We start from the raw sequence: 42,500 nt of genomic DNA on the forward strand, positions 1-42,500 counted from the left end.
GACATCCGCCGCCAGGTCCAGATCCGCGGCTTCGGCGATCTCCTGCGCCTGCAGCGTCCGGGCTCGGTGACGCAGGGCTTTGCCGAGCTCGGCTATGCCTTCGCCTTCCGCGGGGTCGCGCTCGAACCCTTCGCGCAGTTGGCGCTGATCCGCGTCAGCACGGATGCCGGCACCGAGCGTGGCGGAGCTGCGGCCTTGCGCATTCTCTCCTCCGACCAGACGCTGGGCTTCACCACGCTGGGTCTTCGGGCCGAGGCGCAGCTCGGGGCGATGCCCTTGTTCGCCCGGGCCATGCTCGGTTGGCGCCACGGCTTTGGCGAGCTCACGCCGCAGGCGCGCACCGCCTTCGTCGTCGGCACCACGCCGGCGCAGGTCTTCGCCGCCCGGATCGACCGTGAGGCACTCGTCGCCGAGGCCGGCCTCGACTGGCGGATATCGCAAGCCACCGCGCTCGGCCTGACCTACTCCGCCGCAATCGGCGAACGCTCCCGCGACCACGCCCTCAAGGGCAAGGTCGAGATGCGGTTCTAACGAGAGAGACCTTGCCGAAACGCGTCTGACAAGTACGGAAAAGTTGCGCATCTGGAGGCATGCTGCTGCGGCAAGGTCCTCCACTCGTGCAGACGATCGAGACGGTTGCGCCTAGCGATCATCGCGACGGTTGACAGAGAGGCCATTTCGACACGTACTGAACTTGCTAGGTGACTTGTGCTGGAAGCCCTTCTTCGAGACGGGCCTCCAGGGAAACAATTCGAACCGGCGCTTTTTCTCCAGGCTCGCGAGGGCCGGGGCGGAAGCGCCGGTTTTTTTGTTTGGGTCACCCGACACCACTTTCGAGGGGATAGGGATGACCGATCGACCGAAGGCAGCAAAGCCCGAGCCCGCGGCTGAAACGATCCTGCATAACGGGGTGATCCGCACGATGGACGCGGCGAACCCGGTGGTGGAAGCCCTTGCCGTCGCCGGCGGCCGGATCGTCGGGCTCGGCACGCGCGCGCAGGTCATGGCGCTCCGCGGAGAGGCAACCACTCTCGTCGACCTTGGCGGCCGCATGCTGATGCCGGGGCTGATCGACTTCCATGTCCATCTCCTCTCCAGCATGATCGCGCGTCTCCATACGACGGCGCTCGACACGGCCGACGATTTCGGCACGATCCTGGGCAAGATCGAAGTTGCCTGCGCCCGCCAGGATGGGGGCGATTGGGTCGTCGCCAACTCCTATGGAGCGCTCGCCTTGCGCCGGATGCGCGAACCCGGAGCGCTCGCGGCCCTCGATGCTGTCAGCCACGGCCGGCCGGTGGTCATGCAGCATCTCAGCGGCCATGGCCATTTCGCCAACTCCGCCGCCTTGCGGATCGCCGGCGTCGATGCGGCGACGCCCAATCCACCGGATGGTGAGATTGTCAAAGACGCTTCGGGGCAACCGACCGGCCTGCTCGTCGAATCCGGAGCCTGGGCCGTCACCGCCGCCATTCCCGAATTGTCCGCAGCCGGGAAGGCCGAGGCGGCGCGCGCCTCGATCGCCTACCTCAACAGCCTGGGCATCACCGGCTTCGCCGATGCATCGGCGAGCCTGGAGATGCTGCAGTTCTACCGGAGCCTCGATGATGCCGGCGCCCTGACCTGCTGGGCCGCCTTCCATCTCGCTTTGAGCCCGACCTGCTCCGGCTATACAGCCGACGAAGCCAAGCTCATGCGCGAGCAGCGCCGCGAGCTCTGCGGCCGGCATATGAATGCCGATTTCGCCAAGATCTTCCTCGACGGCGTGCCATCGCTGCGCACGGCCGCAATGCTCTCCCCCTATGCCATCGCGCCCGACGAACCGCCGGTCCCGACGTCGCTGACGCTTGACGAATTGACCGAGGCGATCGCCGATTTCGACCGGGACGGCTTCGGCGTGAAAGTGCACGCGGTGGGCGACCGTGCGATCCGCATGGTGCTCGATGCCGTCGAACAGGTGCGCCGCCGCAACGGCCCAGGCGGACCGCAGCACCAGATCGCCCATGGCCAGTTCATCACCGCAGCGGACATTCCGCGCCTGGCCGAGCTGAATGTCCTCCACGACATGTGCCCGCCGCTCTGGCATCCCAATTCGGCGAGCCTGACGCATGAGAGGATGGTCGGCGCCGAGCGCTATGCCACGGTCTGGCCGGTTCGCGACATCCTCGCCGCCGGCGCTGCCGTCGTCGCCGCCTCCGACTGGCGTACGATCGCGCCGGACCTCGATCCCTGGGAGGCGATGTGCGGCCTCGTCACCCGCCGCGATCCGACCGGGCGTCATGATGGCGCGCACGCACCCGATCAGGCGGTGAGCGTCGCCGAGGTCCTCCCGCTCTATACGACCAACCCGGCGGCGGCCATGCGGCTCGGCCACCGCACCGGCCAGCTCGCACTGGGATTGTCGGCGGACATGATCATGCTGGACCGCGACCTGATGACGATCGATCCGCTGGCGATCGCGCAGACGAAGGTCCTCGCCACCTGGTTCGAGGGCAGGCTCGTCTATGGCAGCGCTTGAGGCCGCCACCGCACCAAAGCCCGAATAGCATTACGAAAAATCGACAAGAAGGGAGTTCGGAAGCATGCACCGCCGCCACTTCATCGCCGGGGCGACAGCCGCCGCCGCAGGGCTTTCCATGCCGAACCTCGGCCGTGCCCAGGCGAACCGCGCCCGCACCTTGCGCTTTGCCCCCCATGCCGATCTGAGCTTCGTCGATCCGGGCTGGACCCTGGCCTATATCGCGCGGAACCACGGCTTCATGGTGTTCGACACCCTCTACGGACTCGATTCCAGCTTCGAGCCGCAGCCGCAGATGGTCGCGGGACATGTGGTCGAGAACGATGGCCTGCTATGGCGGCTGACCTTGCGGGGCGGTTTGCTCTTCCATGACGGCACGCCGGTGCGCGCCCAGGATTGTGTTGCCAGCATCCGGCGCTGGGCCTCTACCGATGCGTTCGGCCAGAAGCTGATGGCTGCGACCGACGAGCTCTCCGCCGCCTCCGATCGCGAGATCCGCTTTCGACTGAAGCGTCCGTTTCCGCTCCTGCCCGCAGCGCTCGGCAAGGCCAGCCCGTATATGTGCGCGATCATGCCGGAGCGGATTGCCCTCACCCCGCAGACGACGCAGATCACCGAGGTGATCGGCAGCGGCCCGTTCCGCTTCCTCGCCTCGGAGCGCATCCCCGGCGCCTCTGCCGCCTATGCCAAGTTCGACCGCTATGTCCCCGCTCCCGGCAAGCCGAGCTTCGTCGCCGGCGCCAAGGTCGTCCATTTCGACCGGGTCGAATGGGTCACCATTCCCGATGCCGGCACAGCCGCCGGCGCCCTTCAATCAGGCGAGATTGACTGGTGGGAGGCGCCGCCGCCGGACCTCATTCCGCTGCTGAAAAACAACAACAAGGTCGCCGTCGAGACGCTCGACCCGGCCGGCTCGATCGGCGTTTTCCGGTTCAACCATCTCCAGCCCCCCTTCAACAACCCGGCGATCCGGCGCGCCGTGCTCGCCGCGGTCGACCAGGCGCCGTTCATGCAGGCGATCGCAGGCGACGATCGGGCGATGTGGAACGACCGGGTCGGCTATTTCACGCCCGGCACGCCGATGGCGAACGATGCGGGCATGACCGGGCTGTTCGGCCCGCGCGACCTCGCCAAGGCCAAGCGCGATCTTGCGGCCGCCGGCTATCGCGGCGAGCGGGTCGTGCTGCTCGCGGCCTCGAACATCGACGCGATCAACGCGCTCGCTCTGGTCGCGCAGGACCTGCTCACCCGCATCGGCATGAATGTCGACTATGTCTCGACCGACTGGGGTACGGTGATGCAGCGGCGGACCAGCCAGCAGCCGGTCGAAAATGGCGGCTGGAGCGCCTTCGTCGGCACCTGGTCCGGCAACGATCTGGTCAACCCGGCGGTCAGCATCAGCCTGCGCGGCGACGGCAAGGCGGCGGGCGGCTGGCTGACCTCGCCCGAGATCGAGCGGCTGCGCGACGCCTGGTTCGAGGCGTCCGACCTCGCTGAGCGCCAGCGCATCTGCCGTGCGATCCAGGAGCAGGCCTGGCAGGACGTGCCCTTCATCCCGCTCGGCCAGTGGAAGACCCAGAGCGCGTGGCGCACCAGCATTACCGACCTGCCGCGCGGCATTCCCCTCTTCTGGGGCGCACGACCGAGCTGAACGGAGCGGCGGCAGTCCCGACTTCCCCACCCCGGTCACACCGTGACCATGCCTGCGGTGAAGGTCTCGACGACGCCGGCAAGATCGCGCGTTGAGCGATCGACATGGCCGGCAGCTTCGAAGACATGGGCGCCCTGGCTCAAGGTCTGGGCCGCCCGGGAGGCGACGTCCTCGATGGTCAGCGCGGCGCGCTCGGCCGCTACGACCCCTTGCGTCACCGCCTCGCCGGCCTCGGTCGGCCGGCGGCCGATCAGCAGGTCAATTGCCATGGTCCGCCGCGTCGGTGCGCGTGGAAGCGCCGGATTGCTCACCGTCGGCAGCGGCCGGATGGTCGCCCGCAGCCGTGAATTGCTCGGCGAGATCCTTGTAGGCAACGGAATAATACGTCACCAGCGACTTGAACGACAATTCGAAGATGCGGATGAAATTCGACAGGATGGCGATCTTGTCGTCGTCATTGATCTGCGCTCTCTCGATGATGTCCTTCATGAATTTGATTTCGGAATTCACCTTCGCGATCGACTGGGTGAACACCTCGACGTCCCTGCTCTTTTTGAGAAGGACATGACTTTGCAGATCGATGATCGACACCTTGCTTATCCGATCAAATTTGGCACTTCAGTGCTGCTTTTCGCTTGAGAACCTGCAGAGAATAAAGATACAGACGCCGTTGAGTTCAGTTTCCAAAAACAAAAGAACCAAGTAATATGCAAAATACAATTTTGGCACACCAGATACGATTCTGACATCAATTCCGCAACGTCACCCGGAAGTTCAATCTAGCTGGCGCTGGGAAAATGGGACAACCGGGCAAACACCTGAGTATTGCGCCGCTATTCCCCTAAGGCTGACCCCGCCCAGCCGGCATTGCAGATCGGCCGGAAAGCGGGTCTTTCGACGCGAAGCGCCTCTCCCCACATTTTAATGGGCGCATCTCCGATCGGGTCATCATCGGAGCCATGCCATGGCTTGGCCATGAGGTGCCCGCCAAGGCGGAACAGTCTCCGATATCGCGCTCGATCAGATCCGCGGCTAGGGTTCGATCAATCTGTTGCGGATCGCGTAACGGGCCAGGTCCACTGCCGTACGCAGATTGAGCTTCTTCATCGCCGAGGTGCGGTGTGTATCGACGGTCTTGATGCTGAGGCCCCAGCGGCGCGCGATGGATTTGTTCGATTCTCCTTCCGCGACGAGTTGCACCACCTCCCGCTCACGGGCGGTCAATGTCTGCGATGCCACGGTCTTTTCGCCACTGAGGAGCTGATCCAGCAGGCATTTCGCCACGCGCTGCGAGAAATAGGTTTTCCCCTCCGCCAGTGTCCTGACGCTGGCGACGACCTCCCCGTCGTCCTCGGACTTGAGCAGATAGCCGCGTGCACCCGCCTTCAGCGCATCGTGGATCAGCCCGTCATCGTCATGCATCGTATAGATCAGCATCCGGATGTCGGGCAGGGCCCTGAGAACCTGTCGAACCGCTTCCAACCCGTTCAGCACCGGCAGGGAGTGATCGATCACCACGATGTCGGGGGCGTGCTCGAGCGTCAGGCGCACGGCCTCTTCGCCATTCCCGGCCTCGGCGCAAACATGCCAACCCGGCTGAGTTTCGAGGATTGCCCTCAGTCCCCCACGGACGATGGGATGGTCGTCCACGACCAGTATTCTCAGCTCTCGTCTACCCATCATGTTCGGGTCTCGACTTGCTCATCGCAGTCTCGGTTGTCGATTTCACAGAATCAAGCGGGCCGGCGCGCCGTATCCGGGACGGATAGCAGTGCGCGTGAGCCGGCCTCTTCAGCCGCGTCGATCTCGGCCAGCGGCAGGCGCAGGCGGATCGTCGTTCCTTTTCCCTGTTCGCTCGTGATCTCCAGCCCTCCCTGGCTGTCGTCGATGAAGGTCTGGACCTGGCTGAGTCCCAGGCCGCTGCCCTGTCCGGCCGTCTTGGTCGTGAAGAACGGGTCCAAGGCCTGGCCGAGGACTGTTTCCGACATGCCCTGCCCGTTGTCCGACACGCGGATTTCGCTCCAGCCCCGCCCGCCCTGTCCCGAGGACGCTCGTCCCTGACATCGAGCGACACCCTTCCCCCATCCGGCATCGCATCGCGCGCATTCAGGATCAGGTTCAGCAGGACGGCGAGAAGCTGGGGACGGTCGATCCGGCACGGCAAGGCCGATGCCGCGGTCGACAGGCGGACCTCCACCTTCGGCCCCGCAGCGCGATGAAGCATCGGCAGCGCCTCGGATATGACGAGATTCAGGTCATTGACCCCAGGCGCGCGACTGCCAGTGCGGGCATGCGACAGCAACTGGGTGACCAGCTCGCCGCCGACGGTGAGGGTGGCGTCGATCTGATCCAGCAATTCGCTCGCCTTGGCCCGGTCCACCGTTTGCGGGCGCAGCAGCAGGACGGCGGATCGGAGGATCCTCTGCAGGTTTCCGACATCATGCGCCACTCCCGCCGCGAACCGGCCGATCGATTCGAGCCGCTCCGCTTCCGCCAGGCGCGCCCTGGCCCGCTCCTCCTGCAGCCGATGGTCCCGTGTCAGCGCTTCTATGCCGGCGAACATCACGATGATGATGGCCGCCCCGACGCTCGTCACGGTCATATGCGAGCGCCAGGAGCGCATGACGATGGCCTCGCGCATCGTTACGAGCATGACGAGCGGCAGGTTTTCGAGCGCCCTGAAGCTTGCGACCCGCTCATTGCCGTCGATCGGACTTGTCCCCCAGAAGACCTCCGGAGCACTCCCGTCGCGGAATCGCCTGAAGGTTTCCCGTCCAGCGGCCGAGGTGCCGATCAAGGCGTGGTTATGCGGAGAACGGGCGAGTTCGACGCCATCTTTATGAAACAGGGCGACCGTGCCGCCATTGACCCAGAGCTGGCTGTAGAAGCGCTCGAAATACATCGGGTCGATCACAGCCACCGTGACCCCGGCGAATCTGCCGTCGAGCCCCTCGATCCGACGCGACAGCGCGACGATCCAGGCCCCCGACGCGCGACTGCGCAAGGGAGCATCGATGTGCAGCCCCACGGACGGGCTGTCCTTCTGAACCGTAAAATAAGGTCGATCGGCCAGGCTGGCCCGTGGCGATGCCGGATAGCTGGTGCTCTGCGATACGAAGCCGTCGGCTCCGACCACGAACAACGCACGCACATAGGGCAAGACACTCAGCCGCTTGCGTAGATCGGCGACGAAACGCGGATCGTTGTCGGCGAGGTTGGGCGTGCCTGCCGCCTCCGCCGCCATGCCTTGAAGGCTCAGATCGATCGATTGGATGGTGCGGCCCGTCTGCTCGGACAACAGCTTCACCAGATTGGCGACGTTGCGCTCTGCGTCCTCCTGTGCCGCCCGGTGACTCCGCCAGGTCTCAAATGCCAGCAAGCTCAGGATACCCAGCACCAGAAGGAGCGCGGATGTCGGGCGTCGGAACACTGTCACCAGGGGCGCCGCCGATCACGATGCGGCAGATATCGCAGCATGCCCATCACTTCAAAAAATTGGGATTGTCATGAAACGTAAGAAGTGTGCCGGTCCTCGCCCCTATCCATCACCTTCGCGCAAACCGATATCCACTTTGCGCGGGACCATACTGACAGGCATTCATGGCCGCTCAAAATCAGGTCGATACCTGAGGCCGTCTCAGCCGACCTTAGGGCAGCGGTCTGCGCCGGTCATCGCATCGGCGAGACCACAGCCGAGATCGAGGCGGTCATCGCCGCGGCGCAGCCTGTCTTGAATGAGGCACCGCTTCCGCTGCGGACCCTGGGCGCTTGGCTCTGACACGCCGCCGATTGAATTGGGCCCTGGCCGCTCACTCGCCCCCTCGACTTCGAGATGGAACGAGAATTCTGCTCTATCGCGCGACGCGATCCTCCGCCCGCGCTGTGCTGTCTCGCAGCACCTTCGCCAGGCGCCGCACGCCCTCTTCCATGCGATCGAGCGGCGCGGCCGAAAAGCTGAGGCGCAGCGACGCTGTCGCCTGCCCATCGGGCTGGAAAGCCGAGCCCGGAACATAGGTCACCCCCGCCGCCGCAGCCCGGCTCAAGAGCGCATGCGCATCAATATCGGCGTTGAGACTCAGCCAGATGAAAAACCCGCCCTGGGGAGCGACCCAGCTGGCATGGTTGCCGAGTTCCGATTGGAGTGCCGACAGCATCGTGTCCCGCCGGATGCGGTAAGCGTCGCGCAACCGGTCCGCATGGTTCTCGATGACGCCATCGAACAGGTCGAGCAGGCAAGCCTGGGCCAGGCTGCCGGCCTGCAGGTCCTCGCTCTGCTTCATCAGGGCGAGTTTGGCGACGACGGCGCTCGGCGCCACCAGCCAGCCAACACGAAAGCCCGGCGCAATCGCCTTTGAAAAGGTGCCAAGATAGATCGTCCGCGCCTCCTCGATCGAGCGCGTCTTGGTGTCGACGGCCAGGAGCGGCGGCAGCACCGCACCCTCATAGCGCAGCACTTCGTAGGGATCATCCTCGACCAGGACCGTATCCAGCTCCTGCGCCAGGGCGATGAGCTCGCGGCGCTGGGCGAGTGACAGCGTGGCCCCGGTCGGGTTGTGGAAATTCGACATCGCGTAGATCAGCCCCGGCCTTTCGTCGGCAGCGGGTGCTGCCGTCTCCAGCGGTCGCACCTTCGCGCCATGCGCGAGGAATATCTGCAGCGCGCCGGGATAGGTCGGGCTCTGGACCAGAACGCTCGCGCCGGGCTCGACGAACAGCTCGGTGACGAGATCGAGCGCTTGCTGAGCGCCATTGGTCAGCAGGATGTTCTGCCGTTCACATGCCACGCCTTTGGCGCGCATATAGGCGCAGATTCGTTCGCGCAGAGCCGGGTCGCCCTCGCTCGGGCCGTATTGCAGGGCAGCCCGGGTCCGCTCCGGCTGAGACAGGATGCGGGCGAGACTGTCGTGGATTTCAGCCACGGGAAAGAGCGAAGAATCGGGTTCGCCGGGACCCAACGATATGCAATCGGCTGCCTTCACCATGGTCGCCAGACCGCGGATGGCGGACGGCACGATACGGTTCGCATAGCGCGAGAAGCGCTGTTCCATCTGGATCATTCGACGTCCCGAAGGCTCGAGGTTGCGCGCGGGGCGACGGGCGCACGCAGGCCCGTCAACTGGTCGACCAGCAGGCTGGCTGACGCGACGAGCAGGAGCACGAGGCGATGCTCCAGCTTCTCGTCGAGGCTGCGAGCATCGAGGACGAGACTGACACTGGCAGTGATGCCGAGCCCCGTCGCCGCAATCGGCACGGCGATGCCGACGAGCCCGTCATCGATCTCGCTGCGAGTGATGCAGTATCCAGACCGGCGTATGCCGGCGAGCACATCACGCAGCTCCCCGAGCGTTGTCCGCGTGGCTGCTTCGTCGACGCCGGTCATCCCGGCGAGGCTTTCGGTCACGAGCCTCGACAATCGGCGGGCGGGCAGCAGTGACAGGATCGTCTTCGACGTGGCGCCCCTGGCCAGCGGCATCGGCCGCCCACGCTCGTAGGACGGGCGCGCCGGCAGGTTGCCGATGGCTGCATCGGCGACGCAGAGCACGGTATCACCATACAGACGCGCCAGAAGCGCCAGGCACGGCACGCCAGCTTGAGTGACGAGATCGTGCAAGTGGGAGTGCCCGGCCTTGACCAATGGATCGGTCAGGCGGACGAGCCGATCGAACTCGACGAAAGCCGGGCCGAGACGGTAATGCGCCTCATAGGCCGGTTCGAGAAAACCCTCGCCGACCAGATCCTTCACAGTCCGGTAGATCGTGCTCGATGGCCCGCCGAGCGCCTCGGCCATCTCCTGCACCGTCCAGCTGCCCTTTGCCTCCCCGAACAGCCGAAGCAGCTTGATATAGCGCCCGAGGCTGCTCACAGCTCGCCCCGGCTCGTCTGGGTCACGACCTGGTCGGCCGAACGGCCGACAGGCCTGTCCCTACGGCTCTCGACATCCACTTGCGCAAGGCAGTGCTCCTGGCCCAACCGCTCACACGGGCGCGTGCTTGGCCCACACGAACTAAGACCACAGCGCTGCCAGCTCCACGATCTGGGGCGCATCAGGTTGGTTGCTCCACTTTCTTGTTATCTCGATATTGCTGAATCAATAGGCACATCAATTTCTCATATTTTGAGATTTTAGTAAAGCCTGTACGCTTGATGGCAAGCCTGCCCTAAGCCGTCCGCGGGGGAGATCGCCATGGTGAAGCTCAACGACCGGCTCAGCCTCAAGACCATGAAGCTGATTGCCGGCATCGAACGTCACGGCAACCTCTCGCTGGCGGCCGAGGAGCTCCATATCGTGGTCTCGGCGGCGAGCCGCCGCATCCGCTTCCTGGAAGACTCTCTGGGTTTCCGCCTGATCGAGCGGACCGGCCGCGGCATCGGCTTGACAGTGCCAGGGCGCGCGATCGCCACACATGCGCACAAGATGCTTGCCGGCATCGACCAGCTCGAAGGTGAGCTGCAGGACATCACGGATGGCGTCCTGGAGCAGATTCGGCTGAGCGTTTCGGGGCCAGCCCTTTTTCATGACTTGCCCGAGCAATTGCGGACATTCCTCGGCAGCTATCCCTATGTCCGACTCTCGGTTGAAGAACAGACCAGCAATGCAGTCGCCGAGAGCGTGCTCGATGGCCGGGCGGAGCTGGGCATCCTGCTTGGCGCCGAAGTCAGTCCCGGCCTGCGTCTCAGGCCCTATCGATGCGACGCGCTCGGGATCGTGGTTCCTCCGGCGCATCCGCTCGCCGGCCGGACCACAGTTCGGTTCGCAGAGCTGCTCGATCAGGATTGGGTGCTGCCGCCGGATTCCGCGATCGGCAACCTGCTGGCCCAGAAGGCAGCAAGCCATGGCGCCGAGCTGGTCACGCGCATTCGCGTGCATGGAATCGCCTCGACCAGTCGGGTGGTGCAGGGAGGGCTGGGTATAACGGTGCTGCCGATGCGCAGCACCGCGCGGGAGGTCGCCAGCCGCGGCCTCGTCAGCATTCCGCTGGCGGAGAGCTGGGCCTCCTGCAACCTGCATCTCGCGACCCTGCGCAACGCGGTCCTCTCACCGGCCATGGCCGCACTGGTCGATATCCTGGCGGCGCAGCCGGAACGACCGGTGCGACCGCCGGTGTGCAGCGGCGGCCCCGATCCGGGCGGCCGGTGATCGGGGGCTCCAGCGTCGGTTTCCCGAATGCGAACAATGCTTGCCGAAATGCCGCTCGACGCCCTGCGGCGCGCACGGCCATGCTTTGCCTCACGATAATCGCTTCGCGGGCGAACAGCTCTGCGAGTGCCATAATATTCGCGGGGGGAAGACCATGTCGATAGCGGCCGTCGGCAAGCAATCTGTGCTTGACAGGAAAGACCGTTCCAAAGTCGCGCTGTCCTGTTTCCTTGGCTCGGCGATCGAATGGTATGACTTCATGCTGTACGGTTTCCTCGCGCCGCTTGTATTCGACAAGCTGTTCTTTCCCAATGCGGATCCGGTTGCGGGCACGATCGCGGTGCTCGGCATCTTTGCCGTCGGCTTCGTGGCAAGGCCCCTCGGCGGCCTGTTCTTCGGCCATTTCGGCGACCGGCTCGGCCGTAAGCCCGTGATGGCGGCGACGTTGATCCTGATGGGGCTGTCGACGACGGCGATCGGTCTTCTGCCGACCTATGGCTCGCTCGGGATCTGGGCGGCGGTTCTGCTGCTGGTCCTGCGCTTCCTGCAGGGTTTCGCCCTTGGCGGCGAGTCCACCGGGGCGCCGGTGCTGATGCTGGAGAGCGCGCCGGAGGGCAAGCGCGGCGTCTTCGCCTCGATCGCCCAGTCCGGCAACTTCGCCGGCGTCGTGATCGCCACATTGGTGGTCTCCTTCGTGGCGACGCTGCCGAGCGGCATTCTTCTGGGCTGGGGCTGGCGCGTGCCGTTCCTGTTCAGCATCGTGCTCGTGGCCCTCGGCTTCTATGTCCGGCTCAAAGTCGAGGAATCGCCGGTGTTCGAGGCCGCACGGACGGCGCCGACGCGGATTCCGCTGCTCCAGGTGCTCGATAACTACAAGCGACCGGCCTTCATCGTGTTCTGCTGCGCCCTGGCCGAATCCGGCGTCTTCTATCTCACCTCGATCTTCGGCCTTTCCTATGGCGTGAAGACGCTGGGGCTCGATCAGGCCACGCTGCTGCGCGGCGTCCTCATCGGCAATGTCATCGCGATCGGAATGGTGCCGCTCTTCGGCAGCCTGTCGGACCGCATCGGTCGACGCCTCGTATTGGGCACCGGCTTCGTCCTGGCCGGGCTCTACGTCGCCTTCTTGTTCTTCCCGCTGCTGCAGACCCGCGACACCATGCTGGTCATGCTCGCCATGGCCATCCCGGGGGCGCTCATCCAGCCGATGCATATCGGGGTCACCTCGAGCTTCTATCCCGAGCTGTTCTCGGACACCCGCATTCGCTTCAGCGGCGTGTCGCTGGGCCGGCAGTTCGGCACGATCTTCGGCGGCGGCGCCATGCCTGTGATCGCAGCCAGCCTGCTGGCCTGGAGCGGCGGCAGCCTTGTGCCCATCGTGATCTATTTCAGCATCGTCTCGATCATCGCCGTAACGGCCGTGGTCGTCGCTGACGAAACCCGGCTCCGCTCGATCTGAGCGAGCCGCTGGCCTTCACCCGGATCAGTCCGGGCTCGTGCAGGACCGGATCCAGCTAGGAACCACCATGCAGCCAACAGACAAGGCCGTAGCTCCGGGCCCGGAGCGCGCGGAGCCGRCCGGCACCGTTCGCGACGCAACCATCTCGCTTCTGCGGGCCCTCGGCATGACCACGGTGTTCGGCAATCCCGGCTCGACCGAACTCGCCTTCCTGCACGATTGGCCAAGCGATTTCCGCTATGTGCTTGGCCTGCAGGAGAGCAGCGTCGTCGGGATGGCCGATGGCTATGCCCAGGCCACCGGCACTGCGGCATTCGTCAACCTGCATTCCGCCGCCGGCGTCGGCCATGCGCTCGGCAGCATCTATACGGCCTACCGGAACCAGACGCCGCTCGTCATCACCGCTGGCCAGCAGGCTCGGCCGCTGCTTCCGTTGCGCCCTTTTCTCGGTGCCACCTCGGCGACGGAGTTTCCGAAGCCCTATGTGAAATGGAGCTGCGAGCCCGCGCGCGCCGAGGACGTGCCGCTCGCCATCGCGCAGGCCCACGCCATCGCGATGCAGAAGCCCTGCGGCCCGACCTTCGTCTCCATCCCCGCGGACGACTGGCAGGCCCCCTGCCCCCCGGTGCTGCCCCGGCAGACCAGCCGCGACTTCGGGCCCGACCTCGAGCTGCTGCAAGACTTCGCCTCGGCGCTTGACGCCAGCGAGCGGCTAGCCATGGTCGTTGGGGCCGCTGTCGCACGCGACAATGCCTCGGCGCTCGTCGTCACGCTCGCCGAGCGTCTCCAGGCGGCCGTCTGGACCGCACCGGTCGCGAATCGAGCCTCATTCCCGGAGGATCACCCGCTCTTCAATGGCTTCCTGCCGGCGGCACCCGAACCTCTCGCCAAGCGGCTCGGGCAATACGACCTGGTGCTTGTTCTCGGCGCACCGGCCTTCACCTTCCACGTCGCCGGCGATCTGGCTGGGCTTCGATCAGGGCCGCCGATCCTCCAGATCACCAACGACGGCGATGCCGCCGCATCTGCGGCAGGCGGCGCCAGCCTGTTGTCGTCCATACGCCCTGCGGTCTTCGAGTTGCTGGCGCGGCTGCCACAACGAGAGCGCCCACCCGCTGGCGCCGGGCGCTCCCCGGCGCCGCGGATCATCATCGCCGACCCGATCCCGGCGAGCCTCGTCATGCAGACGATCGCGGATTTGCGTCCCCCCGGCAGCGTGATCGTCGAGGAAGCGCCCTCCCACAAGGAAGCACTCCAGCGCCACCTGCCGATCCGCGACAACGGCTTCTACTGCATGGCGAGCGGCGGACTGGGTTTCGCCTTGCCTGCATCGGTCGGCATCGGGCTTGCCGAGCCCGCACGCCCGGTGATCTGCATCATCGGCGACGGCTCGATGATGTACTCCGTCCAGGCCTTATGGACGGCGGCGCAACACCGACTGCCGCTCACCGTGGTGGTCCTGAACAATGGTGGCTACGGCGCCATGCGCGCCTTCAGCCAATTGATGAAGAGTCCTGCCCCGCCTGGCATCGACCTGCCTGGGCTGGACTTCCCGGCCCTAGCCACCGGGCATGGCTGCGCAGCGCTGCGCGTCGAGCGCGCCGCTGATCTGGCGCCTGCCCTCGCGCAGACGTTCGCCAGCACCTCGCCGACACTCGTCGAAGTCGTGATCGACCGGGCCGTGCCCGGCCTCTACGGGCTCGACTGACAGCGACCGCTGCCACGGCTCGCCACCAACCCATCAGGAAATCGCCCCATGGCACAGCTGCCGCATGCCTTGAACTGGATCGACGGGGAGTGGTGCGACAGCCCCGTCCATGCTCCCAGCATCGATCCGGCCACCGGAGGAACCATAGGGTCGTTCGCGGATGCGGCGCAGGCCGATGCCGAGCGCGCCGTGGCCGTGGCGCGAAGGGTCTTCCTGCACGGCGACTGGCGCGATGACCGGCGCTTGCGCGCCCGCGTCCTCAATGCGATCGCCGACCGCATCGAAGCGCGCGCCGGCGAGTTGGCGCAAATCCTGGCAACGGAGAACGGCAAGATCCTGCCGGAAGCCAGATTCGAGGTCGCGACCGTCCCGTCGAAGTTGCGCTATTGCGCCGCGCTCGCGCTCGCCCAGCATGGCCGCGCTCTGGCGGTCCGGCCGGATGCCTATTCGATGGTCCTGCATGAGCCTATCGGCGTTGCCGGCCTGATCGTGCCGTGGAACAGCCCCGTGGTCCTGCTGATGCGCTCGCTTGGTCCGGCGCTCGCCGCCGGCACCACCGTCGTCGCCAAGATGCCCGGCCAAACCGCGCAGGTGAACGCCTTCATCGCGCGTATCCTGTCGGAGATCGCCGAGCTGCCGGCGGGCGTCGTCAACATCTTTTCCGAGAGTGGCATTGCCGGCTCGGCATTCCTGGTTGAGTCACCCGACGTCCCGGTGATCAGCTTCACCGGCAGCACCCGCACAGGCCGCGCGATCGCGGCCGCCGGCGCCATCCGCCTCAAGCGTTTTGGCCTGGAGCTCGGCGGCAAGACGCCGATGATCGTGTTCGACGATGCCGATATCGAGGCTGCGCTGCCCGTGCTCGAAAAGGCGATTACCGTCTTCGCCGGCCAGTTCTGCATGGCCGGCAGCCGTATCCTGGCGGAACGCGGGATTGCCGACCGGCTGCGGCAGGCCCTTGCCGAGCGCCTGGCCAAAGTCCGGCTCGGCCCGGCCTCCGACCCGGCGAGCGAGATGGGTCCGCTGATCGATCGGCAAAGCGTCGCGCGCGTCGACGCCATGGTGGAAAAGGCACTGGCCGAAGGCGCCCGCGCCATCGTCCGTGGCGGCCCCGCGCCCGAACCCGCGCTGGTTGCCGGAGCGTTCTATCGGCCCACGCTGCTAGAGGTCTCCGATCCGGAACTGGCGATCGTTCAGGAAGAGGTCTTCGGGCCGGTGGCGACCTTCCAGGTTTTCGAGGGCGAGGCAGCTGCCATCGACCTCGCCAACAACAGCGATTTCGGCCTGGCGGCCAGCATCTGGAGCCGCAACCCCGGCCGGATGCTTCGCCTTGCGCGGGCACTCCAAGTCGGCACGGTCTGGATCAATGACTGGGCCGCCATCCACGACGAGTTCGAGGAAGGCGGCTTCAAGCAGAGCGGCATCGGCCGGTTGAACGGCCTAGCCTCCCTGCACGACTTTCAGGAGGTCAAGCACATCGCTCTGAAGGCAACCGAGCTGCCTCCGGTTTTGTCATAGCCCCGGTCCCTGAGAGGATGGGGTCGTGACGAGCCAGGCAACGAACAAGTCATCGCCTGAGCTGCCGCGAGGCCGTCTCGCAAGGCCTGTTCCTATGCAGCCGCCAGGAAGCCCGTCACTGCGTCAAGGAATTCCGCCGGTCGCTCGACATTGAGCATGTGAACACCCGGCATCAGCACTAGCTTGGCGCCCGGAATCGCCGCTGCGATTTCCTCGCTGTGGCTGGCCAGGGTCACCTTGTCGTCTATACCCCCGATCACCAGCGTCGGCACCTTGATCAGCGCGATCGTCCGGCGCAGATCGTTATCACGCAGAGCCGCGAAACATCCGGCGAGACCTCGCGGCGGCGTCGCTATGACCATGGCCCGGAAGGTGTCGACGATCTCGTTCGGGCCCGCCAGCATCGAGGCGGGAAACCAGTTGCGCATGAACTGGTCCGCCGTGTCCGACATGTCCTTGACCGCGAGCACCGCCCGGATCTGCACGTCGAAATTGGAAGGCGGCCCGAGATAGGCCGCAGTGTTGGAGAGGATGAGCCGGCCGATCCGATCCGGCGCATGGACGGCGAGCCATTGCCCGATCCAGCCCCCCATCGACAGGCCACAGAAATGCGCCTGCTTGATCTCCAGCGAATCGAGCAGCTCGATCACATCGCGCCCCAACCGGTCGACCGAATAGGCGCCGACCGGCGTATCGGACTTGCCATGCCCGCGAAAATCATAGCGCAGCACGCGGTAGGTTTCCGACAGCGTCTGCACCTGCCCGTCCCACATGTGGAGCGAGGTCGCGATCGAATTCGACAGCACCAGGACGGGCCGGTCGGCGCTGCCGGTCAGCTGGTAGGCGATGCGGCAGCCGTCGCCGGCGGTGAAATGACGGGTCTCGGTCATCTTGCTCTCATTGCTGGTCTGATTTGGGTTGGCAGCGTTTCGCGCTGCGTCGGGGCTGGATCCGCCGGCTGATTGCGCTGCGGCCAGACCTGGCGCCATGAGGGCGCAGCCACCGAGCGCGATTGCGCTGCGACGCGTGACGAAACCGGCCATGCCGCATGTCCTTCTGATCGAACGGGGCTCGGCTCTGGCCCGCCCCCGGGGACACGGCGGATGAAGTGCCGGCCGCACATATGGCTAGGCCATGCCAGCGTCGTAGAATATTACTATGATCCGAAAATCTCTGTCGGAAATAATGACATTGAATGAGCTGAAGCTTCACGATCTCAAGTGTTTCGACGCCGTCGCCAGCCAAGGCAGCTTTCAGGCCGCGGCGCTCGCCTTGAATCGCTCGCACCCATCGGTGTTCGCGGCTGTCTCCCGTCTCGAACATGCGCTCAAGCTGACCTTGCTCGACCGCAGCGGCTACAGGGTGTGTCTGACCGAGGCGGGGGCGCTGTTTCATGCGCGCGCCCGGCTGATGCTGCGCGAGCTCGACCATCTGCACGGCTATGCCGATCAACTGGCGAGCGGCGAGGAAACGATTCTGCGCGTCGTTCTGGGGGATGTCTGTCCGCGGCCACCTGCGTTGCGCCTGCTCGGCCGGTTCTTCGCTGGCCACAAGCGGACGCGCCTCCATTTGGAGTATGAGACGATCAACGGACCGCTCGAGCGCCTGCTGGAGGGTCATGCCGACCTGATCCTGCATCGCGCCGACCCGTCGGATCCGCGTCTCGAACGGGTCGATCTTTGCACCGTCGAGTTCGTTCCGGTGGTGGCGCCAGGGTTCCTGCCGGCCGCCGCCAGGCTGACGATCACGCCCGAGCAGATGCGGCCCTATACCCAATGCGTCATCCGCGACACGGCGCGACAGCCCTCGCCGGATAGTTATTTCCTGGTCGAGGGCTCGCAGCGCTGCTCCGTCCCGGACCATCAGATGAAGAAGGAGCTGATCCTCCACGGGCTCGCCTGGGGGCATCTGCCGGCATGGCTCATCCACGAGGAGCTCAAGGATGGCAGGCTGCTCTCGATCGCTGGGGAACATCTGCCTGGCCGGGTCGAAACCGTGGCGGCCATACGCCGGCGCGACCGACTCCATGGCCCCGTCGCGGAAGCGCTGTGGCAGCACCTGCGCGCCCGGCCGGCGTCAATCGCGGGCGACTTCTAGGGTCCTTCATCCGCCTGCCGACACCGAGCACTCCCGATCACGGGCCTCCTTCGTGCAAGTGATCGCGACGTTGAGCGGCTTGGCCGCCGCCGCTCAGGGCGACGCCTGCGCTTGACGCGTCGCGCGCAGTATCTCCCGCGGCAGCACGCCGGTCTGACGCTCGACCATGCGGTGCACGACCGGCGGCTCGGGCCCGATATGCAGATCCCTGACCCGGTCGCCGATCTCGGCGTCAGCCTGGGTGACGCGCTGGGCCTGGCGGACATATTCGACCCAGGTCGGGCTGTCGTAGCGCTCGATCCAGAGCTCGGCATCGGTCAGGTCGCGCAGCAGCGACCAGTGGCGGGCACCGTCGCGGCGGCGGATGCGCCGGCGTTCCTCCATTGCCTTCAGGAACTCGACCACATCCTCCTGCCTGATCCGCCATTCGATGGTGACGAAGACCGGGCCGCTGCGCGGCTCGATATCGACCGCGACCTCGGGCTTTCGCCAGCGGCCGAGCGGATCGAGATTGAGCGCCTCGAGCGGGGGCAACTGGTACCGCAGCCCGGCGGCCGCGCCGAAGACCAGTGCGACCGCCGCCGCGGTGAGGCCGCCGGCCGGACCGGAATGGAGGGTGACCCAGCCCCAGGCCCAGCTGCCCGCGGCCATGCCGCCGAAGGCCGCCATCTGGTAGAGCGCAAGCGCGCGCCCCACCACCCAGCGCGGCGCCGATAGCTGCACCGTCGAATTGAAGGTCGAGAGCGCCAGCACCCAGCAGGAGCCGCCGACCGCAAGCGCCGGCATTGTGAGCCATAGGGTCGGGCTCAGTCCCACCACCAGGGCCGCGGCCGCATAGGCCAGGAAGGTCAGGCGAACGAGGGTCTCGGTGCTGAAACGACGGCGCAGCCGGGCGCTGACGAAGGCTCCGGCGACCGCGCCGGCGCCGAAGGCTCCCAGCAGGATGCCGTATGTCAGCGGGCCGCCGCGCACGAGATCGCGCGCGACCAGCGGCATCAAAGCGAGACCGACGATACCGCCAAAGCCGAAGAGGGAAGCGCGCAGGATGACGGCGCGGATATTGGGCGACATCGCGACATAGCGGAGGCCGGCGCCCATCGCGAGCAGGAACGTCTCGCGCGGCAGCACGCGCTCGACGCGTGGCGGCTGCCAGCGGGCCAGCACGACGAGCAGGCCGATATAGCTGAAGGCATTGACGACGAAGGCCGCGACCGCGCCGAAGGCGGCGACGATGGCGCCACCGATCGCCGGGCCGACGCTGCGAGCAATGTTGAAGGCGACGCTGTTCAGCGTCACCGCCGCCGGCACCTCGGGTCGCGGTACCATGTCGCCGACCGAGGACTGCCAGGCCGGGTTGTTGAGCGCGTTGCCACAACCGAGCAGGAAGGTGAAGGTCAGGAGCAGCCAGGGCGAGAGCAGCCCATACCAGGCGAAAACCGCCAGCATGATCGAAACAGCGAGCATGAAGCCCTGCGCCGTCAGCAGGATGCGGCGACGGTCGTAATTGTCCGCGATCGCGCCGGCGGCAAGCGAGAACAGCATCACCGGCAGCGCGGTCGAGGCCTGGACGAGCGCGACCATGTCCGGCGAATTGGAGAGCGAGGTCATCAGCCAGGCTGCGCCCACCATCTGGACCAGGCCGCCGAAGTTCGAGGCAAGGCTAGCGATCCAGACCGCACGGAAGATCGGCTGGCGCAACGGCGCAAAGGCCGAATAGCGCCCGTCATCTGGCTTCAGGCCCTCGGCGGCGAGGTCGGCTTCGGCGGTTTCGGCAGTGGTCTGCGTGGCGGGCTCTTGCGGCATGCCACAGTTAGAGCATGCCGGCGGGCGATGGGAAGCGGCGCTGCGCCATTGTCCATCATCAGATGATTTGAGACTGCTTTCGGGTTTCAGGAACGGAGGCTGTGGCGCATCTGGGTTTCAGGGGCGGCTTCGGGCCAATGATACGCCCCGTATTCCAGGCTGACGCCGATGGGTCGGTTGAGCTTCGACAAGCATGCCGCATCCGAAACCCATTATATTGCAATGCAATATCACTTCTCAGCCGTCGCAATGGGAAGACCATGCTTCAGCGCGACAGGATCGGGCGAATGCGCGCCAGATTCTCGATCGTGTGGGCCAAATGGGCGCGCAGTCGGTCGGCAGCTTCGTCCTGATCGCGGCGCGCGAGGCTGTCGAGGATGGCGAGGTGCTCCTCGCATTGCGCGCGGTAACGCTTGCGGTCCAGCATCGACCGGTAGGACAGCAGGCGGCGCACGCGATTGAGCCGCCTGATCGTATCGAGGAAGAACGGGTTGCCGCTCGCTCCGACGATCGTCTCATGAAAGCGCACCCCGCGCTCGTGCAGCGCGTCAGCGGAGTCGGTCTCGATGGCACCCGCGAGCAGCCTCTCCTCGGCATGGCGGCAGATGGCTATCTGCTCGGGCGGAAGGTCGTAGCCCGGCTCGAGGAGGGCCGCAGGCTCGAGGACAAGACGGAGCCGGTAGCTCTGCTCCAGGCTTTCCGGCGTGTTCAGGACCGGCAGGAAAGTCCAGCCATAGCCGGCGCGTCGCTCGGCCCAGCCCTCGGAGCTGATGCGCGTCAGCACCATCGTGAGCTTGGCCCGCGTCAACCCGTAGCGCTCGCGCAGCTCGGCTTCCGTGATCTGGTCGGGAAGCACGCCGCCAAGACGATCCTCCGCGATCCGGAAATAGATCGCATCGCGGCCGTCGGTGCTGGCGAGCCCCAGCTCTTCTGCGCTGGGAGGCTCGCTCTCGCCGACAAAATAGCCGCGGTTGGGCTCATGGCGCAGCACGCCCTTGCCGGCGAGCAGTTGAAGAGCCTGGCCCACCGGGAAGCGCGAGACGCCGAGACGGGTCGCGAGATCCTGTGCGCGCAGATGCGTCCCGGCGGCGAGCCGCAACTCCCGGATCTCTCCGAGCAGCTTCGCCGCCAGCGTCTCTCCGAGGTCCTGTCCGCTCGTCCGTGCCACGATGCGCTCCCTCCGGCCGACGAAGCCGCCGACGAGAGCATCTACCCGAGGCGGGCGGCGATTCGAAGCTTATTTGACGAGTCCGATCGAGCGCAGAACGTCGGCGACGCGGACCTGCTCCGCTTTGAGGAAGGCGGCGAAAGGCTCTCCGGCAAGGTAGTAATCGTCCCAGCCGCGGACCTTCAGCACCTCCGCCCATTCCTTCGACTTGACCATCTTGTCGAAGACGGCGGTGAGCTCCTGCCGTTGCTGAGCCGAGATCCTGGGCGCCGCCATGACGGCGCGCCAGTTGACGACCTCGACGTCCATGCCCAGCTCCTTCAGCGTCGGGACATCCGCGCCGTCGAGGCGCTTGCCCGAGGACAGGGCGATGGCCCTCAGCTTGCCTGCCTTGATCTGGCTCTCGAACTCGCCATAGCCCGACACGCCGGCCGTCACCCGCCCCCCGAGCATGGCCGCGAGCGCCTCGCCGCCACCCGAGAAGGCCACGTAGTTCAGCTTGCCGGGATCGCTGCCGGCCGCCTTCGTCACGAGCGCAGCGAGGATGTGATCGGCTCCGCCGGCCGATCCGCCGGCCCAGATGAAGCGCGAGGGATCGGCCTTGATGGCTGCGGCCACGTCCTTGATCGTCTTGTGCGGCGAGTTCTCCGGCACGACGATGACCAACGGATCGCCCGTCAGGCGCGCGAGCGGGGTGACCTGGTCGAGGCTGACCGGCGCCTTGTTGGTCAGGATCGCCCCCACCATGGTGATGCCGTTGACCATCAGCTGGGACGGATCGCCCTTCGATCCGTTGATGAACTGGGCAAGGCCCACGGTGCCGCCCGCACCCGTGACGTTCAGAACCTGGACGCTTTTGGCGAGGCCGGTGCTGGCCAGGACCTGCTGGATCGAGCGCGCGGCCGTGTCCCAGCCACCGCCTGGTCCGGCCGGGGCTATGATCTTGAGTTCAGCCGGGGCCTGGGCCATGGCCGGAGCCGCGATGAAGGCAGCGGCGCAGGCGAGTAGAAATCGACGGTCGATCATAGGCTTTCCTCCGTTTGTGGTCTGGTCTCGCGTGGTCGCGGCACGAGGCGCCGTCAGGCGTGGCGGCGTTCGCTCGCATCGTCTTCACCCGGCGGGTGATCTCCGTGATCGGGCAGGAAGCGCCGCAGGATCAGCGGCAGCATGCCGCCGGCGCGCAGCGTCTCGCATTCGAGTTCCGTCTCGACCGCAAGGTGCATCGGGATCGACAGACGCTCGCCGCCCGCGCGCGCGAGCACGACCTGCGTCGCGAGACGCGGCACGAGCAGGCTCTCGGGCATCGCGATCTCGATGCGATCGCCTGGCCGGAGCGACAGGCCGGCGTCTTGCGCGGCATCGTCGAAGGTGAGCGGCAGGATGCCCATACCGATCAGGTTCGAACGGTGGATGCGCTCGAAGCTCGCCGCGAGCACGGCGCGGACGCCGAGCAGGCCGAGGCCCTTCGCCGCCCAGTCGCGCGAGGAGCCCGTGCCATAGCGCTCGCCTGCAACGATCACGATGGCTTCGCCCGCCGCACGATAGCGCTCCGCGGCGACCCAGAGCGGCAGCACCTCGCCGCTGGCCACGTGCCGGGTCGATCCCGGCGGGAGGTCGGGTTCCAGCCGGTTGAGCACCGTGCGGTTGGTGAACAGGCCGCGCAGCATGACCTCCCAATTGCCACGCCGCGAGGCGTAGACGTTGAGGTCGCGCGGGTTCTCGCCATTCTGGATCAGCCACCGCCCCGCTTGGCTCGCAGCAGGGGTCTGCCCGGCGGGCGAGATATGATCGGTGGTGATGTCGTCGCCGAGAACCAGGATCGGGTGGGCGCTGAACCGGCCAAGGGAGATGGGCGCGTCGGCACGGGCGAAAGGGGGTCGGCGCAGATAGGTCGACGACGGGTCCCACGGGAAACGCGGCGTCGACGGCGCGTCGAGCCCGGCCCAGTTCGGATCGGCGGAGGCGTGCGCGAACGCGTCACGGAAGTCGCCGCGATCGAGCCCGGCAGCCAAAGCTGCATCGATCTCCTCGCCCGATGGCCAGAGGTCGGACAGGTGGATTGCAATGTCGCCGGCCCGGCCGATCGCGTCGCGTGAGAGGTCGCGCGTCGCGTCCCCTGCGAGGGCATAGGCGACGACGAGTGGCGGCGAGGCGAGGAAGCCGGCCTCAACCTGGCCATGGACGCGTCCGGGGAAGTTGCGATTGCCCGAGAGGATCGCGACCGGAAGCGTCTCACCGACCGAGACTGCCTGCTCCATCACCGGAAGCAGCGGCCCCGAATTGCCGATGCAGGTGGTGCAGCCATAGCCGACGATCCCGAAGCCGAGAGATTCGAGATCGTCGAGGAGGCCGGAGCGGCGCAGGAAACGCTCGGCCGCCGGCGAGCCCGGAGCAAGCGAGGTCTTGACCCAGGGCGGCGGAAGAAGGCCGAGCGCGCGGGCCTTGCGCGCCACCAGCCCTGCCGCGACGAGCAGGCGCGGGTCGCTGGTGTTGGTGCAGCTCGTGATCGCGGCGATCGCGACCGGATGGCGTGGCAAACCCTCCGCCAGCTTCGTCGGCTGCGGAAGCACGCCCAGCGCCGCCGGCACGCCGGAGAGCGGCAGCCGGTCCTGCGGCCGGAAGGGGCCGGCGAGGCTCGTCTCGACCGTCCCGAGATCAAGCGCCACGGTGTCGGTGAAGCCCGGCTCGGCGGCCGGGTCGAACCACAGCCCCTGCTCCCTGGCGTAGGCTTCGACCAGCGCGACGGCCCGTGCGTCACGGCCGGTCTGGCTCAGATAGGCGAGCGTGCGCTCGTCAATCGGGAAGAAGGCTGTCGATGCTCCGAATTCGGGCGTCATGTTCGCGACGACCGCGCGTTCGCCCGCCGACAGGCTCGAAACTCCGGTTCCGAAGAACTCAACGAAAGCCCCGGTCACCCCGCGCTCGCGCAGGAGCTGCGTGACGGTGAGCGCCAAATCCGTCGCGAGCACGCCCTCTCGCAGCCGGCCCTCGAGGCGCACGCCGATCACGTCGGGCAGCCGCATCATCACCGGCATGCCGAACATCACGCTTTCGGCCTCGAGCCCGCCAACGCCCCAGGCCAGCACGCCGATCCCGTTGATCATCGGCGTATGGCTGTCGGTCCCGATCAGCGTATCGGGCACGGCAACCGTGTGTCCCTCGATCACGGTCGTGCCGACGACCGTTGCGAGCTGCTCGAGGTTGATCGTGTGCATGATGCCGGTGCCGGGCGGATTCACCCGCACGCCGCGCATCGCCTGCGTCGCCCATTTCAGGAATCGGTAGCGCTCGCCGTTGCGGCGGTATTCGCGCTCCTTGTTGAGGTCGGCGGCACCCGGCGCAGCCGAGACGTCGACGCCGAGCGAATGATCGACGGAGACGTCGACCGGCAGGACAGGGCTGAGCGCCCCAGGGTCGCCGCCGGCTTCCGCAAGCGCGTCACGCATCCCGGCGATGTCGACCAGAGCCGGCGTGCACGTCGTATCGTGCATCAGCACCCGCGATGGCTGAAAGGCGATCTCCGCGCTGCTCGTCCCGGCCTTCAGCCAGTCGCGGATCGCTGCGATGGCCGCATCGCGCTCCACCGAGGAGGACGCGTTTCGGGCGACGTTCTCGGCCAGTATGCGGAAGATGTGCGGCAGGCGAGCGTACTCGGAACCGACCAAGCCGGCGGCGTCTACCCGGATTGCATTCCCGACTGCAGAGATCGCTGAGAACCGAAGCATGATGCATATTGCATATAGAAGATATAAAATGCAATATAAGATCGACGCGCAACCTGTTGAGCTCCTGCTCGACGTCATCCCCGGCACAGTCGTCGACGCCTTCGCCAAAGGCGACATCCTGCCGGTGGTGCTGATCTCGATCCTGTTCGGCTATGTGCTCTCGCATCTCGGCGAGCACGCCAGGCCTGTCCGCGACGTCATCGACGCCGGCGCGCATCTCGTCTTCGGCGCGATCAACGTGATCATGAAGCTCGCCCCGATCGCGGAGATTCCGATCCCCGATATCGAACGTCTCCTCCCCGAGCGCAGACATGCGCTATGAACATTTAGCGGGTGTGGGGTCATACCCGCCGTGATTGCCACTCCGGGGAGGCTTGCTCGACATTGCCGTCCGGGACCTGATTCACGATCGCCAGGCTTGGGACTGAAAGTCGATGACCGAGGGACGACAGTCCGATATCCGCATTCTCGTCAGCGGCGGAAGCGGCCGGCTTGCCAGCGTGCTGTCGCTCGTCGGCGGGGATCGTGTACAGGCCCTGTCGCGCGCCGAACTCGACATCTCGGATGCCTTTGCCTTTCAGGCTGCGCTTGCGAGGCTGAAACCGGACGTCGTCATCAATGCGGCGGCGATCAGCGCCCTCGAGGCCTGCGAGCGCGCGCCCGAGCGAGCACACGCCGTCAACGCGCTGGCACCCGGCCATATGGCGCATGCCTGCTCCGAGGCCGGAACACCGTTCATCCACCTGTCGACGGATTACGTCTTCGGCGCCCCGACGGATCGCCCATGGCGAGAAACGGATCCTGTGTCGCCGGTCAATAGGTACGGCCAGTTGAAGGCAGAGGCCGAGCGACAGGCTCTCGCCGCCGGTGGGGACGTCTGCGTCGCCCGGGTCGCCTGGCTGTTCGGCGATGGCAAGGACTTCATCGCCCATCTCCTGCGCGGGCAGGACGATAGCGTCAGGATCGCCCGCGATCAGATCGGCTCGCCGACGCCGATCGGTCCGCTCGCCGGGCGGCTGCTGTCCCTGGCTGAGCGCATGACGGCAAAAGAGCCCATCCCGCGCCTGCTCCATCTCGCCGGCTCGCCGGCCGTGTCGCGGGCCGACTGGGTCGCCACGGCCTTCGAGGCGCTTCGCCTCGCCGGACGGCGGACGCCGGAGCTGGTTCCAGTCCCGATGAGCGACCTCGGCTCCTCGGTCATCCGGCCCCATTACAGCGCCCTCGACTCCAGCCTGGCCGCGGAGCTCTTCGGCGGCGAGCTCGATTGGCGTATCGCGGCGACGCAGGTCGGAACTTTCACCGACCGTCAGGTTTCGGAATAGGAACTCGTCTTTCCGTTCAGGCCTTGACCGGCTCGGCACGGCCGGAGCGCACCGAGCGATAGGCCGCATCGATCATCGCGAAGGCATGACGGCCATCGTCCAGCGTGACCGGCATCGGCCCGCCCTCCTTGAGGGCTTTGACGAAGGCCCAGGCGACATGCTCGTGGAAGACGCCGGTCTTGAAATGCGGCACCGTCGGCGATGAGGCCCAGCTGCCGCCGCCTGGTTCGCGGCGGAAGACCCTGAGGAACTCGCTCTCGCGCGTCGGGCGCGAGGCGATGTCGACGCCGCCGAGCAGGATGGTGCCCTCCGTGCCGTAGATCTCGATGGAGGTGTCCGCGGCGGCGAAAGCCCAGCTCGTCGTGACCTCGGCGATCATCCCGTTCCCGTAGCGGAAGACCGCCGCGGCAGTGTCCTCGACCGGCAGGCCGAAGGTGTCGGACGAGGTCGTCGCATAGGCGCTGACCGGCATCCCGAACAGCCAGTGCAGGAAGTCGGCGGCGTGGACGCCTTCGTCGAGCAGTGTACCACCGCCCGATTGCGCGGGATCGACGAACCAGCCCTTGCGAAAATTCGGGTCGAAGCCGTGGCTGTGCCCGTGCCGGATGCGCACCAGCGTGACGCGGCCGACAACACCGTCACGCAGCAGGCCGGCGATCTCGTGGTTCACCGGATCGAAGCGCTTGGGGAAGCTCTGCATGAAGCGGATGCCGCTCTCGCCGACGATCGCGGCGATGGCGTCGCAGTGCTCCATGGTGGCGCCAAGCGGTTTCTCGCAAAGGACCGGCAGACCCCTCTCCGCGGCGGCGCGGACCAGCTCCGGATGGTTCACGGTCTCCGAGCAGATCGCAGCCGCATCGCTCTTGGAGAGCAGCGTTGCGAGGTCGGCGACAGCAGCGATGCCGTGCTGTCGCGCGAAGGGCTCCAGACGCGCGGGATCGGCATCGAAGGCGCCAGCGACCGTGACGCCCTCGCTCTTCAGGAAGGCCTGGGTCCAGAAATTAGCGTGGTAGTGAGCGACCCCCAGGATCGCGATCCGCAGGCTCATCTCGGTTCCTTTGGTGCTGTGGGCGCGGCCGGCACACGCTGCCCGGTTCGCGCCGCCTGATAGATCGCCTCGGCAACCTCGACCGAGCGCAGGCCTGCCTCGGCGGTACCATCAGCCGGCGCGAGGCCACGCACCACATCGAGCCAGTGGCGGTGATGGGCCTGTCCGAGCGGTGCATCGACGAGCGGCGGTGCGACCCAGGCCTTCTCGCCGGTCAGCTCGGGCGCGAAGAGCGCAGCCGGACCCCGCTCCGTGCGCAGGAAGACCGTGCCGGCGTCGGTGTAGAGTTCGAGCCGGAAGCGGTCGCAGCCCGCCCGCTCGGTATAGCTCATCTCATGGCTGGCGATCGCGCCGTCCGCCAGGCCATAGGTCGCGGCGACGGTGTCCTCCAGTGCGGTGCGGACGATGCGGCCATCGGCCAATCGCCGCTCCGGCCGCGCGGTCCGCGCGCGCGCCTCGACATCGCCGATCTCGCCGAAGAGATGGCGGCAGAGGTCGATCCCGTGCACGCCGAGCTGCATCACGACCCCGCCCGAGACCTCGCCGGGCCGGAAGAACCAATCGGCCCAGTCGGCGCCGGGCGTGGCGTTGCGCAATCGTAGCGAATGAACCGCGCCGAGCCTACCGCTCGCCAGCTGTTCGCGCAGCCAGAGCACCTCCGGAAAGTAGCGGTGCATGAAGCTGACGGTCAGCGGTGCCGAAGACTGCGCCGCGGCCGCCAGGATCGCCCGGCATTGCCCGCTGTCGAGCGCCATCGGCTTCTGCAGCAGCACGGCCTTGCCGGCGGCGAGCGCATCGATGGCGATGCGCTCATGGGTGTTGTCGGGCGAGGCGATGACGACAGCGTCGATCGCGGGATCGTCGAGCACCGCCCGGTAATCGGTCTCGACGCGGGCGATGCCGAGCGCGGCGGCGCGCGCTTCGGCAGCGTCGCGCCGCCGCCCGACGAGGGCCTCGATCTCGGCCCCGCCCGCGGCCCTGAGACCGCCGACATGGTAGTCGGCGATGAAGCCCGCGCCGATCAGCGCGACAGCGACCTTGTCCGACGGGGAGCGGTTCATGATGCCTCGCGCAAAGACGTCGGTGCAGGAGAGGTGAGCGAGGCGGCCTTGAGGAGAAGGCCGCCCCATCCGGCAATCAGGGCTTCCATCGGCCCTCGATCGCGACCAGAGCCGGATCCACCGCCTTCAGCGGGGCCGTGTAGGTGTAGGTCAGCGCGTCGATGGGCTGGCCGGGGATGCGATTGGTCGCCTTCAGGAAGCCGACGATCGCCGCCATGTCGTCGACATAGGCCTGGTCGACTTTCGAGCCGAAGCTGTAGTCGGCGAGCAGCGCCTCGTTCATCTCGGCCGGTTGCTTCTGGACATCCGAGAAGATCTTGATCACCTCCGTCTTGTTGGCGGGGTCGGCGACATAGGCCTGCGCCTTGAGCAGCAACTTGACCAGGGCGTTCGCCGCATTCGGGTTCTTGCGCACCCAGTCCTGCGAGGCGACCCAGATCGTCCGGTTGTTGGAGACAGGCGCGGCCTCGCCCTTGTTCTTGGCGAAATAGCTGGTCGTGCCGCTATGGACGATCCTGGCGCCTTGCTCCTTGACGGCGCGGTACGGGAACGGCTCCCAGAAGACCATGCCCTGGATCTCGTTGCTGGCCATCGCCGCCATCGCTTCCGGCGGGGCCAGGTTGACGGTCTTGATCTTGCTCGCATCGAGCCCGTAGCGCTTGGCGACATTGTCGAGCAGCGCGCCGGAGGTCGAGCTCACCAGCAGGCCGAGCCTGACCTTGTAGAGGTCCTCCGGGTTCTCGACGCCGGCGTCCTTGCGGACGACGATCTTCTCCAGGCCGTGGCTGACGGCATTGGTGCCGAGGATGACCACCGGCACGCCGTTATGCGCCATCGAGACCGGCGGCAGGTTGCCAGGCGTCCAGAGCTGGATCTGGTCGGCGAGCAGCGCTTCGCCGGCGAGGTTGCCCGATGCGAAGGTCTTGAACTCGACGGTCTTGAAGCCGGCCTCGGTGAACCAGCCTTTCTCCTTCGCGACGATATGGACGAGGAAGGGCAGGTCCGGCCCGATGCTGATCGAGAGCTTGTCGGTCTCGATCTTCTGCGCCGCCGCCGGCAGCAGGCCGGCCAGCGTCAGCAGCCCGGCGAGCGCTACAGTCCGCAAACATCTAGGAAATGCCGTCATTCGAACCTCCCCTTTTTCTGCTTCTGGATAGTCGCCTCTAGCTGCCGTGCCAGCGGCCGACCCAATGCCGGATCGCCACGCCGATGGCAGCGTCGGTCAGCAGATTCAGGGCGCCGATCAGCAGGATGCCGACGATGATGACGCCGACCGATCCGCCGGCATTGCGCTCGGCGATGATCATGTAGCCGAGCCCCCTGTCGGCCGCGATCAGCTCGGCGGCGACGAGCACGCCGAAGCTCAGGCCCCAGCCGATGCGCAGCCCCGTCGCGAGATCGGGCGCGGCGGCGGGGATCGCGACGCGCAGGAGCAGCGGCACGCCCGACAGGCCCATGGTCTGGCCGGCGCGCAGCAGCATCGGATCGACGCTGCGCATGCCCTGATAGGCGGCGGTGACGACCGGGAAGAAGGCGCCGAGGAAGATGATGAAGAACTTGGAGGGCTCGCCGAGGCCGAACCAGATGATGGCCAGCGGGATCCAGGCGAGCGGTGGGATCGGCCGCAGCAGCTCGATCAGCGGGCTGACCAGCAGGCCGAAGCGGCGATACCAGCCGGCGAGGATGCCGACCACGACGCCGGCGAGCGCCCCGAGGGCAAAGCCGGAGAAGACCCGGGCCAAGCTCCAGGACAGATTCTCGCCGAGCTGGCGCGCCGTCAGGCGCTCGGTGGCGGCGGCGATGGCAAGTGACGGGCTCGGGAACACCGCCCTGTCGATCAAGTCCGTGTGTACCGCCGCTTCCCAGAACAGGATCACGGCCAGCGTGCCGATGACGCCGAGCGCGAGATCGCCGCTGCGAAGCGTGCTCGCGCTCATCGCCGCACCTGGTCGAGATTGCCGGCCCAGGGCATGAGGACACGTTCGAGCCCGGCGAGCCCGCTGGAGATCAGGAAGCCGAGCAGGCCGATCACCAGCATGCCGACGATGGTGATCTCGCTGCGATAGAAGGTGCGGGCTTCCATGATCAGGGCGCCCAGGCCCTGGATCGTGCCGATCATCTCGGCGCCGACGATGACCATGAAGCCGACGCCGAGCGCCATGCGCGCGCCGGCGAAGATGCGCGGCAGAGCCGCCGGCAACACGACCTCGCGATAGAGCCCCGGGCCCTGCAGCCCGAAGGAGCGCGCTGCTCTGACCAGCACAGGATCGACGTAGCGGACGCCGACGATGACGTTGGACAGCATGGTCCAGAAGCAGCCATAGCCGATCAGCACGACCTTGGTCAGCTCGCCCGCGCCGAACCAGACGATGACGAGCGGCAATAGGCTCAGCGTCGCGACCGAACGGCAGAACACGATGAGCGGAGCGCTCAGCTTGTCGAGCACCGGCAGGGCGCCGATCAGCAGGCCAAGCGGCACGGCGAGCAGGATGGCCGCGACATAGCCTTGCAGCACGCGCCAGATCGTCACGCCGGCATGGGTCCAGAGCGAGACGCCGGTGGGGAAGCCGGTCAGCGACAATTCGACGAAGCCCCGGGCGATCTTGCTTGGCGGCGGAAACTGATAGGCCTTGAGCAGGCCATAGCCGACCGCAAGCTCCCAGGCCGCGAGCAGCACGGCGATGACCGCGAGCGAGCTGGCGGCGCGGGCGAGCCGGGCGTTCATGACGACAATTCGCTCCAGATCTCGTCGTAGAGCGCGTTGAAGGCCGGCTCGGTGCGCGAACGCGGGCGCGGCATCGGCACCTTGAAGATCCGCTGGATCCGGCCGGGATTGGGCGCGAGCAGCACGATCCGGTCGGACAGCATCAGGGCTTCGTCGATCGAATGGGTGACGAAGACCACTGTCTTGCGCCGCGCCTGCCAGATGCGCAGTAGCTCCTGCTGCAACTCGATGCGGGTCAACTCGTCGAGCGCGCCGAAGGGCTCGTCCATCAGCAGGATCTGCGGATCGAGCGCGAGCGCACGGGCGATCGACACGCGCTGCTGCATGCCGCCGGACATCTCGCGCGGATATTTGTTCGCCGCCGCCTCCAGCCCGACGAGGCGCAGCAGTTCCAGGCTGCGCTCGCGGCGCTCGTCGCGCGACAGACCGGCCTTGCGGAAGCCGAAGGAGACGTTGCCGAGCGCCGTGAGCCAGGGGAACAGCGCATGCTGCTGGAAGACGACGCCCTGCCCCTGGCCGGGGCCGGTCACCGGCCGGCCGCCGATCGCGATCCGGCCGGAGGTCGCGGCGTCGAGGCCGGCGATGATGTTGAGCAGCGTGGTCTTGCCGCACCCACTGCGGCCGATCAGGGAGACGAACTCGTTCTCGGCGATGTCGAGGTCGATGCTGTCGAGGACGGTGAGCTCGTCGCCCTGACGCGCGGCGAAGGTCTTGTGCACGGCCTCGATGCGGATGAAGGGCGAGCGGGCCGCATGGCGGGCGTGCGGCGCCGCGTCCGGCTCGCGCATCGAAACATTGCCGGCGCAGCTCATCGGCACTCCTCCCCCGGTCTTCGAGCCGGCCCTGAGGTCAGGCTAATGCAAGGAGGCAAATTGTAAAGTGCAATTTGTATTTCAGCGCGTATGATGTCAGCAGCGAGTCGAAACCGGTATCTGCGGTTGCAGCGCGCTGGTGGCGATTGTATGCGGCCAGAACACTTCGGCGCCGTCGCATCGGGAGGCTGTCGAGAGGGACCCATGCGCAACGGATCGGCGAACATCGTCCTGAGGACGCTCTCCGAGATGATCGAGCGGCTCGAGGATGGTGCGCGCCTGCCCACCGTGCGCGACCTGATGAAGAAGCATCAGGTCAGCCAGGCAACCGTCCAGGAAGCGCTCGACCAGCTGAAGGGCGAGGGCCTGCTCGTCTCTCAGGTCGGGCGCGGCACCTATGTCACCCGCAGCAGCGCGCCGCGCCCCAGCGAGAGCGGCCGCAACACTGGGCTCGACAGCCTTCTCATCCTGTCGAACGCCAGCATGAACGAGCGCTGCGCCCTGGTTCAGAACTACATCGTCGAGGAGATGTCGCGGCAGGATGCCAAGGTGGTGCAGATCTCCTACCACCACACCGACCACCTGCTGGAGATCCTCAATTCGATCCCGAACTTCGACGCGGTCGTGCTGCAGTCGCATTACGAGAGCATCCCGATCCGCCTGCTCCATCTGCTGCAGCAGAAGGCGAAGGCGCTGGTCGTCGACGGCCATACCGTCTCCGGCGTCGATATCGACCGTATCGGCACCGATTGGGAGGACGCGCTCGAGATGGCGCTACGCCAATTGGTCGATCTCGGGCACCGCTCCTTCGGCCTGGTCTCGATCAACACCATGGCCCAGCCGATCCTGGCGGCGCGGCGCGCCTTCGGCCGCCACGCGGCGATCGAGCGGGGGCGCTTCAGCTTCCATCCCCCCATCGTGCTCGAACGGGTCCAGCACCCCAGCCACAGCGTGCTCGATGCTGTCGCCGATACGCTGACGCCGCTCCTGTCCGACGATGGCAGATTGCCGTTCACGGCGCTGCTGACGCTCGGCATCTCCGACACGCTGGGCGTCACCCAGGGCCTGCAGCGGCTTGGAATCGACTGGCCGAACGATCTGAGCGTGGTCGTGCTCGGCCACCGCGACGTCCCGAGCGAACATCTCGGCGTCATGACCATCGCGGGCAGCTCGCAGCGGAAGGCGGCTGAGAAGCTGGTGGAGACGATCAGGCGGCGGATCGAGCAGCCGCAGCTCTCGCCGCAGATCGTCTACCTGCATTGCGACCAGGTCGTGCGCGGCAGCACGGCGAAGCCGAAGCAGCCCTGACGACTTCGCAGAGGTACATTGCAATATATATTGACCCACGCTAGCGTGAGCCCTCGATAAGAAAAAACCGCGGGTGGGAACGGCATGCTTGGCGAGCGCCTTCCGGAAAGGCTGTCACCCCTGGCTTCGGCGGCCGGGGTCAGGCCGTTTTACGGCGACCTGCACAATCATTGCGGCATCTCCTACGGGCATGGCAGCCTCGAACAGGCCCTGAAGCGGGCGCGCCGGCAGCTCGATTTCGTCTCGGTCACCGGCCATGCCTACTGGCCGGACATGCCGGTGGACGACGCCAGCGTCGCCCATATCGTCGATTTCCACGTCAAGGGCTTCGCCCGGCTGGACAGGCTCTGGCCGGGGCACTTCGCCACGCTCGCCGCCGCCGACGAGCCCGGCCGCTTCACGGTCTTTCCCGGCTACGAGATCCATTCCTTCGCCCATGGCGACTACACGATCGTCTATCGCGACCTGACGCCGCGCCCGATCCTCAAGGCGGACAGCCCGGCAGAGCTGAAGCCGATGCTGCAGGCCGAGGCCGGCGCAGGCGCCTTCGCCTTCCCGCACCATATCGGCTACCGGCTCGGCGCACGCGGCATCAACTGGGCCTCGCTCGATCCCGAGCTGTCGCCGGTGCTGGAGATCATCTCCATGCATGGCTGCTCCGAAACCTCGATCATGGATCGGCCCTTCCTGCATTCGATGGGGCCGAGCGACGGGAATTCAACCGTGCGGCACGGGCTCGATCTCGGGCACCGCTTCGGCTTCCTGGGCAATACCGACCATCATAGCGGCTATCCCGGCTCCTACGGGCATGGCCGCTCCGTGGTCTATGCCGACGGCAATGATCGCGGCGCGCTCTGGGACGCCATCATGCAGCGGCGCACCGGCGCGCTGACCGGCGACAACGCCCATCTGTTCTTCACGCTCGGCGGAGCGATGCCGGGCGGCGAGGTCGAGGCGGGCGCGGATCCGACTCTCCACCTCGAAGCCGTTGCGCCCGGCCATATCGACTATATCGACGTCATCCGGAACGGCGAGCTGGTGCGGCGCGTGGTGCCGGAGGTCGAGGCGTCCCCGATCGTTGGCGAGAGCGCCGAGCTCGAGACGATCGTCGTCCTGGAGCTCGGCTGGGGCGCGCGCGGCAGGCAGCACCATTGGGCCGGATCGCTGCGAGTCGAGGGTGGCGAGATCCTCTCGGTCGAACCGCGCCTGCGCGGCAATGAGGTCGTCTCGCCGCTCGAAGGCGACGCCGACGGACAGGACGAAGACGAGATCTCGCTCGACGGCAACCGGATTGCCTTCTCGATCACCGCATCGTCGAACCCGAACAATATGACGCCGGCCATGCAGGCGATCGCGGCGCGCGTGCGGCTGCGCAGCGATGCCCGCCTCGTGCTCGAAGCCAATGGCCAGCGTTTCGAGGCGACCGCGGCGCGCCTGTTCGCCGGGGCGCTGGCCGGCAATCTCGGCCCGATCGACAGCCCGGCCTTCAGGCTCTTCCCCCTGCCCCGTCCGCATCAATGGCAGTGGCAGGGGAAGATCGCGCTCGAACCGCTGCGGTCCGGCGACTGGGTCTATGTTCGGATGCGTCAGGCCAACGGCCAGTGGGCCTGGGCCAGCCCGATATTCTGCCGCTGAGGGCGCGGGATGACGGAAAGCCGTTAAGCTGACGGCAGACTGGTGTGGAACGGTTTCGCAGGAGGATGACATGAGCTTCGACTTTCGCTTGCCGCGACGCGATCTCCTCAAGGGCATCGGAGCCACCGGCCTCGGCGCCGCGCTCGGTACCGGCGGCATCCGGCCGCTCTACGCCAAGGGTCTCGCACCCATCACCATCGTCGTGAACCAGTCGCCCTGGTTCGCCAGCTTCCGCCGCACGGTCGAGGCCTATGAGGCGGCGACCGGCAACAAGGTCGAGCTCGACGTCAATCCCTTCGCCGGATCGCTGGAGAAGCAGCGCAACTCGGTCCGTGCCCAGCGCGGACAGTACGACATCCTGATCATGAACTCGGGCTGGTTCACCGAGATGTATGCCGGCGGATTCCTCGATGCGATCACCGACATCGACCCGAGCTTCAAGCTCGATCCGGAGATCTACACGCTCGGCGACACCATCTACTACAACGCCCAGAAGAAGACGGTCACGGCCGACGGCAAGCTGATGTCGCTGCCGGTCTCGCCGCTGATCCCGCTGCTCTATTATCGCGGTGACCTCTACAAGCAGGCCGGGCTGTCGGTGCCGAAGACCTTCGCCGAACTCGAGGCGAACGCCGCCAAATTCCACAAGCCGCCGGGCATGTACGGCATCGTCCAGCGCGGCGCGCGCGGTCCGCATACCGTCGCCTACGATTTCTACCCATACCTCTACGGGTTCGGTGGCGGCATCTTCAAGGACCAGTCGGCCGGCGATTACTCGGTGACGCTGAACTCGCCCGAGGGGCGCGCGGCGCTCGACTACTACATCCGGCTGGCGCGCACGGTCGGCCACCCCAAGACCGCCGCCTCCGACCAGGCAGAGGTCATACAGGCGATGGTGACCGGCCATGCCGCGCACATCATGATGGTGATCGCCGCCTGGTCGCAGATGGACGATCCGAACAAGTCGGCCGTGGTCGACAAGATCGAGTTCGCGCCGCCGCCCTCCCAGCCGGGATTGCCGACCGCGCCGGGCCTGGGACACTGGCTCGCCGGCATCTCGCGGAACGTGCCCGATGACCGCAAGCGCGCCGCGGTCGAGTTCCTGCGCTGGTTCCAGACCAAGGACGCCCAGATGGAGACGGCGAAGGCCGGCGGCATCCCGGTCCACGCCGCCGTCTACAAGGATCCGATCGCCGAAGAGCGCAAATACCGCTGGATGAAGCCGCTGGCTGAGGCGCTGCCGCACGCGGTCAACATCTACCAGTTCCCCGAGGCAAACGACGTCATCGCCGTGCTCGAGATCGGGCTCAACCGGGCCGTGGCCGGCGAGATCAGCAGCGTCGATGCCCTCAACGGCATGTCCGCCGAGATCCACAAGATCATGGAGAAGTATGCCTACAAGACCGGCGGGCTCCAGCCGCTCAAGTGACGTCCAGGCGGCGAGGGGAACGGGGCATGGCGGGAGCCGCGGCGAAGGGCGATGCGCAAGGCGTCGCCAGACAGGCGGAGAGTGCCGACCAGCGTCTCTGGCGCTGGCTGACGCTCGCCCCCGCTTTGATGATGCTGCTGGCGCTCAGCATCATCCCGCTCGTCGGGCTCATCCTGACCAGCTTCCAGAACATCGCCTGGGCCGAGGGCCGGGCCGTGCGCAGCTGGGCCGGGCTCGACCATTATCGCGCCTTGTTCAGCGATGCCCTGTTCGGCGCCGGCCTCTGGAACACCGGCCTGTTCGCGCTCGGGGCGGTGACCGGGCAGATGCTGCTCGGCTTCGCGCTCGCGCTCTTGGTCAGCAAGGTCAGCCGGGCGCGCGTGCTCTACCGGACGATCTTCATCCTGCCGATCCTGATCCCCGGCATCGTCATCGGCGCGATCTGGAAGCTGATGCTCAACTATGATTTCGGGCTGGCCAATCAGATCCTCGGCCTGGTCGGGCTGGGGCCGGTCGACTGGCTCGGCAATGGCCAGATCGCGCTGCTCTCGGTGATCATGGTCGACATCTGGCACTGGACGCCGTTCTGCTTCCTGCTCTTCCTGGCGGGGCTGGAATCGCTGCCGCAGGACGTCTACGAGGCCACGAAGATCGACGGCGCGAATGCCTGGCAGGAATTGCTCTATGTCACCCTGCCATTGATGGTGCCGACCATCGTCGTCACCTTCGCCTTCCGCCTCGTCCTCGCCTTCAAGGTCTTCGACGAGGTCTATCTCTTGACCAAGGGCGGGCCGGGCACGGCGACCGAGGTCATCAGCTTCACGCTCTATCAGCGTTTCTTCACCGAGGACAAAGCGGGCTACGGCTCGGCAATGTCGGTGACCGTGATCTTCCTGGTCTGCCTGCTGCTGGTGGTGGCGCTCTCGGCGCGCCGCCGCTCGGAGGGCCGGGCATGAGTGGCGGGTCGCGCGCTTCCTCGGGCTGGCCGATCCACGCCACCCTCATGATCAGTGCGGCGATCGTGCTGGTCCCGGTGATCTGGACGGTGGCCGCCGGCTTCCGCACGCAGATATCCCTGCTGATGGGCGAGGTCACCTTCTCGCCTGTTCTCTTCAATTTCCACGAGGTACTGTTCTCCAAGACCTCGGAATTCCTGGTCAATTACCGGAACTCGATCATCGTCGGCGTGGCGAGCACCGTGCTCTGCGTCGGCGCGGCGACGCTCGCCGCCTTCTCGCTGAACCGCACGCTTTGGCGCCGCTGGGTGGTGCAGGTCTTCCTCGCCTGGACGCTGGTCTTCCACATGATCCCGCCGGTCGCGCTCGCCAGCGCCTGGTTCACCATGCTCCGCATGGTCGGGCTGGAGAACAGCTTCACCGGCCTGATCCTGGCGCATGCGACGCTCAATCTGCCGATGGCGATCTGGCTGATGAGCGTGTTCGTGCGCGAGGTGCCGAAGGAACTCGAAGAAGCCGCGCTGATGGACGGCGCGACCACGCCCGTCCTGCTCTGGAACGTCGTGCTGCCGGTGATCGCGCCAGGCCTCGCCGCCACCTCGGTCCTGACCTTCGTCTTCTCCTGGAACGAGTTCGCGGTGTCGCTGGCGCTGACGATGAAGCAGACGGCGACCGTCCCGGTCGCGATCGCCAAGTTCGCCCAGGAATTCGAGATCCAGTACACGCAGATGGCGGCCAGCGCCGGCCTCGCCATGCTGCCGGCCTTGATCGTGATGCTCTTCGCCCAACGCTACATCGTCAAAGGCCTGACCCAAGGCGCCGTGAAATAGCGCCCGCGGTAAGGCCGAGCCGGGAGACCACTGTGAAGGCCGTATTCGTCCTCTTCGATTCGCTGAACCGCCACATGCTCGGCTGCTATGGCGGCAAGCGCGTGCCGACGCCGAATTTCGACCGGCTGGCACGCCGATCGGTCAGCTTCGACCAGCACTATGTCGGCAGCCTGCCCTGCATGCCGGCGCGGCGCGACATGCTGACCGGGCGGCTCACCTTCCTGCACCGCAGCTGGGGGCCGCTCGAACCCTTCGACAACGCCTTCCCGGAGATCCTGCACAAGGAGACCGGGACCTATAGCCACCTGATCACCGACCATTTCCACTATTGGGAGGATGGCGGGGCGACCTATCACAACCGCTACGATTCCTACGAGTTCGTGCGGGGGCAGGAGGGCGATCGCTGGAAGGCGATGGTGCAGCCACATTGGGAGCGGCTGCGCGAGAAATACCATGCGCGCCAGTTCAGCGACGCGCGCCGCAGCTATTTCGGCCAGAACATCATCAACCGCGAATTCATCAAGGCGGAGGAGGACTTTCCCTCGGTGCGCTGCTTCGCCGAGGGCTTCGACTTCCTCGAGCGCAACAAGGACGCCGACAACTGGCTGCTGCAGATCGAGACCTTCGATCCGCACGAGCCCTTCACCGCCCCGGCCCGCTTCAAGGAGGCCTTCGACACCGGCTGGAACGGCCCGATCCGCGACTGGCCGCGCTATGGCCGCGTCGATGAATTGCCGGCGGAATGCGAGGAGCTCCGCGCCAACTACTACGCCGTCGTCGCGATGTGCGACGACCTGCTCGGGAAGCTCCTCGACTGGTTCGATGCCAACGAGATGTGGAAGGACACCGCCCTCGTCGTCACCACCGATCACGGCTTCCTGCTCGGCGAGCATGATTTCTGGGCGAAGAACCGGATGAACCTCTATGAGGAGGTCGCCCATATCCCGCTCTTCTTGCACGATCCCCGCCATCCGGAACGTGCCGGCACGCGCTCGCAGGCGCTGACCCAGTCGATCGATCTCGCGCCGACCTTCCTCGATCTGTTCGGCGCCACGCCACCGGCCGAGAACGAAGGCATATCGCTCTGCCGCATGGCCGATGGCACCGCGCTGCGCGACGGCGTGCTGTTCGGTTATTTCGGCGGCGCGGTGAACGTCGCGGACGGGCGCTACACCTATCACCGCTTCCCGGAGGACCTGTCGAAGCAGGAGCTCTATCAGTACACGCTGATGCCGACGCACATCTTCTCGCCATTCTCGCCGGAGGAGCTGGCGGGCGCGACGATCTCGCCGCCGCTGGGCTTCACCAAGGGCGCGAATCTGCTGAAGGTGCCGGTGATCGAGCGCTCGCCGATGTACAACAATTACGGTCCCGGAGCGCTGCTGGAATCCGAAACACGCATTTACGACCTCGCAACCGATCCGGGGCAGGAAGCGCCCCTGGGCGACCCGGCCGTCGAGGCGCGGCTTGCCGAGCTGATGCGGCGCCTGATGACGGCCAATGGCGCGCCGCCTGAGGCTTTCGCCCGCATCAATCTCGCCTCGGATGCGGCCGGCTGACGATGCGCAAGCCGGCGATCTTTCCACGCCATCTCGCCGCCGATCCCCGGCAGTTCGCCAGCGTGCGCCGCATCATCCTCGCCGAGGGGCCCGAGGAGGGTATCGAGACCCTGGCCTTCTCGACCGGGGGCGGGCTCGATTTCTGGGTGACTGTCGGGCGGCTGATGGACATCGCGACCTTGTCCTGGCGCGGCGTCCAGCTCGGCTGGCAGAGTCCCGCGGGTTTGCGCCGTCCCGATAGCGCTCCGGTCGACACGGAGCGGCGCTTCAGCACGGCCTTCGGCGGCTTCCTCAACACCTGCGGCTTCGACCATATCCGCCAGCCGGCCGACGGGCGTCCTTTGCACGGCTCAGCTCCGTTCACGCCGGCGCGGCTCACCGCCTATGGCGAGGATTGGGACGCAGGCACGCCGAAGCTGTTCTGCGAGGGCGAGGCGCTCTGCTGGGCCCATGGCGGGCTCGGCTATCGCTTGCGGCGGCGGATCGAGGCGCCGATCGGCGGTAGCTCGCTCAGCCTTCGCGACCAGGTGACGGTGATCGGCGCCGAGGCCGCCCCGATCATGGCGCTCTACCATTTCAATCTCGGCTATCCGATGATCGAGGGCAGCACGATCGAGCTCGACGGCGAATGCCTGGCGGGCCCGCTCTCTGTACCCGAGGACGGGATGGTGCCGGCCTCGCTGCATCCCGCGACCAGCGCGCAGGCGAGCTGCAGCGTGCACGGCCAGGCGGCGACCATCGCCTTTCACTGGAACACCGTCGAACTGCCCTGGTTGCAGCTCTGGCGCGATTTGCGGCCGGGCGCCGGCGTGATGTCGATCGAGCCCTGCTCGATCGGGCGCCGCGACGACGGCCGCAACGCCTCGTCGCCCGTGCTGAAGCCGGGTGGCAGCCGCGTGTTCGAGATCGTCATCAACGTGGCCGATCACCGGAGAAGCGGCGGTCCTCCCGGGTCCGCATGACGCATCCGCTGGCCGTCGCAGGCCGCCGGTACGGTAGCGCGCTCCGGGCCGCCAGCGCCCTGCCAGCCGAAGAACCTTCTTCGTCTCAGCGACGGCTGCTCGACGTCCGGCCCTGATGCCCATGGGACAGGAACTGCATGAAAGCCGGCGGGATCTCGATGTAGCCGAGAGCGTCCTGGCGGATGTCAAAGTCCGCGATAGCCTCGGTCAGCAGCTCGAACTCGCGCTCACCGTCAGAGCCCCTCGAGGATGAGATCAACTGTGCAGCTCGCAGCACAGCAGCCTTCCGCTCTTCATAAGACGAGATCATCACGGCGTCGGCGTTCGGCATGACACCACCTCATCGCTACGCAACTCACAGCCACTACGCTAGCGACCAAACCGCTGGAATACGAGTCACTTATTGACGATGACTATCCGGCGGCCGCTCAGAATCTGACACCGAGTCTGGCGTTGAATGTGTGGTCGGTGGCGTGTTGGGCGAGTTGTGCGTCATAGGCGAGGGCGAGCTCGGCGCCTGGGGCCAAGGTGAGCGCCAGGCCGGCTCCGACGACCAGGGCGTCGCGTGCGATCGGGACGCCGGCGATCGAGAATGGCGTGCCGCCGGAAAAGCCCTGCAGCGACAGCGGCGTGATGTCGCCGGCCGCACGTCGCCAGCCGAGCGTGGTGTCGAGCCGCGCCGGCAGGCTGCCGAGCTCGAAGCGCATCTGCGCGCGCAGGCCGAGCGTAGCGAAGGCGACGGCGCTCGTCTGCGCCCGAGCCGAGAGCGCGGCAACGCCGCCGGTCTCGGCGAAGGCATCGCTGCGCAGGTTGATAGAGGCGAGATTGGCGAAGGGCTCGAACGCGGCCGGCCCGAGATCGAAGCGATAGGCGATCTCGCCGAAGGCCTGGATGCTGCGCGCCTCATGCCTGGACGAGAGCTGCTCACTGAGGCCGGGGAAGGAGACGCTGCGCCGCGTCGAGAGTTCGTGCCAGGCATGGCTGACGGCGCCGGTCAGGCGCAGGCGGTCGAAGCTGGCACCGCCATAGAGGCCGACATGGTAGCTGTCGGCCTCGCCGCGCGACATCCGCCGCGCCACCTCGAACTTGGCGCGCGAATAGCCGGCGGTGAGGCCGATCCGCGCGTCCTGCGCCGCCGCGATGTCGAAGCCCGTGGCAAGCCCATTGCTCGACCGAGTGAGGGAAGCCGCGTTGCCATCGCCGCGCGACTGGCCCCAGGAGCCGAAGCCGCGCGCCCAGAGCGCCAGGCTCTCCGCCGGCGCGGCCGAGATCGCCCCCTTGTCCATCGTCCCCTTGCCCGAGGCATAGGCCAGCGTCGCGATGCGCGGCGCGCCGATCCCGTCGAAGGCGGCGCGGATCCGGTCGGATACGGCCCCGCGCATCATCTGGCTGCCTTCGATCAGCACCGTCCTGGCCGACGCATGGATCTCGCCCGACAGGCTGTCATAGGCCTGCCGGGCCTCGTCCCCGTCGCGCAATTGCGTGAAGCTCAGCCAGAGCGGATTGGCCTCGCCGAGGCTCTCCAGGCCAAGCGCCGTCTGCGCCTGGTTGCGCGTCCGGGCAAGCGCGGCGAAGGCCAGGTCGTTGCGCAGCAGGGTCAGCGTGACGCTGTCGGCGCCGTAGTCCAGCGACGGGTCGAGGAAGAGATAGCGCGAGCTGACCTCGTCGAAGCGGCCCTCCACCCCCTGGCTCGCCGTCAGGATGGTGTAGCGCTGATTGGCCCAATAGGTGCCGTCCTCGCCGAGATGGAGCACCGAGCCACCGGACAGCCTCGCCTTGCCGCTGGCGCGGATCAGGTCGCTTGCACTGCCGTCCGGGCTGACCTCGACTTCATAGGTCGAGCCTGCGGCGAAGGTGATGTCTCCGGCGACGGTGATTGTTCCGATCGAGTTGCCTGGCGCGATCGTGGCGCCTGCCTGGATCGTGGTCGAGCCGACGGTGCCGCTGCCCTGCAGCCGGGCGCCGGCCTCGACCTCGAGCCCACCGCCGAGTGAACCGTTGACGATGAGCGTGCCGGCGGAGACGGTGGTCGCGCCGGAGAAGCCGGAGCTGTCGCCGGTCAGTTCGA

At 66.7% G+C, this 42,500-nt stretch carries 36 protein-coding genes and 1 pseudogene; 17 read left to right on the forward strand and 20 right to left on the reverse strand.

Translation table 11 applies throughout. The annotated features are described in order from the left end of the window. The 3 genes from AC1DS0_RS29515 to AC1DS0_RS29525 all read left to right on the forward strand — a co-directional run. Window positions 1–531: autotransporter outer membrane beta-barrel domain-containing protein (locus AC1DS0_RS29515; protein WP_476817775.1), on the forward strand; the 531-nt coding region annotated here is incomplete at its 5' end. A 316-nt stretch (window positions 532–847) separates the two neighbouring features. Continuing rightward, entirely contained in the window at window positions 848–2,518 is a 1,671-nt protein-coding gene (locus tag AC1DS0_RS29520) for an amidohydrolase (protein ID WP_476817776.1), read from the forward strand. 64 nt (window positions 2,519–2,582) lie between these two features. After that, window positions 2,583–4,169, forward strand: a complete 1,587-nt coding sequence (locus AC1DS0_RS29525; protein WP_476817777.1) for an ABC transporter substrate-binding protein — start codon at window positions 2,583–2,585, stop codon at window positions 4,167–4,169. A gap of 35 nt (window positions 4,170–4,204) precedes the next feature. Here AC1DS0_RS29525 and AC1DS0_RS29530 read toward each other — a convergent pair whose 3' ends face one another. The 7 genes and pseudogenes from AC1DS0_RS29530 to AC1DS0_RS29560 form a co-directional block, all read right to left on the reverse strand. Beyond that, window positions 4,205–4,438, reverse strand: a complete 234-nt coding sequence (locus AC1DS0_RS29530; protein ID WP_476817778.1) for a hypothetical protein — start codon at window positions 4,436–4,438, stop codon at window positions 4,205–4,207. After that, window positions 4,428–4,760, reverse strand: coding sequence for a hypothetical protein (locus AC1DS0_RS29535; protein WP_476817779.1), 333 nt, complete (start codon window positions 4,758–4,760; stop codon window positions 4,428–4,430). Before AC1DS0_RS29535 ends, AC1DS0_RS29530 begins: the two co-directional genes overlap by 11 nt. A gap of 441 nt (window positions 4,761–5,201) precedes the next feature. Next, on the reverse strand, window positions 5,202–5,819 hold the full coding sequence (locus AC1DS0_RS29540; protein WP_476817780.1) for a response regulator: 618 nt from the start codon (window positions 5,817–5,819) through the stop codon (window positions 5,202–5,204). 83 nt (window positions 5,820–5,902) lie between these two features. Next, on the reverse strand, window positions 5,903–6,157 hold the full coding sequence (locus tag AC1DS0_RS29545) for an ATP-binding protein (RefSeq protein ID WP_476817810.1): 255 nt from the start codon (window positions 6,155–6,157) through the stop codon (window positions 5,903–5,905). Window positions 6,158–6,825: 668 nt separating this feature from the next. Next, a pseudogene (locus AC1DS0_RS29550) lies at window positions 6,826–7,605 on the reverse strand (cache domain-containing protein); the annotation flags it as partial. A 415-nt stretch (window positions 7,606–8,020) separates the two neighbouring features. Further along, entirely contained in the window at window positions 8,021–9,226 is a 1,206-nt protein-coding gene (locus AC1DS0_RS29555; protein WP_476817781.1) for an aminotransferase-like domain-containing protein, read from the reverse strand. Then, complete coding sequence (locus AC1DS0_RS29560; RefSeq protein WP_476817782.1) at window positions 9,223–10,032, reverse strand: IclR family transcriptional regulator; 810 nt, start codon at window positions 10,030–10,032, stop codon at window positions 9,223–9,225. The genes AC1DS0_RS29555 and AC1DS0_RS29560 overlap by 4 nt, the downstream gene beginning before the upstream one ends. Before the next feature lie 321 nt (window positions 10,033–10,353). Here AC1DS0_RS29560 and AC1DS0_RS29565 point away from each other — a divergent pair, with 321 nt between their 5' ends. The 4 genes from AC1DS0_RS29565 (at window position 10,354) to AC1DS0_RS29580 (ending at window position 15,992) form a co-directional block, all read left to right on the forward strand. Beyond that, complete coding sequence (locus AC1DS0_RS29565; protein ID WP_476817783.1) at window positions 10,354–11,307, forward strand: LysR family transcriptional regulator; 954 nt, start codon at window positions 10,354–10,356, stop codon at window positions 11,305–11,307. A 154-nt stretch (window positions 11,308–11,461) separates the two neighbouring features. After that, window positions 11,462–12,766, forward strand: coding sequence for an MFS transporter (locus tag AC1DS0_RS29570; protein WP_476817784.1), 1,305 nt, complete (start codon window positions 11,462–11,464; stop codon window positions 12,764–12,766). Between the two features lie 67 nt (window positions 12,767–12,833). Then, window positions 12,834–14,474, forward strand: coding sequence for a benzoylformate decarboxylase (gene mdlC / locus AC1DS0_RS29575; protein ID WP_476817785.1), 1,641 nt, complete (start codon window positions 12,834–12,836; stop codon window positions 14,472–14,474). A 48-nt stretch (window positions 14,475–14,522) separates the two neighbouring features. Next, on the forward strand, window positions 14,523–15,992 hold the full coding sequence (locus AC1DS0_RS29580) for an aldehyde dehydrogenase family protein (RefSeq protein ID WP_476817786.1): 1,470 nt from the start codon (window positions 14,523–14,525) through the stop codon (window positions 15,990–15,992). A gap of 92 nt (window positions 15,993–16,084) precedes the next feature. Here AC1DS0_RS29580 and AC1DS0_RS29585 read toward each other — a convergent pair whose 3' ends face one another. Beyond that, window positions 16,085–16,882 carry an alpha/beta fold hydrolase gene (locus AC1DS0_RS29585; RefSeq protein WP_476817787.1) on the reverse strand — a complete coding sequence of 266 codons (798 nt, stop codon included), beginning with the start codon at window positions 16,880–16,882 and terminating at the stop codon, window positions 16,085–16,087. 268 nt (window positions 16,883–17,150) lie between these two features. Between AC1DS0_RS29585 and AC1DS0_RS29590 the strand changes: the two genes are divergently transcribed. Beyond that, on the forward strand, window positions 17,151–18,089 hold the full coding sequence (locus tag AC1DS0_RS29590) for a LysR family transcriptional regulator (RefSeq protein ID WP_476817788.1): 939 nt from the start codon (window positions 17,151–17,153) through the stop codon (window positions 18,087–18,089). A 93-nt stretch (window positions 18,090–18,182) separates the two neighbouring features. On the opposite strand, the gene AC1DS0_RS29595 is transcribed toward AC1DS0_RS29590, so the two are convergent. The 4 genes from AC1DS0_RS29595 to acnA all read right to left on the reverse strand — a co-directional run bounded on the left by AC1DS0_RS29595 (window position 18,183) and on the right by acnA (window position 24,785). Beyond that, a complete protein-coding gene (locus AC1DS0_RS29595) occupies window positions 18,183–19,892 on the reverse strand; it encodes an MFS transporter (RefSeq protein ID WP_476817789.1) in 1,710 nt (569 codons plus the stop codon). 265 nt (window positions 19,893–20,157) lie between these two features. Next, complete coding sequence (locus tag AC1DS0_RS29600) at window positions 20,158–21,060, reverse strand: GntR family transcriptional regulator (RefSeq protein ID WP_476817790.1); 903 nt, start codon at window positions 21,058–21,060, stop codon at window positions 20,158–20,160. Window positions 21,061–21,129: 69 nt separating this feature from the next. Continuing rightward, complete coding sequence (locus AC1DS0_RS29605; protein WP_476817791.1) at window positions 21,130–22,086, reverse strand: Bug family tripartite tricarboxylate transporter substrate binding protein; 957 nt, start codon at window positions 22,084–22,086, stop codon at window positions 21,130–21,132. Window positions 22,087–22,139: 53 nt separating this feature from the next. Beyond that, the gene (acnA, locus tag AC1DS0_RS29610) at window positions 22,140–24,785 is read right to left on the reverse strand and encodes an aconitate hydratase AcnA (RefSeq protein ID WP_476817792.1); all 2,646 of its coding nucleotides are present in this window, start codon (window positions 24,783–24,785) and stop codon (window positions 22,140–22,142) included. A 28-nt stretch (window positions 24,786–24,813) separates the two neighbouring features. Here acnA and AC1DS0_RS29615 point away from each other — a divergent pair, with 28 nt between their 5' ends. Together AC1DS0_RS29615 and AC1DS0_RS29620 are read left to right on the forward strand one after the other, a co-directional pair. Then, window positions 24,814–25,107, forward strand: a complete 294-nt coding sequence (locus tag AC1DS0_RS29615; protein ID WP_476817793.1) for a cation:dicarboxylate symporter family transporter — start codon at window positions 24,814–24,816, stop codon at window positions 25,105–25,107. A 112-nt stretch (window positions 25,108–25,219) separates the two neighbouring features. Then, window positions 25,220–26,107: an SDR family oxidoreductase gene (locus tag AC1DS0_RS29620; protein ID WP_476817794.1), complete on the forward strand. Its 888-nt coding sequence runs from the start codon at window positions 25,220–25,222 to the stop codon at window positions 26,105–26,107. A 16-nt stretch (window positions 26,108–26,123) separates the two neighbouring features. On the opposite strand, the gene AC1DS0_RS29625 is transcribed toward AC1DS0_RS29620, so the two are convergent. From AC1DS0_RS29625 to AC1DS0_RS29650, 6 genes are all read right to left on the reverse strand, one after another. Next, the gene (locus tag AC1DS0_RS29625; protein ID WP_476817795.1) at window positions 26,124–27,155 is read right to left on the reverse strand and encodes a Gfo/Idh/MocA family protein; all 1,032 of its coding nucleotides are present in this window, start codon (window positions 27,153–27,155) and stop codon (window positions 26,124–26,126) included. Then, entirely contained in the window at window positions 27,152–28,216 is a 1,065-nt protein-coding gene (locus AC1DS0_RS29630) for a Gfo/Idh/MocA family protein (protein ID WP_476817796.1), read from the reverse strand. Before AC1DS0_RS29630 ends, AC1DS0_RS29625 begins: the two co-directional genes overlap by 4 nt. Before the next feature lie 76 nt (window positions 28,217–28,292). Continuing rightward, window positions 28,293–29,342, reverse strand: coding sequence for an ABC transporter substrate-binding protein (locus AC1DS0_RS29635; RefSeq protein WP_476817797.1), 1,050 nt, complete (start codon window positions 29,340–29,342; stop codon window positions 28,293–28,295). Between the two features lie 37 nt (window positions 29,343–29,379). Continuing rightward, complete coding sequence (locus AC1DS0_RS29640; RefSeq protein WP_476817798.1) at window positions 29,380–30,153, reverse strand: ABC transporter permease; 774 nt, start codon at window positions 30,151–30,153, stop codon at window positions 29,380–29,382. Continuing rightward, window positions 30,150–30,941: an ABC transporter permease gene (locus AC1DS0_RS29645; protein WP_476817799.1), complete on the reverse strand. Its 792-nt coding sequence runs from the start codon at window positions 30,939–30,941 to the stop codon at window positions 30,150–30,152. Before AC1DS0_RS29645 ends, AC1DS0_RS29640 begins: the two co-directional genes overlap by 4 nt. Then, window positions 30,938–31,753 (reverse strand): ABC transporter ATP-binding protein, encoded by an 816-nt coding sequence (locus AC1DS0_RS29650; protein WP_476817800.1) that lies wholly within the window; start codon window positions 31,751–31,753, stop codon window positions 30,938–30,940. The genes AC1DS0_RS29645 and AC1DS0_RS29650 overlap by 4 nt, the downstream gene beginning before the upstream one ends. Window positions 31,754–31,957: 204 nt before the next feature. Between AC1DS0_RS29650 and AC1DS0_RS29655 the strand changes: the two genes are divergently transcribed. From AC1DS0_RS29655 to AC1DS0_RS29685, 7 genes are all read left to right on the forward strand, one after another. Continuing rightward, the gene (locus tag AC1DS0_RS29655) at window positions 31,958–33,061 is read left to right on the forward strand and encodes a GntR family transcriptional regulator (protein ID WP_476817801.1); all 1,104 of its coding nucleotides are present in this window, start codon (window positions 31,958–31,960) and stop codon (window positions 33,059–33,061) included. A gap of 84 nt (window positions 33,062–33,145) precedes the next feature. Continuing rightward, window positions 33,146–34,696 carry a CehA/McbA family metallohydrolase domain-containing protein gene (locus AC1DS0_RS29660; RefSeq protein ID WP_476817802.1) on the forward strand — a complete coding sequence of 517 codons (1,551 nt, stop codon included), beginning with the start codon at window positions 33,146–33,148 and terminating at the stop codon, window positions 34,694–34,696. Window positions 34,697–34,766: 70 nt separating this feature from the next. Further along, complete coding sequence (locus AC1DS0_RS29665) at window positions 34,767–36,125, forward strand: extracellular solute-binding protein (protein ID WP_476817803.1); 1,359 nt, start codon at window positions 34,767–34,769, stop codon at window positions 36,123–36,125. A gap of 26 nt (window positions 36,126–36,151) precedes the next feature. After that, window positions 36,152–37,081 (forward strand): carbohydrate ABC transporter permease, encoded by a 930-nt coding sequence (locus AC1DS0_RS29670; RefSeq protein ID WP_476817804.1) that lies wholly within the window; start codon window positions 36,152–36,154, stop codon window positions 37,079–37,081. Next, a complete protein-coding gene (locus AC1DS0_RS29675) occupies window positions 37,078–37,911 on the forward strand; it encodes a carbohydrate ABC transporter permease (RefSeq protein ID WP_476817805.1) in 834 nt (277 codons plus the stop codon). Before AC1DS0_RS29670 ends, AC1DS0_RS29675 begins: the two co-directional genes overlap by 4 nt. A 32-nt stretch (window positions 37,912–37,943) precedes the next feature. Beyond that, entirely contained in the window at window positions 37,944–39,470 is a 1,527-nt protein-coding gene (locus AC1DS0_RS29680; protein WP_476817806.1) for a sulfatase, read from the forward strand. A 2-nt stretch (window positions 39,471–39,472) separates the two neighbouring features. Next, the gene (locus AC1DS0_RS29685; protein WP_476817807.1) at window positions 39,473–40,432 is read left to right on the forward strand and encodes a DUF4432 family protein; all 960 of its coding nucleotides are present in this window, start codon (window positions 39,473–39,475) and stop codon (window positions 40,430–40,432) included. Window positions 40,433–40,517: 85 nt separating this feature from the next. On the opposite strand, the gene AC1DS0_RS29690 is transcribed toward AC1DS0_RS29685, so the two are convergent. Further along, complete coding sequence (locus AC1DS0_RS29690) at window positions 40,518–40,763, reverse strand: hypothetical protein (protein WP_476817808.1); 246 nt, start codon at window positions 40,761–40,763, stop codon at window positions 40,518–40,520. A 97-nt stretch (window positions 40,764–40,860) separates the two neighbouring features. Then, window positions 40,861–42,500 (reverse strand): autotransporter outer membrane beta-barrel domain-containing protein (locus AC1DS0_RS29695; RefSeq protein ID WP_476817809.1); only part of this gene is annotated, 1,640 nt, incomplete at its 5' end.

The sequence above is a fragment of the Allobosea sp. P4_H5 genome (genome assembly GCF_056400825.1).

What these genes read in the sequence shown, in the direction of transcription:
- AC1DS0_RS29615 (WP_476817793.1), top strand. Translation starts at nt 24,814, where the DNA reads ATGCAATATAAGATCGACGCGCAACCTGTTGAGCTCCTGCTCGACGTC.
- AC1DS0_RS29595 (WP_476817789.1), bottom strand. Translation starts at nt 19,892, where the DNA reads ATGCCGCAAGAGCCCGCCACGCAGACCACTGCCGAAACCGCCGAAGCC.
- AC1DS0_RS29675 (WP_476817805.1), top strand. Translation starts at nt 37,078, where the DNA reads ATGAGTGGCGGGTCGCGCGCTTCCTCGGGCTGGCCGATCCACGCCACC.
- AC1DS0_RS29665 (WP_476817803.1), top strand. Translation starts at nt 34,767, where the DNA reads ATGAGCTTCGACTTTCGCTTGCCGCGACGCGATCTCCTCAAGGGCATC.
- acnA (WP_476817792.1), bottom strand. Translation starts at nt 24,785, where the DNA reads ATGCTTCGGTTCTCAGCGATCTCTGCAGTCGGGAATGCAATCCGGGTA.
- AC1DS0_RS29580 (WP_476817786.1), top strand. Translation starts at nt 14,523, where the DNA reads ATGGCACAGCTGCCGCATGCCTTGAACTGGATCGACGGGGAGTGGTGC.
- AC1DS0_RS29590 (WP_476817788.1), top strand. Translation starts at nt 17,151, where the DNA reads ATGATCCGAAAATCTCTGTCGGAAATAATGACATTGAATGAGCTGAAG.
- AC1DS0_RS29625 (WP_476817795.1), bottom strand. Translation starts at nt 27,155, where the DNA reads ATGAGCCTGCGGATCGCGATCCTGGGGGTCGCTCACTACCACGCTAAT.
- AC1DS0_RS29630 (WP_476817796.1), bottom strand. Translation starts at nt 28,216, where the DNA reads ATGAACCGCTCCCCGTCGGACAAGGTCGCTGTCGCGCTGATCGGCGCG.
- AC1DS0_RS29565 (WP_476817783.1), top strand. Translation starts at nt 10,354, where the DNA reads ATGGTGAAGCTCAACGACCGGCTCAGCCTCAAGACCATGAAGCTGATT.
- AC1DS0_RS29635 (WP_476817797.1), bottom strand. Translation starts at nt 29,342, where the DNA reads ATGACGGCATTTCCTAGATGTTTGCGGACTGTAGCGCTCGCCGGGCTG.
- AC1DS0_RS29655 (WP_476817801.1), top strand. Translation starts at nt 31,958, where the DNA reads ATGCGCAACGGATCGGCGAACATCGTCCTGAGGACGCTCTCCGAGATG.
- AC1DS0_RS29660 (WP_476817802.1), top strand. Translation starts at nt 33,146, where the DNA reads ATGCTTGGCGAGCGCCTTCCGGAAAGGCTGTCACCCCTGGCTTCGGCG.
- AC1DS0_RS29690 (WP_476817808.1), bottom strand. Translation starts at nt 40,763, where the DNA reads ATGCCGAACGCCGACGCCGTGATGATCTCGTCTTATGAAGAGCGGAAG.
- AC1DS0_RS29650 (WP_476817800.1), bottom strand. Translation starts at nt 31,753, where the DNA reads ATGAGCTGCGCCGGCAATGTTTCGATGCGCGAGCCGGACGCGGCGCCG.
- AC1DS0_RS29645 (WP_476817799.1), bottom strand. Translation starts at nt 30,941, where the DNA reads ATGAACGCCCGGCTCGCCCGCGCCGCCAGCTCGCTCGCGGTCATCGCC.
- AC1DS0_RS29685 (WP_476817807.1), top strand. Translation starts at nt 39,473, where the DNA reads ATGCGCAAGCCGGCGATCTTTCCACGCCATCTCGCCGCCGATCCCCGG.
- AC1DS0_RS29640 (WP_476817798.1), bottom strand. Translation starts at nt 30,153, where the DNA reads ATGAGCGCGAGCACGCTTCGCAGCGGCGATCTCGCGCTCGGCGTCATC.
- AC1DS0_RS29670 (WP_476817804.1), top strand. Translation starts at nt 36,152, where the DNA reads ATGGCGGGAGCCGCGGCGAAGGGCGATGCGCAAGGCGTCGCCAGACAG.
- AC1DS0_RS29525 (WP_476817777.1), top strand. Translation starts at nt 2,583, where the DNA reads ATGCACCGCCGCCACTTCATCGCCGGGGCGACAGCCGCCGCCGCAGGG.
- AC1DS0_RS29520 (WP_476817776.1), top strand. Translation starts at nt 848, where the DNA reads ATGACCGATCGACCGAAGGCAGCAAAGCCCGAGCCCGCGGCTGAAACG.
- AC1DS0_RS29585 (WP_476817787.1), bottom strand. Translation starts at nt 16,882, where the DNA reads ATGACCGAGACCCGTCATTTCACCGCCGGCGACGGCTGCCGCATCGCC.
- AC1DS0_RS29620 (WP_476817794.1), top strand. Translation starts at nt 25,220, where the DNA reads ATGACCGAGGGACGACAGTCCGATATCCGCATTCTCGTCAGCGGCGGA.
- AC1DS0_RS29555 (WP_476817781.1), bottom strand. Translation starts at nt 9,226, where the DNA reads ATGATCCAGATGGAACAGCGCTTCTCGCGCTATGCGAACCGTATCGTG.
- AC1DS0_RS29605 (WP_476817791.1), bottom strand. Translation starts at nt 22,086, where the DNA reads ATGATCGACCGTCGATTTCTACTCGCCTGCGCCGCTGCCTTCATCGCG.
- AC1DS0_RS29570 (WP_476817784.1), top strand. Translation starts at nt 11,462, where the DNA reads ATGTCGATAGCGGCCGTCGGCAAGCAATCTGTGCTTGACAGGAAAGAC.
- AC1DS0_RS29545 (WP_476817810.1), bottom strand. Translation starts at nt 6,157, where the DNA reads ATGTCGGAAACAGTCCTCGGCCAGGCCTTGGACCCGTTCTTCACGACC.
- AC1DS0_RS29530 (WP_476817778.1), bottom strand. Translation starts at nt 4,438, where the DNA reads ATGGCAATTGACCTGCTGATCGGCCGCCGGCCGACCGAGGCCGGCGAG.